This window comes from Sphingomonas pseudosanguinis, assembly GCF_014196255.1.
In the GTDB taxonomy this organism is placed as follows: Bacteria; Pseudomonadota; Alphaproteobacteria; order Sphingomonadales; family Sphingomonadaceae; genus Sphingomonas; species Sphingomonas pseudosanguinis.
Window position 1 is genome coordinate 171,809 of the sequence record NZ_JACIDH010000002.1, and the last position, 55,231, is coordinate 227,039.

The 55,231-nt window shown below is 66.8% G+C and carries 54 protein-coding genes and 1 tRNA gene (3 of these 55 running past the window's edge); 34 read left to right on the plus strand and 21 right to left on the minus strand.

Going from position 1 to position 55,231, the window contains the following annotated elements:
• From GGR48_RS04885 to GGR48_RS04900, 4 genes are all read left to right on the plus strand, one after another.
• A protein-coding gene (locus tag GGR48_RS04885; RefSeq protein WP_240455982.1) for a DUF885 domain-containing protein crosses the window boundary here: on the plus strand, nt 1–914 show its 3' portion. 889 nt of this gene lie to the left of the window's left edge; the window shows 914 of its 1,803 coding nt (coding positions 890–1,803); the start codon falls outside the window, past its left edge; its stop codon occupies nt 912–914.
• Between the two features lie 65 nt (nt 915–979).
• Nucleotides 980–1,894: a dihydrodipicolinate synthase family protein gene (locus GGR48_RS04890; protein WP_183950769.1), complete on the plus strand. Its 915-nt coding sequence runs from the start codon at nt 980–982 to the stop codon at nt 1,892–1,894.
• The gene (locus tag GGR48_RS04895) at nt 1,894–2,604 is read left to right on the plus strand and encodes a GntR family transcriptional regulator (protein ID WP_183950770.1); all 711 of its coding nucleotides are present in this window, start codon (nt 1,894–1,896) and stop codon (nt 2,602–2,604) included. Before GGR48_RS04890 ends, GGR48_RS04895 begins: the two co-directional genes overlap by 1 nt.
• Nucleotides 2,605–2,639: 35 nt before the next feature.
• Nucleotides 2,640–4,043: an amino acid permease gene (locus GGR48_RS04900; protein WP_183950771.1), complete on the plus strand. Its 1,404-nt coding sequence runs from the start codon at nt 2,640–2,642 to the stop codon at nt 4,041–4,043.
• On the opposite strand, the gene GGR48_RS04905 is transcribed toward GGR48_RS04900, so the two are convergent.
• A complete protein-coding gene (locus GGR48_RS04905; protein ID WP_183950772.1) occupies nt 4,007–6,343 on the minus strand; it encodes a bifunctional diguanylate cyclase/phosphodiesterase in 2,337 nt (778 codons plus the stop codon). The two genes, GGR48_RS04900 and GGR48_RS04905, sit on opposite strands and share 37 nt — an antisense overlap.
• A gap of 158 nt (nt 6,344–6,501) precedes the next feature.
• On the opposite strand from GGR48_RS04905, the gene GGR48_RS04910 reads away from it, so the two are divergent.
• From GGR48_RS04910 to GGR48_RS04920, 3 genes are all read left to right on the plus strand, one after another.
• Complete coding sequence (locus tag GGR48_RS04910; protein WP_183950773.1) at nt 6,502–7,110, plus strand: TetR/AcrR family transcriptional regulator; 609 nt, start codon at nt 6,502–6,504, stop codon at nt 7,108–7,110.
• 182 nt (nt 7,111–7,292) lie between these two features.
• Complete coding sequence (locus GGR48_RS04915) at nt 7,293–7,712, plus strand: hypothetical protein (RefSeq protein ID WP_183950774.1); 420 nt, start codon at nt 7,293–7,295, stop codon at nt 7,710–7,712.
• A 77-nt stretch (nt 7,713–7,789) separates the two neighbouring features.
• Entirely contained in the window at nt 7,790–8,371 is a 582-nt protein-coding gene (locus GGR48_RS04920; protein WP_183950775.1) for an alpha/beta hydrolase, read from the plus strand.
• 112 nt (nt 8,372–8,483) lie between these two features.
• On the opposite strand, the gene GGR48_RS04925 is transcribed toward GGR48_RS04920, so the two are convergent.
• Nucleotides 8,484–8,720 carry a hypothetical protein gene (locus GGR48_RS04925; protein WP_183950776.1) on the minus strand — a complete coding sequence of 79 codons (237 nt, stop codon included), beginning with the start codon at nt 8,718–8,720 and terminating at the stop codon, nt 8,484–8,486.
• Between the two features lie 65 nt (nt 8,721–8,785).
• On the opposite strand from GGR48_RS04925, the gene GGR48_RS04930 reads away from it, so the two are divergent.
• The 4 genes from GGR48_RS04930 to GGR48_RS18295 all read left to right on the plus strand — a co-directional run bounded on the left by GGR48_RS04930 (nt 8,786) and on the right by GGR48_RS18295 (nt 12,424).
• A complete protein-coding gene (locus GGR48_RS04930; protein WP_240455981.1) occupies nt 8,786–10,021 on the plus strand; it encodes a chymotrypsin family serine protease in 1,236 nt (411 codons plus the stop codon).
• A 63-nt stretch (nt 10,022–10,084) separates the two neighbouring features.
• A complete protein-coding gene (locus GGR48_RS04935) occupies nt 10,085–11,089 on the plus strand; it encodes a zinc-dependent alcohol dehydrogenase family protein (RefSeq protein WP_183950777.1) in 1,005 nt (334 codons plus the stop codon).
• 10 nt (nt 11,090–11,099) lie between these two features.
• Nucleotides 11,100–11,579: an NAD(P)/FAD-dependent oxidoreductase gene (locus GGR48_RS18290; protein WP_206362455.1), complete on the plus strand. Its 480-nt coding sequence runs from the start codon at nt 11,100–11,102 to the stop codon at nt 11,577–11,579.
• 50 nt (nt 11,580–11,629) lie between these two features.
• Nucleotides 11,630–12,424 (plus strand): NAD(P)/FAD-dependent oxidoreductase, encoded by a 795-nt coding sequence (locus GGR48_RS18295; protein ID WP_206362454.1) that lies wholly within the window; start codon nt 11,630–11,632, stop codon nt 12,422–12,424.
• A gap of 6 nt (nt 12,425–12,430) precedes the next feature.
• Here the strand turns inward: GGR48_RS18295 and GGR48_RS04945 are convergent, their stop codons facing one another.
• Together GGR48_RS04945 and GGR48_RS04950 are read right to left on the minus strand one after the other, a co-directional pair.
• On the minus strand, nt 12,431–13,075 hold the full coding sequence (locus GGR48_RS04945; RefSeq protein WP_183950778.1) for a GntR family transcriptional regulator: 645 nt from the start codon (nt 13,073–13,075) through the stop codon (nt 12,431–12,433).
• Between the two features lie 111 nt (nt 13,076–13,186).
• Nucleotides 13,187–15,241: an NAD(+) synthase gene (locus GGR48_RS04950; RefSeq protein ID WP_183950975.1), complete on the minus strand. Its 2,055-nt coding sequence runs from the start codon at nt 15,239–15,241 to the stop codon at nt 13,187–13,189.
• A 226-nt stretch (nt 15,242–15,467) separates the two neighbouring features.
• Here GGR48_RS04950 and GGR48_RS04955 point away from each other — a divergent pair, with 226 nt between their 5' ends.
• The 5 genes from GGR48_RS04955 to der all read left to right on the plus strand — a co-directional run bounded on the left by GGR48_RS04955 (nt 15,468) and on the right by der (nt 20,306).
• Entirely contained in the window at nt 15,468–15,812 is a 345-nt protein-coding gene (locus GGR48_RS04955; protein WP_183950779.1) for an ArsC family reductase, read from the plus strand.
• Between the two features lie 49 nt (nt 15,813–15,861).
• The gene (panB, locus tag GGR48_RS04960; protein WP_183950780.1) at nt 15,862–16,728 is read left to right on the plus strand and encodes a 3-methyl-2-oxobutanoate hydroxymethyltransferase; all 867 of its coding nucleotides are present in this window, start codon (nt 15,862–15,864) and stop codon (nt 16,726–16,728) included.
• A 116-nt stretch (nt 16,729–16,844) separates the two neighbouring features.
• The gene (locus GGR48_RS04965; protein ID WP_240455980.1) at nt 16,845–17,513 is read left to right on the plus strand and encodes a tetratricopeptide repeat protein; all 669 of its coding nucleotides are present in this window, start codon (nt 16,845–16,847) and stop codon (nt 17,511–17,513) included.
• Nucleotides 17,510–18,835, plus strand: coding sequence for an outer membrane protein assembly factor BamB family protein (locus GGR48_RS04970; protein WP_183950782.1), 1,326 nt, complete (start codon nt 17,510–17,512; stop codon nt 18,833–18,835). The genes GGR48_RS04965 and GGR48_RS04970 overlap by 4 nt, the downstream gene beginning before the upstream one ends.
• A 97-nt stretch (nt 18,836–18,932) precedes the next feature.
• A complete protein-coding gene (gene der / locus GGR48_RS04975) occupies nt 18,933–20,306 on the plus strand; it encodes a ribosome biogenesis GTPase Der (RefSeq protein ID WP_183950783.1) in 1,374 nt (457 codons plus the stop codon).
• Between the two features lie 216 nt (nt 20,307–20,522).
• Here der and bfr read toward each other — a convergent pair whose 3' ends face one another.
• A complete protein-coding gene (gene bfr, locus GGR48_RS04980) occupies nt 20,523–21,044 on the minus strand; it encodes a bacterioferritin (RefSeq protein ID WP_183950784.1) in 522 nt (173 codons plus the stop codon).
• A 127-nt stretch (nt 21,045–21,171) separates the two neighbouring features.
• On the opposite strand from bfr, the gene GGR48_RS18300 reads away from it, so the two are divergent.
• Nucleotides 21,172–21,819, plus strand: coding sequence for a methyl-accepting chemotaxis protein (locus GGR48_RS18300; RefSeq protein WP_183950785.1), 648 nt, complete (start codon nt 21,172–21,174; stop codon nt 21,817–21,819).
• A gap of 12 nt (nt 21,820–21,831) precedes the next feature.
• On the opposite strand, the gene GGR48_RS04990 is transcribed toward GGR48_RS18300, so the two are convergent.
• From GGR48_RS04990 to GGR48_RS05000, 3 genes are all read right to left on the minus strand, one after another.
• Nucleotides 21,832–21,907: transfer RNA gene (locus GGR48_RS04990), tRNA-Ile, on the minus strand.
• Nucleotides 21,908–22,051: 144 nt separating this feature from the next.
• Nucleotides 22,052–22,318: a hypothetical protein gene (locus GGR48_RS04995; RefSeq protein WP_183950786.1), complete on the minus strand. Its 267-nt coding sequence runs from the start codon at nt 22,316–22,318 to the stop codon at nt 22,052–22,054.
• A gap of 200 nt (nt 22,319–22,518) precedes the next feature.
• Nucleotides 22,519–23,916: a M20/M25/M40 family metallo-hydrolase gene (locus GGR48_RS05000; protein WP_183950787.1), complete on the minus strand. Its 1,398-nt coding sequence runs from the start codon at nt 23,914–23,916 to the stop codon at nt 22,519–22,521.
• A 108-nt stretch (nt 23,917–24,024) separates the two neighbouring features.
• Here GGR48_RS05000 and ettA point away from each other — a divergent pair, with 108 nt between their 5' ends.
• Complete coding sequence (gene ettA / locus GGR48_RS05005; protein ID WP_183950788.1) at nt 24,025–25,704, plus strand: energy-dependent translational throttle protein EttA; 1,680 nt, start codon at nt 24,025–24,027, stop codon at nt 25,702–25,704.
• A 169-nt stretch (nt 25,705–25,873) separates the two neighbouring features.
• On the plus strand, nt 25,874–27,058 hold the full coding sequence (locus GGR48_RS05010; RefSeq protein ID WP_221211386.1) for a sensor histidine kinase: 1,185 nt from the start codon (nt 25,874–25,876) through the stop codon (nt 27,056–27,058).
• 3 nt (nt 27,059–27,061) lie between these two features.
• Here GGR48_RS05010 and GGR48_RS05015 read toward each other — a convergent pair whose 3' ends face one another.
• From GGR48_RS05015 to GGR48_RS05025, 3 genes are all read right to left on the minus strand, one after another.
• Nucleotides 27,062–27,853, minus strand: coding sequence for an NYN domain-containing protein (locus tag GGR48_RS05015; RefSeq protein ID WP_183950789.1), 792 nt, complete (start codon nt 27,851–27,853; stop codon nt 27,062–27,064).
• A 113-nt stretch (nt 27,854–27,966) separates the two neighbouring features.
• The gene (greB, locus tag GGR48_RS05020; protein ID WP_183950790.1) at nt 27,967–28,449 is read right to left on the minus strand and encodes a transcription elongation factor GreB; all 483 of its coding nucleotides are present in this window, start codon (nt 28,447–28,449) and stop codon (nt 27,967–27,969) included.
• A gap of 30 nt (nt 28,450–28,479) precedes the next feature.
• Nucleotides 28,480–30,474 (minus strand): lytic transglycosylase domain-containing protein, encoded by a 1,995-nt coding sequence (locus tag GGR48_RS05025; protein ID WP_183950791.1) that lies wholly within the window; start codon nt 30,472–30,474, stop codon nt 28,480–28,482.
• A gap of 80 nt (nt 30,475–30,554) precedes the next feature.
• Between GGR48_RS05025 and dapA the strand changes: the two genes are divergently transcribed.
• A complete protein-coding gene (gene dapA, locus GGR48_RS05030) occupies nt 30,555–31,454 on the plus strand; it encodes a 4-hydroxy-tetrahydrodipicolinate synthase (protein ID WP_183950792.1) in 900 nt (299 codons plus the stop codon).
• Nucleotides 31,455–31,535: 81 nt separating this feature from the next.
• A complete protein-coding gene (locus GGR48_RS05035) occupies nt 31,536–31,856 on the plus strand; it encodes a hypothetical protein (RefSeq protein WP_183950793.1) in 321 nt (106 codons plus the stop codon).
• Here GGR48_RS05035 and GGR48_RS05040 read toward each other — a convergent pair.
• Nucleotides 31,843–32,742, minus strand: coding sequence for an endo alpha-1,4 polygalactosaminidase (locus tag GGR48_RS05040; RefSeq protein WP_244954849.1), 900 nt, complete (start codon nt 32,740–32,742; stop codon nt 31,843–31,845). The two genes, GGR48_RS05035 and GGR48_RS05040, sit on opposite strands and share 14 nt — an antisense overlap.
• A gap of 128 nt (nt 32,743–32,870) precedes the next feature.
• On the opposite strand from GGR48_RS05040, the gene smpB reads away from it, so the two are divergent.
• From smpB to GGR48_RS05090, 10 genes are all read left to right on the plus strand, one after another.
• A complete protein-coding gene (gene smpB, locus GGR48_RS05045; RefSeq protein WP_007403364.1) occupies nt 32,871–33,350 on the plus strand; it encodes an SsrA-binding protein SmpB in 480 nt (159 codons plus the stop codon).
• A complete protein-coding gene (locus GGR48_RS05050) occupies nt 33,350–33,925 on the plus strand; it encodes a DUF2062 domain-containing protein (protein ID WP_240455979.1) in 576 nt (191 codons plus the stop codon). Before smpB ends, GGR48_RS05050 begins: the two co-directional genes overlap by 1 nt.
• A 72-nt stretch (nt 33,926–33,997) precedes the next feature.
• Complete coding sequence (locus tag GGR48_RS05055; RefSeq protein WP_183950795.1) at nt 33,998–36,055, plus strand: M13 family metallopeptidase; 2,058 nt, start codon at nt 33,998–34,000, stop codon at nt 36,053–36,055.
• A gap of 68 nt (nt 36,056–36,123) precedes the next feature.
• On the plus strand, nt 36,124–38,151 hold the full coding sequence (locus GGR48_RS05060) for a M13 family metallopeptidase (protein WP_183950796.1): 2,028 nt from the start codon (nt 36,124–36,126) through the stop codon (nt 38,149–38,151).
• A 73-nt stretch (nt 38,152–38,224) separates the two neighbouring features.
• Nucleotides 38,225–40,630 carry a hybrid sensor histidine kinase/response regulator gene (locus GGR48_RS05065; RefSeq protein ID WP_183950797.1) on the plus strand — a complete coding sequence of 802 codons (2,406 nt, stop codon included), beginning with the start codon at nt 38,225–38,227 and terminating at the stop codon, nt 40,628–40,630.
• 25 nt (nt 40,631–40,655) lie between these two features.
• On the plus strand, nt 40,656–41,006 hold the full coding sequence (locus GGR48_RS05070; protein WP_037567620.1) for a response regulator: 351 nt from the start codon (nt 40,656–40,658) through the stop codon (nt 41,004–41,006).
• 91 nt (nt 41,007–41,097) lie between these two features.
• Nucleotides 41,098–42,819, plus strand: a complete 1,722-nt coding sequence (ilvD, locus tag GGR48_RS05075) for a dihydroxy-acid dehydratase (RefSeq protein ID WP_183950798.1) — start codon at nt 41,098–41,100, stop codon at nt 42,817–42,819.
• Nucleotides 42,806–43,183, plus strand: a complete 378-nt coding sequence (locus GGR48_RS05080) for a hypothetical protein (protein WP_183950799.1) — start codon at nt 42,806–42,808, stop codon at nt 43,181–43,183. Before ilvD ends, GGR48_RS05080 begins: the two co-directional genes overlap by 14 nt.
• On the plus strand, nt 43,180–44,562 hold the full coding sequence (locus GGR48_RS05085) for an NAD(P)H-hydrate dehydratase (RefSeq protein ID WP_183950800.1): 1,383 nt from the start codon (nt 43,180–43,182) through the stop codon (nt 44,560–44,562). Before GGR48_RS05080 ends, GGR48_RS05085 begins: the two co-directional genes overlap by 4 nt.
• A 4-nt stretch (nt 44,563–44,566) precedes the next feature.
• Complete coding sequence (locus GGR48_RS05090) at nt 44,567–45,763, plus strand: class I SAM-dependent RNA methyltransferase (RefSeq protein WP_183950801.1); 1,197 nt, start codon at nt 44,567–44,569, stop codon at nt 45,761–45,763.
• Here GGR48_RS05090 and truA read toward each other — a convergent pair.
• On the minus strand, nt 45,745–46,494 hold the full coding sequence (gene truA / locus GGR48_RS05095) for a tRNA pseudouridine(38-40) synthase TruA (protein WP_183950802.1): 750 nt from the start codon (nt 46,492–46,494) through the stop codon (nt 45,745–45,747). The genes GGR48_RS05090 and truA overlap by 19 nt on opposite strands.
• Nucleotides 46,491–47,396, minus strand: a complete 906-nt coding sequence (gene fmt, locus GGR48_RS05100; protein ID WP_183950803.1) for a methionyl-tRNA formyltransferase — start codon at nt 47,394–47,396, stop codon at nt 46,491–46,493. The genes truA and fmt overlap by 4 nt, the downstream gene beginning before the upstream one ends.
• Nucleotides 47,397–47,450: 54 nt before the next feature.
• Between fmt and recR the strand changes: the two genes are divergently transcribed.
• The 3 genes from recR (at nt 47,451) to GGR48_RS05115 (ending at nt 50,164) form a co-directional block, all read left to right on the plus strand.
• Nucleotides 47,451–48,047, plus strand: a complete 597-nt coding sequence (recR, locus tag GGR48_RS05105) for a recombination mediator RecR (protein ID WP_183950804.1) — start codon at nt 47,451–47,453, stop codon at nt 48,045–48,047.
• A 44-nt stretch (nt 48,048–48,091) separates the two neighbouring features.
• Nucleotides 48,092–48,613, plus strand: coding sequence for a peptide deformylase (def, locus tag GGR48_RS05110; protein ID WP_183950805.1), 522 nt, complete (start codon nt 48,092–48,094; stop codon nt 48,611–48,613).
• Nucleotides 48,614–48,697: 84 nt separating this feature from the next.
• On the plus strand, nt 48,698–50,164 hold the full coding sequence (locus GGR48_RS05115) for a DNA recombination protein RmuC (protein WP_183950806.1): 1,467 nt from the start codon (nt 48,698–48,700) through the stop codon (nt 50,162–50,164).
• A gap of 646 nt (nt 50,165–50,810) precedes the next feature.
• Here the strand turns inward: GGR48_RS05115 and GGR48_RS05120 are convergent.
• The gene (locus tag GGR48_RS05120; protein ID WP_183950807.1) at nt 50,811–51,623 is read right to left on the minus strand and encodes a TrmH family RNA methyltransferase; all 813 of its coding nucleotides are present in this window, start codon (nt 51,621–51,623) and stop codon (nt 50,811–50,813) included.
• A gap of 1 nt (nt 51,624) precedes the next feature.
• Nucleotides 51,625–51,897 carry an HPr family phosphocarrier protein gene (locus GGR48_RS05125; protein ID WP_183950808.1) on the minus strand — a complete coding sequence of 91 codons (273 nt, stop codon included), beginning with the start codon at nt 51,895–51,897 and terminating at the stop codon, nt 51,625–51,627.
• Nucleotides 51,894–52,301, minus strand: coding sequence for a PTS sugar transporter subunit IIA (locus tag GGR48_RS05130; RefSeq protein ID WP_007403466.1), 408 nt, complete (start codon nt 52,299–52,301; stop codon nt 51,894–51,896). The genes GGR48_RS05125 and GGR48_RS05130 overlap by 4 nt, the downstream gene beginning before the upstream one ends.
• An 18-nt stretch (nt 52,302–52,319) precedes the next feature.
• On the minus strand, nt 52,320–53,231 hold the full coding sequence (rapZ, locus tag GGR48_RS05135) for an RNase adapter RapZ (protein WP_183950809.1): 912 nt from the start codon (nt 53,229–53,231) through the stop codon (nt 52,320–52,322).
• Nucleotides 53,231–53,659, minus strand: a complete 429-nt coding sequence (locus GGR48_RS05140) for an HPr kinase/phosphorylase (protein WP_183950810.1) — start codon at nt 53,657–53,659, stop codon at nt 53,231–53,233. The genes rapZ and GGR48_RS05140 overlap by 1 nt, the downstream gene beginning before the upstream one ends.
• A gap of 8 nt (nt 53,660–53,667) precedes the next feature.
• Nucleotides 53,668–55,231: the 3' portion of a sensor histidine kinase gene (locus GGR48_RS05145; RefSeq protein WP_183950811.1), read on the minus strand. It continues 2 nt past the right edge of the window; the window shows 1,564 of its 1,566 coding nt (coding positions 3–1,566); the start codon is cut by the window's right edge — 1 of its three bases falls inside, at nt 55,231; the stop codon is at nt 53,668–53,670.
• Nucleotides 55,202–55,231: the 3' end of a response regulator transcription factor gene (locus GGR48_RS05150; protein ID WP_183950812.1), read on the minus strand. It continues 678 nt past the right edge of the window; the window shows 30 of its 708 coding nt (coding positions 679–708); the start codon falls outside the window, past its right edge; its stop codon occupies nt 55,202–55,204. Before GGR48_RS05150 ends, GGR48_RS05145 begins: the two co-directional genes overlap by 32 nt.

The window sequence follows — 55,231 nt, forward strand, 5'->3', positions numbered from 1 at the left end:
AACAGGTCCATGCGATCGGCCTGTCCGAGATGAAGCGCATCCGCGCGCGCATGGATGGCGTGATGAAGGAGGTGAAGTTCAAGGGCGACTTCGCCGCCTTCCTGACCTTCCTGCGGACCGATCCGCAATTCTATGCCAAGACGCCGCAGGAGCTGCTCGACCGGGCGGCCTGGTTCGCCAAGAGCTTCGACGGCATCGCCTCGGACTGGTTCGGCCGCCTGCCGCGCAGTCGCTTCGCGATCAAGCCGGTGCCGGAGGATCTTGCGCCCTTCTATACGGCGGGGCGTGGCGGCACGGGCATCTATCTGGTCAACACCTATGACCTGCCCTCGCGCTCGCTCTATGCGCTCCCGGCGCTGACCCTGCACGAAAGCGCGCCGGGTCACGCCTTCCAGATGCCTTTGGCGGCCGAGAACAAGGACCTGCCGGCCTTCCGCCGCGACAGTTACCTGTCGGCGTATGGCGAGGGTTGGGCGCTCTATTGCGAGGCGCTGGGCGAGGATATGGGCTTCTACAAGACGCCCTATGACCGGTTCGGCATGTTGTCCTATCAGGCTTGGCGCGCCGCGCGGCTGGTGGTCGATACCGGTATTCACGCGCTGGGTTGGACGCGCGCGCAGGCGCAGGCCTATCTCCACGACAATACCGCGCTGTCGGATCACGAGATCGAGACCGAGGTCGACCGCTACATCGCATGGCCGGGCCAGGCGCTGTCCTATTCTATGGGCCAGCTCGCCTTCCAGCGGGCACGGGCCAAGGCGGAGAAGGCGCTGGGTCCGAAATTCAACATCCGCGCCTGGCACGATGCGATGCTTCAGCTCGGCTATGTCCCGCTGCCGGTGATCGAGGCGCGGACCGATCGCTTCATCGCGCAAGGCGGCAAGGGGCCGTATCCCGATGAAGAAGGATCGTGATTGACCGCCGGCCGGATCATCGCTAAAAAGTATACAGTATCTAAAACTAATCAGGATGACAGATTGTGAGCATCGGCTGGCGTGGCGTATTTCCCGCGGTGACGACCCAGGTGCGGGAGGATCTGTCGATCGATCTTGCCGACACGCAGCGGGTGGTGGACGATCTGGTCAATGACGGCGTGACCGGCGTCATCGCACTGGGCACCGTGGGTGAGAACAACTCGCTCGACTATGACGAGAAGGTCACCGTGCTGACCGCGATCGTCGAAGCGGTGGCGGGCCGGGTGCCGGTGATCACCGGTTGCTCGGAATATGACACCCGCCGCGCGGTGCGCTACGCGCAGGCCGCCGAAAAGGCCGGTGCCGATGGCCTGATGCTGCTGCCGCCGATGGTCTATGTGCCCAAGGCGCATGAGTTGGTGAACCATTTCAAGGGCGTGGCGGACCAGACCGGCCTGCCGATCATGCTCTACAACAATCCGCCGGCCTATCGCACGGTCATCGACCAGACGGTGTTGGAAGCGCTGATCGACGTGAAGAACATCGTCGCGGTCAAGGAATCGGCCCCCGACACGCGTCGCTTCACCGATTTCCGCAACGCGTTCGGCGACCGTTACGTCCTGTTCGCTGGGCTGGACGACGTCGCGCTCGAGGGGCTGTATCTGGGCGCGCAGGGCTGGGTCTCGGGCCTGACCAACGCCTTCCCGAAGGAGTCGGTCGAGCTGGTCGCGGCGTTCGAGCGTGGCGATCATGCCAAGGCGATGGAAATCTATCGCTGGTTCATGCCGCTGCTCCACCTCGATGCCGAGCATGACTTGGTCCAGTCGATCAAGCTGGCCGAGCAGGTCATGGGTCGCGGTTCGGAGCGCGTGCTGCCGCCGCGCTATGTCCTGGAAGGCGAGCGCCGCGCCGAGGTGATCGCGATGGTCGAAAAGGCCGCCGCGACCCGCCCGACGTTGGGCCAGGCCAAGGCCGCCTGATGGCGACGACGCTCTCGCCCGCAGCGATCCTGTCCGACGACGGGCGGACGCGGGGCGAGGGCGTCATCCTGGTGCAGACGCTGGCGGATCGCATCTTCGCCATCGTCCGCGAACGGATCGTCGCCGGCACGCTGCCCGGCGACCGTCCGATCCGCCAGGATGCACTGGCCGCCGAACTGGGGGTCAGCAAGATACCGCTGCGCGAGGCGCTGGCGCGGTTGGAGCAGGAGGGGCTGCTCCAGAGTGCCGCCAATCGCGGTTACATGGTCGGCGCGATGACGGCGGCGCAGGCCGAAGAAATCTACGAATTACGCCTGCGACTGGAGCCGGTGGCGGCGGCGCGGGCCGCGCTGCTCGCCGATGACGGGGATCGTGCCACGCTGATCGCCCGGTTCGAGGCGCTGGATCAGGCGGCGAACAGCGATCTGCCGCGCGTCGCGCTGTGCAACCGGCAATTCCACATGGCGATGATCCGGCCGATCGGCCGGCCGCTGACCATCCAGATCATCCGGCAACTGGCGGTGCTCGCCGAGCGCTATGTCGTGGCGCATCTGCAGCCCGCCGGGCGCGATGCCCGCGCGCATCTGGAGCATCGCGAGCAGCTCGATGCCTTTCTGGCGCGCGACGCCGATCGGCTTCAGGCATTGCTTGACGGCCATATCCGGTCCACGCTGTCGGACCTGAAAGGCGGGTTCGCGCCCGTCTGTTAAAGACCATAACCGTTAGGGCGGGGGATTTTCCTTAAATGTTCGGACCTTTCAAACCGCTGGGTAGTGCCACCCAGCATGGCCAGGGACAGGCGCTCGCCAAGACGCTCAGCTGGCCCCACCTGATCGCGCTGGGGGTCGGTGCGATCGTCGGCACGGGCATCTATACGCTGACCGGTGTCGGTGCCGAGCGCGCGGGGCCTGCGGTCATCCTGGCCTTCGCGATCGCCGGCGCGGTTTGCGCCTGTGCTGCGCTCGCCTATGCCGAGCTGGCGACGCTGATCCCGGCGGCGGGCAGCGCCTATACCTTCAGCTATACCGCGCTGGGCGAGACGATCGCCTGGGTCGTCGGATGGAGCCTGATCCTCGAATATTCGCTGGCCTGCTCGACCGTCGCGGTCGGCTGGTCGGGATATCTGGTCGGCTGGATACAGGCGGCCGGCGTGCATCTGCCCGCGGCCCTGCTGTCCGGACCGCATGGCGGCGGTATCATCAACCTGCCGGCGGTCATCGTCGCGCTGTCGGTGATGGGCATGCTGATCGCGGGCACGCGCGAGAGTGCGACGCTCAACATCATCCTCGTCATCGTCAAGCTGGTCGCACTGGGGGTCTTCGTCGCCTTCGCGATGCCGGCGTTCAATTCGGATAACCTCCATCCCTTCATGCCCTATGGCTTCGGCGCGCATGAGGTGGACGGGGCCAAGCGCGGGGTGATGGCGGCCGCCGCGATCGTCTTCTTCGCCTTTTACGGCTTCGACGCGGTGGCGACCTCGGCCGAGGAGGCCAAGAACCCCGGGCGCGATCTGACCATCGGCATCGTCGGGTCGATGCTGGTCTGCACGCTGATCTATATGGCGGTCGCCGTCGCCGCGATCGGGGCGCTGCCGTTCCTGCAACTCGCCAACTCGCCCGAGCCGCTCGCGCTTGTCCTGCGCTCGCTGGGCCAGCCAACCGCCGCGCATCTGATCGCGCTGGCCGCCGTCATCGCGCTGCCCTCGGTCATCCTCGTGATGATGTACGGCCAGAGCCGCATCTTCTTCACCATGGCGCGCGACGGCCTGTTGCCGCAGTCGCTGGCCGTCGTCAGCAAGCGCAGCGGCGCGCCGACCCGCATCACGCTGGTCACCGGCATCTCGATTGCGATCGTCGCGGGCATCTTCCGGCTGGACGAGATTGCCGAGCTGGCCAATGCCGGCACGCTGCTGGCCTTCATCGCGGTCGGCGCCTGTCTGATGGTGCTCCGCCGCAAGGCACCGGACGCCAAGCGGCTGTTCCGTTGCCCGCTGCCCTATCTGGTCGGCACGCTGGCGATCCTGGGCTGTCTCTATCTGCTGTTCAGCCTGCCCAGTTCGACGATCGTGCGTTTCGTGATCTGGAACCTGGCCGGCCTGGCCTTCTACTTCGCCTATGGCCGTCGGCGTAGCGCGCTGGGCACCGCGTAAACCGGCGCTTCGGCGGGGCGGCCGAACAGATAGCCCTGGGCCTGGGGGCATCCTTCCTCCAGCACCATGCGATGCTGTTCGGCCGTCTCGACCCCCTCGGCCACGACGGGCAGGTTGAGGCTGCGGCCCAGCCCGACGATGGCGCGGACGATCGACCGGGCGGCTTCGTCATCGGCGACGCCGGAAATGAAGCTGCGGTCGATCTTGATCTTGTCGAACGGGAAGCAGCGCAGATTGCTGAGCGAGCTGTAGCCCGTGCCGAAATCGTCCATGACGATGCCGACCCCCATCGCCTTCAGCGCATGCAGGGTCCGGAGGGTCGCCGCACGATCGTGGAGCAGGACATTCTCGGTGATCTCCAGCTCCAGCCGCGTCGCCGCCAGGCCACTGTCGGTCAGCGCCCGCGACACGATCTCGGGCAGGTTGGGAAGCTGGAATTGGATCGGCGAAACATTGACCGCCAGCGTCATGGGTGCCGGCCATAGCGCGGCGGCAAAACACGCCTCGCGCAGCACCCATTCGCCCAGCTGGAGGATGATGCCCGTCTCTTCGGCGATGGGCACGAAGGTGTCGGGGGTGACGTCGCCGCGTTCGGGGTGCTGCCACCGGAGCAACGCCTCGTAACCGATGATCGCGGCGCCGCCGGTCGCCACGAGCGGTTGATAGACCAGCCGCATCTGACCGCGCAGCAGGGCATGACGCAGATCATGCTCGAGCGCGCGGCGGGTCCGGACCGAGTGATCCATCTCATGGTCGAAAAGGGAGGCGGTTCCGCGCCCGCTCATCTTGGCGCGATAGAGCGCGACATCCGCATTCTGGCGGAGCGCATCGGCGTCGGTGGCATCCTGGGGATGAAGCGCGACGCCGATGCTGACCCCGACCGCCATGGGATCGCGGCTCAGGTCCATCTCGGCGGCAAAGGCGTTCAGGATCGACTGGGTTAGTTTTTGGACCTTGTCGGTCGTATCGGCGTCGCGCTGGAGGATCAGGAACTCGTCGCCGCCGACCCGGGCGACCACGTCGCCGCTGCCGATGGCGCCGGTCAGGATGGTGGCGACGCGGCATAGGACCATGTCGCCGGCGGCATGCCCGAACAGGTCGTTGACCGCCTTGAACCGATCGAGGTCGAGGGCGAGGAGCGCGATGGGGCCCTGCTGGTCCGCCTGCGCGATCGCGGTTTCCAGCGCTTGGGCGAAGTAGGTGCGGTTGGGCAGGCCGGTCAGCGGATCATGCACCGCCATGAACTCGATCTGCCGCTGCGCGCGTCGCTGCTCAGTCAGGTCGCGGACCGCCATGACGACCGCGCGTCGGCCGCGATATTCGATTTCATGGCACATGATCTCCAGACAGCAATCGCCGCCGCCGCGCGGTCGCGCCTCGACCGGGCGATCCTCGACCAGGGTCAAGGCCGTACCGTCCAGCGCCTCCAGCCAGTCCTCGGGGCGACTGTCGAGCAGTTCGGCGCTCGTGACGCCCAACTGCGTGGCGAGGCGGGGATTGACCTCGGCGATGCGGCCATTTTTGAGGATGGCGATGCCCTCGCGCGTGGCACGGGTCAGGCCGCGAAGATCGGTCAGCAAGCGGTCGATGATGGCGGCGGCAATCATCGTCGCGACGATCAGGGTCATGGCGGCCAGCACCGCCCGTGCGATGGTGAGACGATTGATCGGATGCCCGCTCGTCGGCATCGGTACGCCACCGGGGATCAGCGTCGTCGCGGTCATCACGCCGAAATGCAGCGTGACGATGCCCAGCGTGCCGAGCGCGACCGGGACGATGATCCGCCACCACCCGCGAAGTTGCCGGTGACTGCACACCGACATGGTCAGGAACAGGGTCGCCGCAACGAGGGTTTGGGCGAGTATGGTGCCGTCATAGCGGATCAGCCCCGGCATGATCAGCGCGCGCATGCCGAGGAAATGCATCGCCGTCACGCTGGCCGAAAAGATCATGCCGGTCACGATGACGGGCGGCCGGGTGCGTCGATAGCGGTCGAATGTCAGCGCCAGCCAGATGCCCGCCACCGGCACGGCCGCCGACACGGCCGTCAGCCACAGGTCGAAATGGATGGGGAAGGGGCCTCTATAGGCCAGCATGGCCAGGAAATGCGTTGCCCAGACGCTCAACCCCGCCGTCAGCGCCGCGATGGCGGTCCAGCTTCGCCGCCGGCTCTCGACACATTCCCCGGCCCGGACAAGCAGCAGATACAGCGCGGTCAGACCCGATACGCAGATCACCACCGCCAGACCGACCATCCAGGGATCATGATCGTTCGTGATGCAACCGACGATATCGAACATGGATCGGCCTTGTCTCCCGCGATCTGTCGTCGGTAACACGACGCATTTGACCAAAAGTTAACCGGTGCGGACCCGGCGATCCGGAATGGTACAATCGTTTATGTCATGGCGCATGGCGGGGGTTTGCAAATGCCCGGCGGATTTCTATACTGACCGTTATGGAAAATCATCCGCCCGCGTGCAAAGGGCGCCCCCGCGAATTCTGCACCGACCAGGCTCTCGCCGCCGCGCTCCGTGTGTTCTGGAGCAAGGGCTATGAGGGCGCCTCGATGGCGGACCTGACCGAGGCGATGGGCATCACCAAGCCCAGCCTCTATGCCGCCTTCGGCAACAAGGAAGCGCTTTTCCACAAGGCGCTTGACCTGTATGAGGCCGAGAAGCTGGCCTATATCCGCGAGGCGCTGCACCAGCCCACGGCACGCGGCGTCGTGGAGCATCTGTTGCGCGGCGCGCTCGATGCCCAGACGCACAAGGGCGAGCCGCAAGGCTGCCTGGGCGTGATCCATTCGGTGGCCTGCGGCGAAGAAGCCGAATCGATCAAGGCCGCCGTCATCGAACGCCGCGCCTCGTCGCAGGCGGCTTTGCTCGCCCGGTTCCAGCGCGCCAAGGATGAGGGCGAATTGCGCGACGATGTCGAACCGGAGGGGCTGGCGCAATATCTCTACGCGCTGTTCCAGGGCATGGCGGTGCAGGCGGGGTCGGGCGCGACGCGCGAGGAGCTGGAGCGGCTGGTCGAAACCGGCCTTGCGCTGTGGCCGTCAAGATAGATACCGACCGGTATGAAAGTGCTTGACGACCTGTCGATCGGTTAATATACCGATTGGTATTGAAGGCATCCGAGCCTTCGTCTGATGGATTAGCGAGGCATGAAGGCCGACGGCATCGCCGTCGACAGCGTCGGGCACGGCCCGGCGCGAGCGATGTCGCGCGGCAGCAAAGGGGTAATGTCATGGCCTATGTCGCTTTTCAGGAAATCGGTGCGGCTATCAGCGCGGTGGGCGCGGCGACGGCGCAGCAGGGTGCCAGCGCGGTTCGTCCCGATGCACGCCTGTCGGCGCTCGAATGGCAGGTCGTCGCGCTGGCGCGCCGCGACAGGATCGCCAGCCTGCGCGAGCCGGGTCGGCTGACCCGTGCCATCGCCACCATCTTCGGCGAAACGCGCAATCCGCGCCTGGCCGACCCGTCGCTGGAGGCGCTGCGCCGGATGGCGGTACTCAGCTGGCATCATGGCTATAGCGTGCCTTCGAACGAGGTGCGGGCGTTCCTGGCGGCGGGCTATACGCCCGACCAATATGAGCTGATGGTCGACAGCATCGGCACCGCGCTCGCGGGTTCGCGCCGGGCGGCGCGGGTCGCCACGGCGGGCTGAGCCTTCGCCACGGCGGGACCCTCTTGCCCTTTCGGTCGATCGGCGTAGCTTGGGGGTGAGCCAAGACGGAGCTGACCATGCCGGCCGAACTGCGTCTGAACGACCCGTTTTCGATCATCACCCTGCCCATGGCGGGGCATGACGGGCCATTTCCCTGGGAAACCCGTTTCGCCTGGCCACGATCGGGCGATTTGCAACTCGCCTTTGACGACCAAAGCCGGGACGCACGCAACGTCTGGGCGAGCAGGCTGGACCAGGCGGTCGCGCAGGCGGACCGTGCCGTCCTGCTCGTCGCCGAGAATGCCGCCTGTCTCGCAGCGATCTGGTGGGCGCGGCTGTCGCCCGCTCAATATGTCGACAAGGTCGCGGGCGCGTTGCTGTTCGATCCGCCATCGGTCGATCTGCTCGACCGGTCGGGCAAGACCCTCTTCGCCTCGCCCGATGCGGCGTTGCCCTTTCCATCGCTGATCGTCGATCGCGCGGATCGTGGCGGCGCGCTGGCGCGCAGTTGCGGCGGCCATCTGCTGAACGCCCCCGCCACCCCGCCAATCGCGACCGGTATGTGGCGGCAGGCGCATCGCCTGATCGAGCGGCTGTCGGCCGGCGTCGTCGAGCAGGACCTGCGGCTGCTCCGGACGCTGGGGCTGTCGGATCAGTGAGCCCATACAAAATGGCCCGGCGGAGAACCGCCGGGCCAGGTAACCGCCATTGGGAGCTTCCTTTGGCGAGGCAGGAGTGGCGAGGGGCCACAGGGACCCCCCCCGGGTAAAGTCAGCGCGGCGTGGCCGCGTTCAGATCGAGATCGTTGCCGCCGATGTCCGCATTTCCTTCATCGGCCGCGAGCGTGTCGTTGATCGCCGCGTCATTCTCGGTCAGGGATGCGTCACCATTGCCGAGCGACGGATCGGAAACATTGGCGGTTTCGGCGGTCGTACCCTTGGGTGAGCAGCCGGCAAGCACGGCGGTCGCGGTCAGCAGGATCATCGGAAAGGCATAACGTCGCAACATGAACTCGGTCCCCTTGTCGTGCCGTCCGGTGTCCGTCGGGCTTGGCATGATCAATACATAGCGAAATGATGGGATATAAGCCATGCTCTTCTTGGGCGTGCAATAGCTGGGCTTTTCGACTCGTCGCGCCGGGGCTGATCGCGGTCGCCACGCCCGCCGCCGGGCAAGTCGAGCCGCCGCTGGACGGGCGCGCCGCGCTGTCGCTCGATGCGGCCACCTATGCCGCGTCGTCGGGTCTGTCGCCCGCCCAGGCGCAACGCGAACTGGAGATCCAGGAAGCCTCGGTTCCCGTCACCGACGCGCTGAAGGTGGAGTTCGCCAGTCGCCTCGCGGGACTGTCCGTCGGGCATGCGCCCTTCCATATCGATATTCTGCTGACCGGGGACGCACCGGTCGCCGACCGTACGGTCGTGATCGCCGGCGCGAATGTGCTGATCCGCTTTCGAACCGGTGCGTATGCCAGCCATGACCAGCTGATCATGGCGGCGGCGCTCTATCAGACCGAAATCCGCGCCTCGCTGACCAAGCCGCCGGGGATCGGAGTCGATCCGCGGATCGGAGCGCTGGTCGTGATGGTCGGTCAGGCCGATGCGCTCGCCGAGCCGGACGATGCGCTGCGCGACCGGATCGCGCGGCTGACCGGCGTGCCGGTTCGCATCGCCACGCTGGAGGCGCCCGATACCGATATGGCGGATGTCCAGGGCGGCGGCCGGCTGGTCGGCGTCGATCCGGGCGATGGCCGCCGCTATGCCTGTACCAGCGGGTTCGTCGTGCGGCGGGGCAGCGAAAGCGCGATCGTCACCGCCGCCCATTGCCCCGACAATCTGTCCTGGGCGGATGGGACGAACGCGGCCCCGCCGCTGACCTTTCTGGGGCAATGGGGCTGGGGCTATCAGGACGTTCAGCTTCAGGGCAGCACCGTGCCGCTCGCGCCCACCTTCTGGAGCGATACCGCCAAGACGGTGCAGCGCCGCGTCGAGGGACAGCGCGCACGCGGATCGACGCGGGCGGGCGACATCGTCTGCCATCGGGGCGAGCGTACCGGCTATAGCTGTGCCGAGGTCTGGCTGCCCGATTTCGCGCCGGCGGGCGATCTGTGCGGCGGGGGCTGCACCCCGACCTGGGTGGCGGTGCGCGGGCCGACCTGTCGCAGCGGCGATAGCGGCGGGCCGGTCTTTCTGGGCGGCACCGCCTTCGGCATCGTCAAGGGCGGCAGCTACCGCGCGGACGGCAGCTGCGCCTTCTATTATTACATGTCACTCGATTTCCTGCCGAGCGGGTGGTCGCTGGCGCTCGGCTGAGGGATCGCATGGCATCGCCGCCGCGTTGGCCAGGGCATCAGCGGACATCAGGAAGACGATGCTATGAAAGCCATGATCCTCGACGCGCCCGGCGGCCTCGATCGATTGCGACTGGTCGACCGGCCCGATCCGGGTGTGCCCGGGCCGGGGATGATCCGCGTGCGGCTGCATGCCACATCGCTGAATTATCATGATTATGGCATCGTCTCGGGCAATATGCCGACCCAGGATGGCCGCGTGCCCATGTCCGATGGCGCCGGCATCGTCGAGGCGATCGGTGAGGGTGTCACCGATTTCGACATAGGCGATGCGGTGGTGTCCTGCTTCTTTCCCGAATGGCACGAAGGGCCGGCGCGCGTCGGTGACTTCGTGACCGTGCCGGGGGACGGCGTCGATGGCTATGCACGGGAAGCGGTCATTGCGCCGGCCACGGCCTTCACCCGCACGCCCAAGGGCTATGACCATGCCGAGGTCGCGACGATTACCACCGCCGGGCTGACCGCGTGGCGCAGCCTGGTCGTCGATGGCGGGTTGAAGGCGGGCGACCGTGTACTGGTGCTGGGCACCGGCGGGGTGTCGATCTGGGCGTTGCAGATCGCCAAGCTGATGGGCGCCAGCGTCGCGGTGACGTCCTCCTCGGATGCGAAGCTGGAACAGGCGCGGGCGCTGGGGGCGGACTATACCGTCAACTATCGCGAGCAGGAGCAATGGGGGCGGCCGGTGCATGACTGGGCCGATGGCGGCGTCGATCACGTAATCGAAGTTGGCGGCCCCGCAACGCTCGCCCAGTCGATCGAGGCGGTTCGGATCGGCGGGCATATCGGATTGATCGGGGTGCTGACCGGCGTGTCGGGTCAGGTGCCGACGGCCGCCCTGATGGCGAAACAGGCGCGGCTCCAGGGCCTGATCGTCGGCAGCCGGCGGATGCAGCGGGATTTTGTCCGCGCGCTCGACGCCAGCGACATCCGCCCCGTGATCGACCGCCGCTTCGCACTGGAGGAACTGGCCGATGCGTTCCGCCATCAGGAGAGCGGCGGCCATTTCGGCAAGATCGTCGCGACATGGTAAGGATGGTGACATGACGAACGGCGCGTTCGAATATGGCCCCGACCGGGACCCCGTTGACCCGAACTGGCCGCATGTCGTGATCGTCGGCGCCGGGTTCGGCGGGCTGGCGGCGGCGCAGCAGCTGGGCAACGCCCCGGTCCGCGTGACGGTGATTGACCGCAATAATTATCACCTGTTCGTGCCGCTCCTCTATCAGGTGGCGACGGCAGCATTGTCGCCCGCCGACGTGGCGGAGCCGATCCGGCATGTCCTGGGCCGTTATCCCAATATCCGCGTCGTGCTGGGCGAGGCGACGGGCGTCGACACCGGGGCCCGGCAGGTGGCGCTGTCGACCGGGGAGGCCCTGTCCTATGACCGGCTGGTGATGGCGACCGGTTCGACCAGCAGCTATTTCGGCCATGACGAATGGCGCAGCGTCGCACCCGCCTGCAAGTCGATCGAGGAGGCGCGGGCGATCCGCTCGCGTATCCTGAGCGCCTTCGAGTCCTGAGCGCCTTCGAGGAGGCGGAGCGCGACGGGGCGGCGGACCGCGACGCACTGATGACCTTCGTCGTGGTCGGTGGCGGGCCGACCGGCGTGGAGCTGGCCGGGTCGATAGCCGAACTGGCCCGCCACGCGCTGACCTCCGACTTTCGCCGTATCCGTCCCGAAACCGCGAAGATCATCATGATCGAGGGCGGCCCGCGCATCCTGTCCGCCTTTCCCGACGCGCTGGCCGGCTATGCGCAGCGTGCGCTCGGTCGGCTGGGGGTGCGGGTCATGACCGACATGCCGGTCGAGTCGATCACGGCGGATGGACTGACCGCCGGCGGGCGCTTCATTCCGGCGCGCACCGTCCTGTGGGGTGCGGGTGTCGCACCAACCGGTGCAGCCAGGCTGCTGGGGATCGAACCCGGCCCCGGCGGGCGGGTGCCGGTCGGCGCGGACCTGCGCGTCACAGGGCTGGAGAATGTCTATTCGCTGGGCGATGTCGCGGCCTGCATGGACGAGGATGGCCGCCCCCTGCCGGGACTGGCGCAGGTCGCGCAGCAGCAGGGCAATTATCTGGGCAAGGCGCTGCGCAGCGAACTGACCCGGGGGCGCAGCTCCGCGCCGTTTCGCTTCCACAATCGGGGCAATGCCGCGATCATCGGGCGTCACGCCGCCATCTTCGATTTCGGGCGGTTCCGGATGAAGGGCTATCCCGCCTGGATGCTCTGGGCGATCGTCCATGTCGTGCTGCTGGTCAACTTCGCTCAGCGCATCCGGGTCAGCCTGCAATGGCTGTGGCGATACCTGACCTATCGGCGCGGTGCCCGGATCATCACCACCCCGGTCGTCCGCCGACCGGTCTAGGCCGGATCAGTGCGCCAGCTGCGCGCGGAGGTCGATCAGTGTCGCCCCGATATGTTCGGACAGCAGTGCCGCGACCCGCGCCTCGTCGCGTGACAGCCATGCGTCGAGCAGCGCATGATGTTCTTCATGCGCGCGATCCTCACGGCCGGCGGGCTTCAGATGCTGGATGACGTAACGCTCCGCCAGCACCTGCAGCCGTTCGATCAACTGGAAGGTCAGCGCGGCCCCCAGCGGCCGGACGAGCGCCAGGTGGAAGGCGCGGTTCTGGAGCGCGACATCGTGCAGCGCCTCATGCGCCGCTACGTCGAGCGCGTGCAGCGCCTCGCGCGCCGCCGCCTGGTCCACCGGCGTGGCGACGCGGCTAGCGCGCGCGGCGGCATTGGGTTCGATCGACAGGCGAAGCTCGTAAATCTCCTCCGCTTCGCCCGCCCCCAGCGATCGGACGAAAAAGCCGCGATTGGCCTGGCTGGTCAGGAGCCCTTCCTGCTCCAGCCGTGCCAGCGCCTCGCGCAGCGGAATCTTGCTGACGCCCAGCTCATTGGCCAGCGCGTCCTGCCGGATCGGCTGCTCCTCGGGCAGGTCGCCGCTGATGATGCGTTCGCGAATGATCGTGAAAATCTGTTCGGACAGGGTGCGAACGACAAGGCTCATATTTTCTCTCGTGCCGACAGGCCGGGAGGAGCCTGTAATTCCTGATAATCAATATTGATCGGTACGGTACAATAGCGCGCCAAATGAAGAAATGCCAAGAGTGTCCCCAAATCAGGCGGGGGGCAGCCCGTCGCGCAATTCGGCCAGCCAGACCGTGGCCGTCCCGTCGGACGGCGCACGCCAGTCGCCACGCGGTGACAGGGCACCCCCGGCCGACACCTTGGGGCCGTTGGGCAGCGCGGACCGCTTGAACTGGCTGGTCTGGAAGAAGCGCGTCAGGAACCGCTCCAGCCAGTGGCGGATGGTCGGCAGGTCATAGGCGATGCGCGCATCGGCGGGCAGATCCTCGGGCCAATCCCCCGCTTCCGCATCGCGCCAGGCATGCCAGGCGAGGAAGGCGATCTTCGATGGCTTCAGCCCGAAGCGGATCACGTGATGCGCGAAAAAGTCGTTGAGGGCGTAGGGCCCGATCATCGACTCGGTCGATTGCAGCGCGCCATCGGCGCCGGGCGGCACCAGTTCGGGCGAGATTTCCTGCGCCAGGATGGCGGTCAGCACCTGATTGGTCGCCGCGTCATACTGGTCGGTCCGGATGCACCAGCGGATCAGGAACTGGATCAGCGTCTTGGGCACGCCGGCATTGACCGCATAATGGCTCATCTGATCGCCGACGCCGTATGTGCACCAGCCGAGCGCCAGTTCCGACAGGTCGCCCGTGCCCAGCACGATCCCGCCGCGCTGATTGGCCAGGCGGAACAGATAATCGGTGCGCAGGCCCGCCTGCACATTTTCGAACGTCACGTCGTGCACCGGCTCGCCGGAGGCGAAGGGGTGGCGCATGTCCGCCAGCATTTGGCGCGCGGCGGGGCGGATGTCGATTTCCTCCGCGCTGACCCCCAGTGCGCGCATCAGCGCCCAGGCATGCGCCTTGGTCCCTTCACCGGTCGCAAAGCCCGGCATGGTGAAGGCCAGGATGCGATCGCGGCTCCAGCCGAGCCGGTCGGTCGCCTTGGCGGCGACGATCAGCGCATGGGTCGAGTCCAGTCCGCCCGACACGCCGATGACCAGCGAGGTGGCGCGCGACGCCTCCAGCCGCTTCGCCAGGGCCTCGACCTGGATATTATACGCCTCGTAACAGTCGGCATCGCGCCGCGCCGGATCGCTGGGGACGAACGGGAAGCGCTCGATGGTGCGGCACAGGCCGCGATCCGCCGGTTCGACGCCGTGGACGAAGCCGATGCGGCGGAAGCGGTTTTCCGGATGCCCGGCAAAGGCCGCCGAGTCGTTGAAGGTACCGTTACGCAACCGCTCCTGCCCGATCCGCTCGACATCGATATCGGCGACGGTCAGCGCGGGCGTCCGGGCGAAGCGCTCGGACTCCGCCAGTTGCTGGCCCAGTTCGTGGATCAGGCCCTGGCCGTCCCAGGCCAGATCGGTCGTGCTCTCGCCGATCCCGGCGGCGGAATAGACATAGGCGCAGGCGGCGCGCGCCGATTGCGCGGCGGCAAGCAATTCGCGGTCGCGTGCCTTGCCGATGACGATGTTGGACGCCGACAGGTTGCAGCAGATCGTCGCCCCCGCCAGCGCGCCCATGGTCGAGGGCGGGGTGGGTGCCCAGTAATCCTCGCAAATCTCGGCATGGAAGACGAAGCCGGGGCGATCCTCGGCGGCGAAGATCAGGTCGGTGCCGAACGGGACCGACTGGCCATCGAGATCGATCGTCAACCCGGTCAGCCTGGCCCCGCTCGCGAACCAGCGCTTTTCATAATATTCGCGGTAATTGGGCAGATAGGTCTTGGGCACCACGCCCAGGATACGCCCGCGCGCCAGCATCACCGCGCAATTGTACAGCCGCCCATTGCGCGGCAACGCGGCACCGACCAGCATCACCGGGGTCAGCGCGGCGCTGGCATCCACCATCTCGCCCAGCGCCTCCAGCGTGGCACGGTGCATCGCGCTCTGCATATGGAGGTCGTCGATCGCATAGGAGGTCAGCGACAATTCGGGAAAGACGATCAGGTCGACACCCTGTTCGTCCGCGTCCCGCGCCAGGTCGAGCATCGCCACCGCATTGGCATGCGGATCGCCGACAGACGCGGCCGGCGTCGCCGCCGCCACGCGGATCAGGCCATGGGAATGAAAGGCGAAAAAGGGATGGTCCTGCATGACATGGGGATAGCGGGGCGGGGCGGGGGACGCCACCCCAACTGGGCTTTCACGGGTTAGGATGGGGCGTTGCGGCGTGGCCTTCGACTTCGCTCAGGCTGAACGGATCGTGCGAATGACATAGGTAACGACGGCTTGGGTCGAGCGAAATCGAGACCCAAGTCCTGCGGTGGCCCCAGGTCTATTTCCACGATAGACACGGACCATTCCAACGATCGGATACCCCATGAGCATCACCCTGTACGGCATCCCGAACTGCGACACGATGAAGAAGGCGCGGGTCTGGCTGGACCAGCACGGCGTGGCGTACCGCTTCCACAACTACAAGACGGACGGCATTGACGAGGCGACGCTGCGCCGCTGGGTCGATCAGGTCGGGTGGGAGCCGTTGCTCAACCGTGCCGGGACGACCTTCCGCAAGCTCGACGATGCCGACCGGCAGGACGTCGACGCGGACAAGGCAATCCGGTTGATGGCGGCGCATCCCTCGCTCATCAAGCGGCCGGTGCTCGACCGTGACGGCACGCTGACGGTGGGGTTCAAGCTCGAGCGTTACGCCGAAATCTTCTGACGGACCAAGGGGGTGGAGCCGGACAAGCGGGGGGAGTAAGGGCGGCTCCATGTCCACCACCTACACGCTCGATACCGCGACGAGTCGCGCCAATCCCACGCCCGCGCCGATGAAGCGCCTGACCGTGCCCGCCATTCGCCGCGCCAAGGGCGGGACGCCGCTGGTCATGCTGACCGCCTATACGGTGCGGTCGGCGCAGCTGCTCGATCCGCACTGCGACATGCTGTTGGTCGGCGACAGCCTGGGCCAGGTGATTTACGGCCTGCCCTCGACCGTGCCGGTCACGCTTTCGATGATGGCGGCGCATGGTGCGGCGGTCGTACGTGGCAGCTATCACTCGGTCGTGGTCATCGACCTGCCCTTCGGCAGCTATGAGGCGAGCCCCGAAAAGGCGTTCGAGAACGCCGCGTGGCTGCTCAAGGAAACCGGCGCGGCGGCGGTCAAGCTTGAGGGCGGTGTCGCGATGGCGCCGACCGTGCGCTTCCTGGTCGAGCGTGGCATACCGGTTATGGGCCATGTCGGCCTGACCCCGCAGGCGGTCAACGTCCTGGGCGGCTATGGTGCGCGCGGCCGGACGCCCGAAGAGGCCGAGAAGATTATTGCCGATGCGGTGGCGGTGGCCGAGGCGGGGGCGTTCTCCGTGGTGATCGAGGGCGTGGTCGAGCCGATCGCGATCGAGATCACCAAGCGCATCGCCTGTCCGACGATCGGCATCGGCGCCTCGGCCCAGTGCGACGGCCAGGTGCTGGTCGGTGAGGACATGCTCGGCCTGTTCGAGCGGACCGCGCGCTTCGTACGCCGTTACGAGACGATGGGCGACCGCATCGGCGAGGCCGCACGCGCCTATGCCGAGGATGTCCGCGCCCGTCATTTCCCGGGGCCGGAGCAGATCTACGCACCGCGCGAAGGGGGATGACGCAACCCTGCTTCCCACCGGGGCTGCTCCTCGCTAAAGGTCGCGGCTTCATTATTGCCTGATCCCAAATAGCGGAGCCCGACTTGGCCCTAACGCCCCAATCCAGCCAGGCCTTCATGAGTGAGGTCGACGACGAATTGCGTCGCGAAAGGCTGACCAGCTTTTGGACCCGTTGGGGTCTGGTCGTCGGCGCGGTGATCCTGATCGGACTGGCGGCCTTTGGCGGCTATCTTTATTGGCAGCATCGCCAGCATGAACAGGCGGGCGCCGATGGCGAGCAGCTTCAGGCGGCCTATGACGCGCTCGGCCAGAGCGACGTGAAGACCGCCCAGGCCAAGCTGGCGCCGCTCGCCAATTCGGATGTCGACGCCTATCGCGCGCTCGCCAGCTTCACCCAGGCGGACATCCTGCTCCAGCGCAACGACCTGAAGGGCGCGGCGGCGCGCTTCGCGGCGATCGCGAACGACGCCTCGCTGGCGCAGCCCTTCCGCGATCTGGCGCTCATCCGCCAGACCATGGCCGAATATGACACGCTGAAGCCCGAGGCGGTCATCGCCCGCCTGCGCGGCATGGCGGTGCCCGGCAATGCGTGGTTCGGCAGCGCCGGCGAGATGGTCGCGGTCGCCTATCTGCGCCAGAACAAGCGTGCCGAGGCGGGGCGTCTGTTCGGTCAGATTGCCAGCGAGAAGGATGTGCCCGATACGTTGCGGCAACGTGCGGTTCAGATGGCCGGCGTATTGGGGGTCGATGCGGTCGGCCAGAGCGAGGACACCAAGACCCAATGACGAAGCATTTCCGCACCTCGGCGGCGCTTGCCGCGCTGATGGCGCTGGGCGCCTGTGGCGTGTTCAAGGGCGCGCCGAAGAAGACCACTCCGACGATCGGCGACCGCGTGCCGATCCTGGTCTCGGAAAACGGGGTCGAGGCGGACAAGACGATCGCCGATGTGCAGGTGTTGCTGCCCGCGCCCGAGACGAACCCCGAATGGAGCCAGCCGGGCGGTAACGCCGCCAAGTCGATGGGCCAGCTGGCGCTCGCGGAACAGCCCCAGCGTCTGTGGGAGTCGAGCATCGATGGCGGCTCGGTCCGCGATCCCTTGGGTGCCGCGCCGGTCGTCGCCGAAGGCAAGCTGTTCGTCGTCGACGCGCAGGGCAATCTGGTCGCGCTGAACGCCGATACCGGTGCCAGGCTCTGGTCGACCGCCGTGACCGAGGGCGACGAGAACCGTCTCGCCCGGTTCGGCGGCGGCGCCAGCTATGACAGCGGCACCGTCTTCGCCACCGACGGCCTGGGCGACGTGATCGCCGCCAGTGCCGCCGACGGCAAGGTGCTGTGGCGGGCCAAGCCCAGCGGCCCGCTGCGCGGATCGCCGACCATCGCCAACGGCAACGTCTATGTCCTGACCCAGGATAACCAGCTCTACGCGCTGAACCAGACCGATGGTAAGATCATCTGGGCCGGGCAGGGGACGCTGGAGACCCAGGGCGTGTTCGGCGTCGCCGCTCCCGCCGCCAGCCAGGGCACGATCGTCGCCGGTTTCTCGAGCGGCGAGCTGAACGCCTATCGTTACGAGAATGGCCGCATGCTGTGGCAGGATGCGCTGTCGCGGACCAGCATCTCGACCTCGGTGTCGACGCTGTCGGACATCGACGCCGCACCGGTCATCGACCAGGGCCGCGTCTATGCGCTTGGCCAGGGCGGTCGCATGATCGCGCTGGAACTGTCGACCGGCCAGCGGCTGTGGGAGCAGAATTTCGCGGGCATCTCGACGCCGTGGATCGCGGGCGAGTGGATTTTCCTCGTCACCGATGATGCGCGGCTGGTCGCACTGGCCCGGTCGAGCGGCAAGGCACGCTGGATCGCGCAGCTGCCGCGCTTCCGCAACGAGAAGAAGAAGACCGGCGCCATCATCTGGTTCGGTCCGCTACTGGCGGGCAATCGCCTGATCCTGACCAATTCGGACGGCCAGATCGTCTATGCCAATCCGGGTGACGGTGCGGTGCAGGCGACGATCGAGACCAAGACACCCTTCGCGCTGCCGCCGATCGTGGCCAACGGGACGCTCTACGTCCTCGATCAGAAAGGGCGGATCGCCGCCTATAAGTAAGCCATGTCTCGCCCCGTGGAAGATTTGTTCCACGGGGCGTTATATTTCATGCTGCTATCCCCGTGACGAATGGCTTGCCTTTCGCTAACGGAGCGCGATGGCAAAACTCCCTATCGTCGCGATCGTCGGCCGTCCCAATGTCGGCAAGTCGACGCTGTTCAACCGTCTGGTCGGCAAGAAGCTGGCGCTGGTCGACGACCGGCCCGGCGTGACGCGCGACCGGCGCGAAGGCGACGCACACCTTCTCGGCCTCGATTTCCGCGTGATCGACACGGCCGGCTATGAGGATGAAGACCCCGATACGCTGCCCGGCCGCATGCGTCGCCAGACCGAGGCGGCGGTGGGTGAGGCCGATGTCGCGCTGTTCCTGGTCGATGCGCGTGCCGGCGTGATGCCGCTCGACGAGGAGATCGCCCGCTGGCTGCGCAGTTCGGACACGCCGATCGTGCTCGCCGCCAACAAGGCGGAAGGGCGCGCGGCCGAGCAGGGTATTCTCGAAGCGCTGGCGCTGGGCTTCGGTGATCCGGTGCAGCTGTCGGCCGAACATGGCGAGGGTGTGGGCGACCTGTTCGAGGCGCTGCTTCCCTTCATCGACCGTGAGGAGGACGAGGAAGAAGAGGAGGTCGACCTCGAAAATCCTTATGCCCCGCTGAAGCTGGCGATCGTCGGACGGCCCAATGCCGGCAAGTCGACGCTCATCAACCGCTTCCTGGGCCAGGATCGCCTGATCACCGGGCCGGAGGCGGGCATCACTCGCGACTCGATCGCGATCGATTGGGAATGGCGCGACCGTGATGGCGAAATCCGGCAGGTCCGGCTGATCGACACCGCCGGCATGCGCAAGAAGGCCAAGGTGCAGGACAAGCTGGAGAAGCTGTCGGTCGCCGATGCCTTACGCGCGGTGGATTTCGCCGAGGTGGTGGTCCTGCTGCTCGATGCGACGCTGGGGCTGGAATCGCAGGATTTGCGCATCGCCGATCGCGTGCTGGAAGAAGGCCGCGCGCTGCTGATTGCGCTCAACAAATGGGACGTGGCGGAAAATCCGTCGTCGCTGTTCAACGGCGTGAAAAAGGCGCTGGAGGACGGGCTCAGCCAGGTGAAGGGCGTGCCGCTGCTCGCGGTGTCGGCCGCGACGGGCAAGGGGCTCGACACGCTGATCGAAGCGGCGTTCGAAACCCGCGCCGCCTGGTCGAAGCGCGTGCCGACCGGCGAACTCAATCGCTGGTTCGAACGCGCCGTCGACGCCAATCCGCCGCCCGCCCCCGGCGGCAAGCGGATCAAGCTGCGCTATGTCACCCAGATCAAGTCGCGTCCGCCGAGCTTCGTCATCTTCGGCACGCGGGTCGACCAGCTGCCGGCTAGTTATGAACGCTATCTGGTCAATTCGATGCGGCGGGAATTGGGCTTCGGCGCGGTGCCGGTGCGCCTGACGCTGCGGGCGCCGAAGAACCCGTTCGGGAAAAAGGACTGATCAAGGGCGGGGCGCTATAGGGTGCCCCACGTTCCCACCGCCGTTCAGCCTGAGCGAAGTCGAAGGCCACGGGAAGGCATCTGCCAAACGCCCGGCGATGGTGCGCCCAGCCTTACCGTCAACCCGTGGCCTTCGACTTCGCTCAGGCTGAACGGCGGTTGGGGATTATTCCCGACCTGAGGAAAAGGGCGGATCGCTTGATCCGCCCTTTCCTATTCAGCCCTGAAGATGCGGCGCCGCGCCCGACTTGGGCGTGTCGTTCTCCGCCATCGCGTTCAGCTGGACATAATTCTGAATGCCCATGCGCGCGATCATCTCGAACTGGCGCTCCAGCGTGTCGACATGCTCTTCCTCGCTGGCGAGGATACGGGTGAACAGGTCGCGGCTGACGAAGTCCTTGACCTCTTCGCAATAGGCGATGGCTTCCTTCAGCTGGGCGACGGCTTCGATCTCGATCGCCAGGTCGCCCTTCAGCACCTCTTCGACCGTCTCGCCGATGCGCAGGCGGCCGAGGAGCTGGAAATTGGGCAGGCCGTCGAGGAACAGGATGCGCTCGGCCAGCCAGTCGGCGTGGCGCATCTCGTCGATCGATTCCTTATATTCGAACTGTGCGAGCTTGTAGACGCCCCAATGGTCGAGCAGGCGATAGTGCAGGAAATACTGGTTGATCGCGGTCAGCTCATTCTTCAGCGCTTCGTTCAGATATTCGATGACCTTGGGGTCGCCCTTTACCGCCATATGCTCGTCCTTCGTGATCGTTTCGGTCCCATTCTAACGCCGGTTGGCGGGAAGCGACAGGGGTGGTGTCACCCCTGCGCGCGAAACGGGGCTTTCATCGCGGACGAAACATGATAGCCGCTGATACATGTTAAGCGGGGGCGAAGGACGGGTGGTGTCGATCGGGCCGGGGGAGCAACTGGCGAAGGTATTGGAGTATCTGCGCCACGGCATCGTGATCTACGACCGTGACGAACGCATCTGCCTGATCAACCATTATGTCAGCCGGTTATTCGGCATCCCCGAACTGGCCGTGACCATCGGGTCCACGCTTGCGGACTATATCGACCGTGTCGGGGAGGTCGTCGGCTGGTCCGAGGATCGCAAGGCGACCATCATGGAGAACCACCGCAACTGGGCGGCCGAGGGCCTGCAACGGCGGTTCGATCACCATTTCGATGACGGGACGGTCTTCGAGATCACCTTTCATCCCCATGATGATGGTGGGGCGACCTTGACCTTTATCGACGTCACGCACGAGCGGCAGTTGCAACGGGTCAGCGCGGCCCGCGAGGATCTGGCCCGGCAGGCGCAGGCGATGCTGGAGCGGGTCAGGCAAATCGCGGCCAATACCCGTCTCGTCGCGCTCAACGCGCGGATCGAGGCGGCGCGGCTGGGCAGCCAGGGGCACGGCTTCGCGGTCGTGGCCGACGAGGTCCGCAACCTGTCGCTGGAAACATCGGACGTGCTGCTGGAGATCGGTCGGATCAACGAGGCGTCGCTGCGCCTGACATGATCCGGGGTGATTTGGTGGGCCCGGCAGGACTCGAACCCGCAACCTAGCCGTTATGAGCGGCCAGCTCTAACCATTGAGCTACAGGCCCCACCTTGATGCCCCGTAGCGTGATGAACGGGGCGTTCGCAACCGGCATCGCCAATTATCGGCAAAGAAAAAGGGCGCCTTCATCAAGAAGGCACCCTTTTTCCGACAAACAGTCGTGCTTCGGACCCGAAGGTCCGAAACAACATTACTGCATGTTGTCAGCCTTGGCGTCGGCAGCGTCACGGACGTTGTCGGCAGCGGCGTTCATGTTGTCGGCAGCGTTCTCGAGGGTCGCGGCAGCGGCCGAGTTCGAGGTGTTGTCGGCAACCGCTTCGAGGTTGTCGGCCTGCATTTCCATGTTGTCGGCCAGCATGTCCGCGTTGTTCTCAACAGCGGCTGCTTCCGGCGACTTCGTGCATGCGGCGACGGACATCAGGCCGGCGGCAGCGAGAACGAAAGCGATCTTCTTCATTCGAATGCTCCCAAGCAAAGCAAAAATCGCGGCCGGCCCGAATGCCGTCGCGAAGCGGCTCAAATAACGCGCGGTTCATCGCGGTCAATCCGCAAAATTCACTTCGCGGCAAGGTTCGCGACGAACCGATGGCGCCTATCAGGCTTTTTCAAGGCGTTGGCGTTACCAAAGTGTTACCCGATTTTTGAGCGCCAAATGGCTTAGCGTGGCGTCACCGGGCCGATCTCCTCCGGGGCGTTGGCCACGACCGCCAGCATCGCGGTCCAGGCGGCGACATTCTGGCGCAGCGCGGCGGGGTCGATCCGATCGATCACGTCGTCCGGGGTGTGGTGGGTGTCGAAATAGTCCCAGCCGGACTGGTTGAGGTCGATCGCGGCGGTGCCTAGCTTCAGCGTCGGGCCGATGTCCGTGCCGTCACCGCCCAGCCCGCTGCCGCGCGCCACGCCGATCGGGGCGAGTGCGGTCTGCAGCCGATCGGCGACCGGTCTGGCGCCGGCGGGCAGGTTGACCTCGAACCGCCAGATGCGATCCGCGCCGAAATCGCTTTCGGAGGCAGTGGCGTGACGCTCATTGCCATGCGCCTTGGCATAGGCCGCGCCGCCCAGCCCGCCGACTTCCTCCGCGCCGAACCAGACGACGCGAATGGTGCGACGCGGCTGGCCCGCATCCATGATTCGCTTGGCGGCGGCGGCCGTGATTGCGATACCGCTGGCATCGTCGATCGCGCCCGTGCCCTGGTCCCAGCTGTCGAGATGGCCACCCACCAGGACGATCCCGGCGGACGGGTCGCTGCCCGGCACTTCGGCGATGACATTGCCCGATTCGCGGGTTCCGACCATGCGCGGCGTGAGGACCAGCTTCATGCGGATCGGCTTGCCGCGCGCGGCGATCCGCTCCAGCTGCTCGGCATCGGGAACGGACAGCGCCGCCGCCGGGATCGGCGTCACGCCGACGGGGAAGTTGGTCGTGCCGGTGTGCGGAAAGCGATGATGGTCGGTGCCGATCGAGCGGATGACGATCGCGACCGCACCGCGCTGCGACGCCAGCGCCGGCCCGGTGAAGCGCGCGGTGCCATAGGCGCCATAGCCCGATCCGTCCTGGGTGCGCGGCATCGCGTTGCCGATATAGACGATCCGCCCCTTGATCGCGCTGTCGGGGGCCGACTGGAACGCCGCCATGCTGGGGAAGACGGCGACCTCGGCGGTCAGCCCGGCGGCCGGCGTCGCGGCGGAATGGCCGAGCGCCGCCAGCGTCAGCTTCTGCGGAAACGGGCTGATCACCTCGGCGCTCTCCGCCCCGCGCTCCCATACCGGCATGCGATAGGGTTCGATTCGCACATTCTTGAAGCCGAGCGCGGTCAGTCGCGCGACCGCCCATTGGCGCGCCCGTGCCTCGGCCTCGGTGCCCGCCAGTCGCTGGCCCACCTCGGTCGTCAGCCCCTCGACGATGTCCCAGGCGACCGTGTCGGTCAGCGCGGCGTCGCGCAGCCGATCGACCTCCGGCGCGACCTGCGCGGGCGCGGGTGGCGGGGTTCGCTGCGCCAGGGTTGGGGTCGACAGGGCGGAGGCGGTCAGGGCCGCAAGGACGAAACGCTTCATGAATGGGACTGTCGCCCACTCGCCCCCGTTTGCCAACCGCCCGCGCAACCATTACATGGGCGGCCAAATATCCCACAGTCGCAAAAAAGCACGGAGCCCCGCGCCGCCATGGCCGTCCAATATACCTATGTGATGAAGGGTCTGACCAAGACCTTCCCCGGCGCCAACAAGCCTGTCCTCAACAACATCCACCTCCAGTTCCTGCCGAGCGCGAAGATCGCGATCATCGGCCCGAACGGCGCGGGCAAGTCCACGCTGATGAAGGTGATGGCGGGCATGGACACCGACTTCACCGGTGAGGCCTGGGCCGCCGAGGGCGTCCGCGTCGGCTATCTGGCGCAGGAGCCGCAGCTCGATCCGTCCAAGGACGTGATGGGCAACGTCAAGGACGGCGTGCGCCCGATCGCCGATCTGGTCGATCGTTTCAACGCCATCTCGGCCGAAATGGGCGACCCGAAGGACGACACCGATTTCGACGCCCTGATGGAAGAGATGGGCGAGCTTCAGGCCAAGATCGACGCTGTCGACGGCTGGTCGCTCGACAGCCAGCTGGAACAGGCGATGGAAGCGCTGCGCTGCCCGCCGGGCGATGCCGACGTCACCCGCCTGTCGGGCGGTGAGAAGCGTCGCGTGGCGCTGTGCAAGCTGTTGCTCGAAAAGCCCGACATCCTGCTGCTCGACGAACCGACCAACCACTTGGACGCCGAGAGCGTGTCGTGGCTTGAGAACTACCTCAAGGAATATACCGGCAACGTCATCCTCGTCACCCACGACCGTTACTTCCTCGACAACGTCGTGAACTGGGTGCTCGAGCTGGATCGCGGTCGCTACTACACCTACGAATCCAACTATTCCGGCTATCTGGAAAAGAAGGCCAAGCGCCTCGATCAGGAAGAGCGCGACGAGGCGGGCAAGCAGAAGGCGATCGCCGACGAGCTGGCCTGGATGCGTCAGACGCCCAAGGCTCGTCAGACCAAGTCGAAGGCACGTATCCGTGCGTTCGAGGAACTGATGGAGAAGCAGGAGAACCGCGTCGCGGGCAAGGCGCAGATCCTGATCCAGATCCCCGAGCGCCTGGGCGGCAAGGTGATTGAGGCCAAGGGGCTGACCAAGTCGTACGGCGACAAGCTGCTGTTCGAAAATCTCGACTTCATGCTGCCGCCGGGTGGCATCGTCGGCGTGATCGGGCCGAACGGCGCGGGCAAGTCGACGCTGTTCAAGCTGATCACCGGCCAGGAACAGCCCGATGCCGGCACGATCGAGATCGGCTCGACCGTCAAGCTGGGCTATGTCGACCAGAGCCGCGACGAACTCGATCCCAACAAGAATGTCTGGCAGGAAATCTCCGACGAACTGGAAGTCTTCCGCTTCGGCAAGCAGGAACTGGGCACCCGCGCCTATGTCGGCGCGTTCAACTTCCGCGGCCCCGACCAGCAGAAGAAGGTCGGCCAGCTGTCGGGCGGTGAGCGCAACCGCGTTCACATGGCCAAGATGCTGAAGGAGGGCGGCAACGTCCTGCTGCTCGACGAACCGACCAACGACCTCGACGTCGAAACGCTGCGCGCGCTCGAAGAGGCGCTGGAGACGTTCGCCGGCTGCGCCGTGGTCATCAGCCACGATCGCTTCTTCCTCGACCGCCTCTGCACGCACATCCTGGCGTTCGAAGGCGATAGTCATGTCGAATGGTTCGAGGGCAATTACGAATCGTACGAAGAGGACAAGCGTCGCCGCATGGGCGATGCTGCCGATCGTCCGACCCGTCTGGCCTATAAGAAGCTGACGCGCTGATCCGCATTTTCGCGGGCGGAACGACGCCCTTCCCGAGCGATCGGGGAGGGCGTTGTCGTGTCCGGTGCCCGTGAAATCAGGGCGGGTCGTTTCGCAGCGCAACCGGTACGGCTTTAAATCGGTTGGCCCATTGCCTATTCTCAAGGCGATCAAAGGGGTTGGATAACGAATGGCGGTAGTGGAACAGGCGCAGGGCGAGGATATGGAAGTCGCCGGCGCGGGCCAGTTGCATTACCGGCTTCGTCAGCAATCGGTGCTCGCCGCGTTCGGGATCGAGGCGTTGCGCGCGCGTGACCTGGACCCGATGCTCCAGCGCGCGACCGAACTCTGCGCCGAGGGGATGCGTTCGCGCTTCTGCAAGTTCCTGGAATATCGCGCCGACCGCGAGACCCTGCTCGTCCGGACCGGTGTAGGCTGGGGTCCCGGCGTGGTCGGATCGACCGAGATGCGCACCGATCTCGGCTCGCCCGCCGGTTTCGCGCTTCAGACCGGGCAGGGGGTGATCTCCAACCATCTCGATCAGGAAGAGCGGTTTCGCACCCCTCAGTTCATGGCCGACCACCATATCCGCCGCGCGATCAACGTCCTGGTCGAAGCATCGGGGCAGCGTTACGGCGTGTTGGAGGTCGACAGCCCCGACGAGGGTCGGTTCGAGGAGGCCGATCTCGCCTTCATGCAGGGTTTCGCCAATCTGATCGGCGTGGCGATCGAACGTCAGGAAGCCGAGCGGCGCCTGGCCGAGGCGGTCGAGCATCAGCAATTGCTGACCCGCGAGGCGAGCCACCGCGTCAAGAACAGCCTCGCGCTGGTATCGGCGATGCTCAACCTCCAGAAGCAGGAGGATGACGATCCCCGCGTCCTGCGCATGCTGAACGACGCGCAGGCGCGGATCACGGCGATCGCGCAGACACACGACCAGCTCTGGCGCGGCGACCGGGTGGGGATCGTCTCACTCGACCATCTGGCCTGCGGCATTGCCGAACAACTGGCCGAGCAGGCGAAGAACCATCAGGTTCACTGCGACATCGAGGCGATCGAGATCAGCGCGGATACGGCCATTCCGATCGGCCTGATGCTGACCGAGCTGCTGACCAACGCCATCAAATACGCTTATGGCGAATCGGGCGGGGCCATCGATGTGGCGCTGCACGCCCGCGAGGGGCACATCGTCCTATCGGTCCGCGACCATGGCCAGGGCTTGCCCGCCGATTTCGACATGAAGGCCGCCTCGCGCCACAGCCTGGGCATGCGGATGATCGCCAGCCTGGCCCGGCAGTTGCGCGGCGAGATCAGGTTCGAGACGATGGACCCGGGGACCTGCGCCACGCTGACCATGCCCGATCCGCGATCGTGAGGATCAGCGGACCCGCTTGACGAAGGTCCGCCCGTCCTCGCGCCGTTCGGTCTGGAAATTGGGGATCGCCTCGATCAGGTCGGATAGGCGCTTGAACCCGTAATTGCGCGTGTCGAAGCTGGAGCGGTTGCCGGCCAGCTGGCCGATCGCGGACAGGCTGGCGAAGCCGCGCTCGTCGCGCTTCACCGAATTATAGGCGTCGACCAGCAGCTTGAGCAGTTCCTCATCGATCGGCTGCGGCGTGCCCGCCGTCCGCTTGCCGAGTTCGATCGCAGGGGGCAGCGAATCGGCGAGCGGCACATCGGCGGTGCTCGGCTTGGCAGCGACAGGCTTGGTCGCGCTGGCGGGCGTACCGCCGCCGATCAGCGCGCCGACGTCGATGAAGCGGCTGCATGCCTGTTTGAACGCCTCGGGCGTCCGGCTGTTGCCGAAGCCATAGACCGGAAAGCCGTCCTGCCGGATGCGCGTGGCCAGCGGCATGAAGTCGCTGTCCGACGACATGATCCCGAACCCGTCGATCCGCCCCCGGAACAGCAGGTCCATCGCATCGATGGTCATCTTCATGTCGGTGGCGTTCTTGCCCTTGGTCAGGTCGAACTGCTGCTGCGGCTCGATGCCATGCTTGACCATCACGTCGCGCCAGCCCTTCAGACCCGGCTTGGACCAGTTGCCATAGGCGCGGCGGACATTGACCGTGCCCAGCTCGGCCAGGACGGTCAGGACCGGGTCGATGGCCGCCGACTGGGCATTGTCGGCATCGATGAGCAGCGCGATGTTGCGGGTCAGGGCGTTCATGGCATCGATCTAGCAAAGCCGTGCTTCGCCGGCCAAGCGCGAAACGCTTGTTTCGCTCCGGTAATGATCGTCAGCTTTGCGCGAAATACGCCGTACGGACTGCGATCCGTTCGTCACTCCGTCGGGTAGGTGATGGCAATCACTTCATATTCCCGCTCGCCGGCGGGCAGCGTCACGCGCCGCAGGTCGCCGACCGATGCACCGCGCAGCGCACGCACCAGTGGCGCGTTCCAGCCGACACGGCCCTTGCCCGCATCCGCCTCGTCGTCGCCGACCAGCGTCAGGATGCGTTCGTTATCATCCTCGTCGGCGATGGTGACGGTCGCACCGAACCAGACTTTGGACCGGTCTTCCTGACGGGCGGGATCGATGACCTTGGCGGCCTTCATCCGCTTGGACAGCCAGCCCAGTCGACGGTCGATTTCGCGCAGCCGCTTGCGACCATAGATATAGTCGCCATTTTCCGACCGGTCGCCATTGCCGGCGGCCCAGGCGATGGTATCCACCAGCTTGGGCCGCTCGACCGCGAACAGCGCCTCATATTCCTGGCGAAGCGCGGCATAGCCGGCGGGCGTGATATAGTTGGGGCGATCCATCGCCTTGCTCTATCGCGCGCCGCCCGGCAATCAACCCGGCTGCGACTTGCCCAGATACCAGCTGAGCGGCGTCGGCCCCCGGCTGGTGGCGCGGGCGGGGTTCATCAGATCATAGACGACCGCGTTTTCGAGCACCCGCTGCACATAGTTGCGGGTTTCCATATAGGGGATGGCCTCGATCCACTCGACGATGTCGACCGAGCCGGTGCGCGGGTCGCCGTTCAGGCGCAGCCACTTGTTCACATTGCCGCCGCCAGCATTATAGGCCGCGATCGCAAGCGGATAGCTGCCGAAATTGCTACGGATACGCTCGAAATAGCTGGCCCCGAGCCGGATCGACAGGTTGGGATCGGTGGTCAGGGCTGCCGGCGAATAGGAGATGCCGATCTTGTTAGACTGTTCGGCGGCGGTCGCGGGCATCAGCTGCATCAACCCGCGCGCACCGGCATGGCTGACGGCGGCACGATCGAACTGGCTTTCCTGACGGGCGATCGCGTGGATGATCGTCCAGCTCGAGTCATAGCCCGAGGGCACGCTGATCGTCGGGAAGCCCGCCGCCGAATAATCGGTCAGCCCATTCTGCAGCGCGCTACGGCCGACCATGACGGCCAGGTCGGGGCGCGCGATGCTGCGCGACAGGTCGACCGCGAGCAGATGGTCGTTCTCATCGGTCGCATCCGCGGCGATCTGGCGGACGAACGCCGTCTGATCCTGCCACTGGCCGATCTGGCCCAGAAAGCGCGCGGCGCGCACCGTCTCACGCGCGTCGAAGACCGCGCGGGTCGCGGCGGGCACCCCGCCCGAGGCGAGCGCCGGCGGTGCGGTCAACGGCCGGCCGGTGCGTTCGAGCGCGAGCTGGCCGTAGAACTGGTCGCGATATTCGGCGGCGCGGTTGAAATAGCCGGCGGCCTCTGCCGGACGATTGGCAGCCTGCGCCGCGCGGCCCGCCCAGTAAAAGCCCTTGGCGCGCGTTTGCGGCGACTGGCTGCCCCGGCCGTAGCGGTCGAACAGCGTCATCGCATCGGCCGGGCGGCCCAGCTTCATCGCCGTCTGTCCGCCCAGCCAGACCAGGCTGGTATAGTCGTCGCGCTCGCCATAGGGCTGCTTCGAGACATCGGTGCCGGCAGGATAGGCGTCGTCGACCTGCCGCGCGATGTCATAGGCGGTCTGAAGCTGATTGTCGGAGGCCGCCGCGCGCGCGTTGAGCAGCAGCGTTTCGTAGAATTCTTCGACATTGCCCGGCCGCACCGTCAGCTGTCGGGGGCGCGCCAGCCACGACCGCGCGGTCATGCTGTCGCCCGTATTGCGCAGCCACATGGCGCGGTCGGCGACATAGCCGGCGTCATTGGCGTAGAGTTCGGCGGTCGAAGCCGAAATGCTCGCGGCATCGGCCGATTTGGTGCGGAAGGCCAGCCGCGCGGCGAAGACCGGGCGGCGCGCCGAACTGGTATAGCCCAGCACCCGCTGCGCCGCGGTCGTCTGTCCGCTCCACAGCAGGGTGTCCATGCGGGCGTCATGATCGTCGGGCGTCAAGGCCGAGCCGAAGGTCGACAGCACCAGCGCTTCGTCGGTGGGCGACAGCGCGCCGCGCCGCCACGCCGCACGCGCGGCCTGCGCCGCTTCGCCGGGCGCGCCGGTCGCCATCAGCGCGCGGGCATAGGCGACGCCGCCGGCCGCCGTCTGAGGCGGGAAGCGGCGGAAATAGGCGACGATGCTGCCGGGTGCGGCGGTGAAGTTCGCCGCCTGCCGCTCGGCCGCGCGGCGATTGCCGCTCTCGCCCGGCCAGCCGGGATGCGCCATCAGGAAGCCGGCATAGCTGTCGAAGGGCAGGGAGTCGGTCTGTTGCAACGCCCGCCACTGCGCCAGCGCGGCGGCGATCGCGCCGTCGCTGGGCGCGGCGACCCCGTTCGGGCTCATATTCGCCATCTGCGTACGATACAGTTCGAGCTGGTCCTGCCCGCCGGGCGCGACCAGGGCTCCCGCCAGTGTCGCCAGAAGGGCGCCCGCTTTCGTCAATGCCATCATGGTGGACAGAATAGGGCCTCTACCCGTACATGTCCTGAACAAATTCCAAATTTCGGCGCGGCAGGAGCGCATTTCCTCTCATGTTTTCAGGATCTATCCCCGCATTGGTGACGCCGTTCGAGGATCGCGGCGATCATGTCGGCGGTGCGTTCGACGAAGGCCGATTCCGCGATTTCGTCGAATGGCAGATCGAGCAGGGTTCGTCGGCACTGGTCGCCTGCGGCACCACGGGCGAGGCCGCGACCATGCCCAAGGACGAGCATTTCCATGTCGTCCGCGTCTGCGTCGATCAGGCACGGGGGCGCGTGCCGGTAATCGCGGGCGCGGGATCGAACGACACGATCGTCGCGGTCGAAAATCTGAAGGCCGCGCAGGCCGCCGGCGCCGATGCCGCGCTGATGGTCCCGCCCTATTACAACCGGCCGAGTCAGGAAGGGATCGTCCGCCACTTCGCCGAACTGGCGAACGGTGCGCCGCTGCCGATCGTCCTCTACAATGTGCCGGGCCGGACGGTGACGGACATCCAACCCGCGACGCTGATCCGCGTGGTCCAGGCCGCGCCCGAGATCTTCGTCGGGGTGAAGGATGCCAGCGGCGCGCTCGCTCGCGTTTCCCATCACCGTGCCGCGCTCGGCCCGGACTTCTGCCAGCTGTCGGGTAACGACGACCTCGCGCTCGCCTTCAACGCGATGGGCGGGGTGGGTTGCATCTCGGTCACCGCCAATGTCGCGCCGCGCCTGTCGGCCGACTTCCAGGCGGCCTGTGCGGCGGGCGATATGGCGCGCGCGCTGGAGCTGCACGACCGGCTGTTTCCGCTGCACGAAGCGATGTTCACCGATGCCTCGCCGGGGCCGGTCAAGTATGCGCTCAGCCGGGTCATTCCGGGCTTCGCGACCGGCATCCGCCTGCCGATGACCTGGCCGTCGGAAGCGTCGCGGGCGCTGGTCGATGCGGCGCTGGCGCATGCCGGGCTGATCTGACGCCGACTGGCCCTTTTGTCGCCGTAATCCTCGCCGACCTTGCGATCAGTCAAGCGGGGCGGCGATGGGAGTGGTCGGCCTATGTGGATGTCCTTGGTGGTGTTGGCGCAGGCGGTGGCAGGGCCCGTCCTGCCCGTGCCCCGAAAGCCGACGACGAACCGGCACTGCCCACCGAGCGATAGCGGCGACGAGGTAGTCGTTTGCGGACGATCGTCGGAGGCGGATCGGCTGCGCCCCATTCCCGATTACGGTGATAAGGGTGGTCTGCCCAGGGCGGCGGTCGCCATTCCGGGTGTCGGCACCGCCTCGGCCGATGTCGAACAGGTCGGGGTGGGCGGTTTCCCCAGCAATCGCATCATGATGTGGCTGAAAATCCCGCTCCCCGGCGCTAGTCGCAAGTGAAGCGGTAGCTGTCGTCGAGCTTGAGGGGCAGGACCAGCGTTCTCACCCCTTGCGCGCGCGATGCGACGCACATCGTATCGCGCGCACCATTGGCGTTGGTTCGATACCGGTCGGCATATTCGGCGACCAGCACCGGCTTGCCGGCATCCAGGAATGCGGAATAGCTCCCGCATTCGCCATATTCATGGCATTGCTCGTTGACCGCGAAGTCGAAGGCGGGCTGAAGCGCCGCCACCTGGTCGAGATCGTTCTTCAACCCGATCGCCAGTCCCCGACGATGCGCCTCGGTCGCGAGAAACCGGTTATAGTCGAGCTGCATCGCGGCGGTCAGGCCCAGGCCGTTGGCATTGGCATAGCCCTCGACATTATCCGCCTCGACCGCGTCGCAGCCCTTGGCTCGTGCGAGATCGAGCCTCCCCGTCATTACCGCGCGCACGGTCGCCGAATCGGTGCGCAGCCAGCGCTCGCCGGCCCAGCCGTCCAGGGCCTTGCCACGATCGGCCTCCGCGAACTTCGCATCGTCGCTGCGCCAGTTCTCGGATGATCCGGCGGAGAAATAGCAGATCACGCGGCGACCCGCGCCATGCAGCGCGGCGATGGTCGTGACCGGCGTGTCGAACAGGTCGATGTCATAGGCTTGTACCGCATAGCCGGTATTGACGGTGCCGCTGAGCTGCCACTGCCAGCTCAAGGTCCGATCGGGCCGCCACCAGCCAGCGGGCGAACCGGTCGGGCTGGGGGAGGGTGCGGGCGTAGGGGTAGCGGTCGGCGTGACGATCGGCGTCGACGGCTCATCCTGGCCGCTGCCCCCGCCACAGCCGCCGGTCGCAAGGGTCAGCGCGCCGATCAGGGCGAGGCGGAAGGCCGGGAGGGTGGGGCGGATCATCATGCCGTCGCCTAGCGCCCCGCGGGCCCAATGCGCCAGTCCGATGGTGGCGGCGTGCCGAACGGAAACGGGACATCGCCATCGACCGGCTTTTCATGGCGGACGCAAGCGCCTACATCGAGCCGTCCATGCGCCCGAAACCCCAGACATTCGACAAGAAGAAGATCGTCGCCGAGAACCGGCGCGCCCGCTTCGACTATGCCATCGAGACCACCTATGAGGCTGGTATCGCCCTGACCGGGACCGAGGTGAAATCGCTCCGCTTCGGCGAGGGATCGATCGCCGAATCCTATGCCGAGGTGCGTGGCGAGGAGGTGTGGCTGGTCAATTCCAACGTCCCCGAATTCAGCCATGGCAATCGCTTCAATCACGAAGCCAAGCGGCCTCGTAAATTGCTCCTTCATGAGCGCGAAATAAACAAGCTTCACGGAGCGGTGGCGCGCGAGGGCATGACCCTGGTGCCACTGATGATCTATTTCAATTCGCGCGGCCGCGCGAAAGTGGAGCTGGCATTGGCGAAGGGCAAGAAGGCGCACGACAAGCGCGATTCGATCAAGGAGCGCGACTGGAAGCGCGAGCAGGGCCGTATCCTGCGCGATCGCGGCTGATGGCCTCCGCCGCGCCGACCATGTGGAACCGATCGCTGGCGTGGATGCGGCGCAACATGCCGACCCGCGATTCGATGGAGAAGAACCGGCTGCTCCGGCCGGTCGCGCACCGGGTGCTCGCGCCCGAATTGTGGCGCTTCACCCGCCGGTCGGTGCCGCGCGGGGTCGCGCTCGGCGTGGTTGCGGGCTTTTTGTTTCCCGTCGCGCAGATCGCGATCGCCGCCGTCTTCGCGCTGCCGTTCCGCGCCAACGTCCCGGTCGCGGCGCTGACGACCTTCATCACCAATCCGCTGACCACACCGATCCTGTGGCTGATCGCCTATCGGATCGGTACGCTGCTGCTGCGCAGCGACACGCCGATCAATACGCAGCCGGTGGCGGAGGCCGCGACCGGCTGGCTGCAATGGGCGACGAGCGCCTTTCACTGGCTGTGGGAGCAGGGGCCGGCCTTCGGCCTGGGGCTGTGCGTGCTGACCACCGGCTGTGCGGTCGTCGGCTATGCGGCGTCGGCCTTGGGGTGGCGGCTGTGGATCGCACGGAAATGGCGTAACCGCCGCAAATCGGCGCATATTTGAACCGGCGTATCGTTTGACTGGGCTTGGCGGCCCGCTACAACAGCCGCATCACTGTCCTATTTGGGAACTCAGATGCGCTCTGTTCTGATTGCCGCACTTCTCGCCTCCACGGTTTCCCCCGCCATCGCCCAGACCCAGGCGCCGATCGACAAGGCCGCCGTCGGCCCGGTCAAGCCCAATGCCAAGAACGGTCCCGAGATCGGCGATTTCGGTTTCGACATGGCGGGGCGTGACACCTCGGTGAAGCCGGGCACCGACTTCTTCGATTATGCGAACGGCACCTGGTACAAGGCGACGACGATCCCCGCCGATCGCTCGACCTATGGCATGTTCCATGTGCTTCAGGACCGCTCGCTGGAGCAGACCCGCACCATCCTGGACGAGGCGACCAAGCAGCCGGGCAACAAGGCGGGTGACTTCTACGCCAGCTTCATGGACGAGGCCGCCGTCAATGCGAAGGGGGCCGCGCCGGTCAAGCCATGGCTGAGCGCGATCCGCGCGACCAAGGACCGCGACGCGCTGGCCATCGAGATGGCCAAGCTCCAGCGTCAGGGCGTCGGCGCGCCCTTCGGCGCCTATGTCGGGCAGGACGACAAGGCGCCCGACACCTATATCGTCAGCTTCAGCCAGAGCGGGCTGGGCCTGCCGGACCGTGATTATTATCTGAAGGACGATGCCAAGCTGGCATCGGTGCGCACCGCCTACCAGGCCTATCTCGCCCGGATGCTGACGCTGGCCGGCGAGCCCAATGCCGAGGCGCGCGCGGCCGCCGTCTTCAACTTCGAAAAGGCACTGGCGAACGTCCACTGGACGCGCGTCGAGAGCCGCGATGCGGACAAGACCTATAACAAGTGGATGGCGGCGGACTTCACCGCCAAGGCGCCGGGCTTCCCCTGGGCGCAGTATATGCAGACGCTGGGCGTCGCCAACCGTCCGGCCTATCTGGTCGCACAGCCGAGCGCGGTGACCGGCGAGGCCAAGCTCTATGCCGAGACGCCGCTGAACGTCCTGCAGGACTATGCGATGCTTAAGGTCCTGCGCAGCTACGCCTCCTATCTGTCGAGCGATTTCGACAAGACCAACTTCGCCTTCTACGGCACGACCCTGTCGGGCACGCCGCAGCAGCAGCCGCGCTGGAAGCGTGGTGTCGGTCTGGTCTCCGAAGGGTTGGGCGAGGAAGTCGGCAAGCAATATGTCGCCAAATATTTCCCCCCGGAATCGAAGGCCGCCGCCGACGCGCTGGTCAAGAACCTGATCGCGGCGATGGGCGACCGCCTGCGCAACCTGGAATGGATGGCGCCCGAGACCAAGCAGAAGGCGCTGGCCAAGCTCGCGGCCTTCACGCCCAAGATCGGCTATCCCGACAAGTGGAAGGATTATTCAGGCCTGACCATCCAGCGCGGTGATCTGGTCGGCAATGTCGCGCGCGCCAACGCCTTCGAGTTCCAGCGCGACCTCAACAAGCTGGGCCAGCCGATCGATCGCGGCGAGTGGTTCATGACGCCGATGACGATCAACGCCTATGCCAACCCGCCGATGAACGAGATCGTGTTCCCGGCGGCGATCCTCCAGCCGCCCTTCTTCGATCCGAAGGCCGATCCGGCGGTCAACTATGGCGGCATCGGCGCGGTGATCGGGCATGAGATCAGCCATCACTTCGACGATCAGGGCCGCAAATATGACGCGACCGGCAAGCTGACCGACTGGTGGACGGCGCGGGACGTGGCGCGGTTCAAGACCTTCACCGATGCGCTGGTGAAGCAGTACGACGCCTATGAGCCGCTGCCGGGCCAGCATGTCCAGGGCGAATTGACGCTGGGCGAGAACATCGCCGATCTGGCGGGCCTGACCGTCGCGCTCGACGCCTATCACAAGTCGCTGGGCGGCAATCCCGCGCCGGTGATCGACGGCACGACCGGCGACCAGCGCTTCTATTATGGCTGGGCGCAGGTGTGGCGGACCAAGTGGCGCGAACCGGCGCTGCGCCAGGCGCTGCTCTCCGACCCGCACTCGCCGGGCCATGAGCGGGTGTTGACCGTCCGCAACCTCGACCCCTGGTATGCGGCGTTCAAGGTGCAGCCGACCGACAAGATGGCGCTGCCGCCCGCGCAGCGCGTCCGCATCTGGTAAGACGATAACAGACCTCTGGCCTCTCCCGATCGCGCGATCGGGAGAGGCTTTGTTTTTTGGAGAGAATGATGAAGAACCTGGTCATCGCCGCGCTGCTGGGCGCGACCGCGATCACGGGGGGCGTGGCGTTGCAGGCGCAGAACCGCGCCGCCCCCGCCAACGGCCCGACCTATGGGCGCTTCGGCTTCGACGAGAAGGGCATGGACAAGTCGGTTCGCCCCGGCGACGACTTCTATGCCTTCGCCAATGGCGAATGGGCGAAGACGACCGCGATCCCCGCCGACAAGGCGAGCTATGGCGCGTTCGACGTGCTGGCCGACCTGTCGCGCGAGCGGACCCATACCATCCTCGAACAGGCCAAGGGGCAGCGGAACCAGATCGGCACCGCCTATGCCACCTATCTCGACACCGGCACGATCGAAGCCAAGGGGCTGAGCCCGATCAAGCCGTGGCTCGACCGGATCAAGGGGCTGGGCGACATGTCCGGCTATGCCGCGCTTCTGGCCGAGGCGGATCGCAACGGCGTCGACATTCCCTTCGGCTCGGGCGTCGGCCAGGATGCGCGCCAGCCCGACATCTACACGGTGGGCTTGCGCCAGGCGGGCCTCGGCATGCCCGACCGCGACTATTATCTGAGCAGCGATCCCAAGCTGGTGGCCGCGCGCACCGCCTATCAGGCACATCTTGCCAAGATGATGGCCATGGCCGGCGAACCCGATGCCGAGGCGCGCGCCCAGGCCATCCTCGCATTCGAGACCGAGATCGCCAAGGTCCATTGGACCCGGATCGACAGCCGCGACCGGACCAAGACCTATAACAAGATGAGCGTCGCCGATCTGGCGAAGATGGCGCCGGGTTTCGACTTCGCGACCTACCTCAAGGGCGTCGGCACCCCGGTCGACACGCTGGTCGTCGCGCAGCCGACCGCCGTCACCGGCATCGCCGCGCTGATCCAGGCGACGCCGATCGCGGTGTTGAAGGATCAATTGCTGGTCCGCTCGCTCGACCAGTTCGCCGGTGTCCTGCCCGCCCAGTTCGATCGCGAGCAGTTCGCGTTCTACGGCACCACCCTGTCGGGCACGCCGCAGCAGCAGGAACGCTGGAAGCGCGCGGTCGACTTCACCAGCAGCGCGCTCGCCGACGAGGTCAGCAAGGTCTATGTCGCGCGCTACTTCCCGCCCGAGACGAAGGCGGCGGCCGACAAGCTGGTCCGGAACGTGCTGACCGCGATGGGAAAGCGTATCGACCAGCTCGACTGGATGGCGCCGGAGACCAAGGCCAAGGCACATGCCAAGCTCGCCGCCTTTACGCCCAAGATCGGCTATCCCGACCGGTGGAAAGATTATTCGGGGCTGAAGATCGTATCCGGCGACGCCTTCGGCAACGCGCTGCGGGCAGCCCAGTGGCGGCACGAGGATAACATCGCGCATCTCGGCAAGCCGATCCAGCGCTGGGAATGGGGCATGACCCCGATGACGGTGAACGCCTATGCCAATTTTGGCATGGTCGAGATCGTCTTCCCGGCGGCGATCCTGCAGCCGCCCTTCTTCGACCCCAAAGCCGATCCGGCGGTGAATTATGGCGGCATCGGCGCGGTGATCGGCCATGAGCTGAGCCATCATTTCGACGATCAGGGATCGAAGTTCGATGCCAAGGGCCAGCTGACCGACTGGTGGACGCCCGCCGACGTCGCGGCGTTCAAGGCGCGCACGGGCGCGCTAGTGAAGCAATATGACGCCTATGAGCCGCTGCCCGGCCTGCATGTGAAGGGCGCGCTGACGCTGGGCGAGAATGTCGCCGATCTGGCGGGTCTGTCGGTCGCCTATGACGCCTATCACGCGTCGCTGGGCGGCCGGCCGGCCAAGGTGATCGACGGCTTCACCGGCGACCAGCGCTTCTATCTGGGCTGGGCGCAGGTCTGGCGGCGCAATTACCGTGAAGCGAACCTGCGCAACCGCCTGCTGACCGATCCGCATTCGCCGTCGCAGCAGCGGGCCTGGGTCGTGCGCAATCTGGACCCCTGGTATGCCGCCTATCAGCCCAAGCCGGGCGAGACGCTGTATCTGGCGCCCGACCAGCGCGTCCGCATCTGGTAAACCATGCCGGAGACGTGACCGGGCACAGGATCACGCTTGACCCGTGCCCGGTCGCCGGATGAAGAGTTTCGTCATGGCGACCGCGTCTCCCCCAGCCTTGTCCCCGCTGAAAAGCGCCGCGATCGTCTCGACCGTCAGCGGACTGGGGGCTGCGGCGTTGCTATTCTTCGCGGTCCGGGATTGGGTCGTGGCGCTGGGCTTTCTCGCCGCCGCGCTGCTGGCCTTCGGCGTCATCGCCGCATGGCGTCTGCTGCGTCCGGCGACCGAGCAGACCCGCCGGACCATCGACTGGGATTTCACCCGCGTCGTGGCGGATGCCAGTGCGGACGCGATCGCGGTCACCGATCGCGCCGGGCGACTGGTCTGCGCCAACGACGCCTATGCCTCGCTCTTCCCGATGATGCCGACCCCGCCTGGCGTGCCGCTGGATGCCCCCAGCGTCGAGGCGCTGGCGCAGGCGGGCAGGGCGGCGTGGCGCGACGGCCTGGGCCGGGCGGACCGGATCGCGGTGATGGGGACCGAGCTGTCGGTGCTCGTCACCCGCGCGGGCGACGAGGCCGACCTGCTGGTCTGGCGCTTCGCCATCGCCGAGGAACAGGACCTGGCCGAGACGGTGGAGGGGCTGATCGGCGGCATCCATGGCGACCGGCTTGGCGCGGCCGGGATCATGGCCGCGCTGATCGCCCCGGATGGCCGCGTGCGCGCCGCCAACCGCGCCTTGTGCGCCCGCGCGATGGGCGGCGAGATGATGTCGATCGTCGGCCGCGACTTCGCCACGTTCCTGTCTCCCGGTGCCAGTGGTCATGTCCAGTTCGCGAGCGAGACGGGCAGCGACAAGGCGCTACGCATCCTTCAGGTGCCCTTTGTCGAGGGGGAGGGCGCGCCGATGCTCGTCATCCTTCTCGACGAGGAGCCGCATATGGTGCCGCCCGTTGGCGCCAATGCCGGCAGCCATGTGCGTGGTCTGGTCGCGCTGATGCCCTTCGGCATCGCGCTCGTCGATCGCGATGGGCGGTTCATCCAGATGAACTCGGCCTTCATGCGCGCCGCCGGAGTCAGCGGCGCGACCCCGCCGCTCTATCCGGGCGATCTGGTGGTGCGCGAGGACAAGGCGGCGGTCGCCGACGCGATCCGGCGCTTTGCCGGTGGCGCGACCCATTCGGCGGATATGGCGGTCCGCCTGAAGGATCATCCCGAAGAGCCGGTCGCGTTGACCATCGCGGGTGCGCGCGGGCTGGGTGAGGCGGCGGTGCTGCTCAGCCTGAAGGACAATTCGGAGGAAAGCCGCCTGAAGCGCGAGGTCGCGCAAGCGACCAAGATGCAGGCGGTCGGCCAGCTCGCTGGCGGTGTGGCGCATGACTTCAACAACATCCTGACCGCGATCATCGGACATTGTGACCTGATGCTGATGCGCCATTCGCCGGGTGACAGCGATTATGACGACATTCAGCAGATCCGGACGAACTCCAACCGCGCGGCCAGCCTGACCCGTCAGCTGCTCGCCTTCTCGCGGCAACAGACGCTGCGGCCCCAAATCCTGCAATTGCCCGACGTCGTGTCGGAGGTGTCGAACCTGCTCAAGCGCCTGCTCGGCGAACGGGTGCGGCTGGACGTCAGCCATGGCCGCAATCTGGGGCCGATCCGCGCCGATCCGGGGCAGCTGGAGCAGGTCGTCGTCAATCTGGCGGTCAATGCCCGCGACGCCATCCTCGAGAATGAACCGGTCGGCGGCGGCATCCTGACGATCCAGACGCGCGCCGTGTCGATGGCGGACGTGCGCGCGATGGGCAACGACATCCTGCCGGCGGCGGACTATACCGCGCTGATCATCAGCGACAACGGCACCGGCATCCCGGCCGAAATCCTGCCCAAGATCTTCGAGCCGTTCTTCACCACCAAGGAGCTTGGCAAAGGCACCGGCCTGGGGCTGTCGACCGTCTACGGCATCATCAAACAGTCAGGCGGCTATATCTTCGCCGATTCGCCGGCCGGGGGCGGCGCCAAATTCTCGATCTACCTGCCGGTCCATGCCGCCCCGGCGGTGCCGGCTGCGCAATTGCCCGCCGGCAAGCCGGCCTCGCGTGCAACGGCGACGCCCTGGGGGTCGGGCACGATCCTGCTGGTCGAGGACGAGGACATGGTCCGCGCGGTCGCCGAGCGGGCCTTGTCGCGCCAGGGCTATAGTGTTCTGGCGGCCGAGAATGGCGAGGCGGCGCTGGAGATGCTCGACAAGCATGGCAAGCCCGACCTGCTGATCTCCGACGTGGTCATGCCGACGATGGATGGTCCGACCATGGTCGGCCTGGTGCGCAAGCGCTATCCCGACCTCGCGGTGCTGTTCATGTCGGGCTATGCCGAGGAACAGCTTCGCAAGTCGATCACGCTGCCCAATGTCGGCTTCCTGCCCAAGCCCTTCTCGGTACAGCAATTGGCGGAGGCGACGCAGGCGGCGCTGGCGCAACAACCCGCTGGCGGATGACGCAAAGCATGTTATGGCGGTATCGATGACAGAGCCCGTGCAGATCCTCATCGTGGAGGACGAACCCCTTATCGCCATGATGCTCGAGGATTTCCTGGACGTCCTCGACAAACAGGTGGCGGGCACCGTCGACAGCGTCGACGACGCCCTCGCGCGGGTTGCAGAGGGCGGTATCGATGCCGCGATCCTCGACGTCAACCTGCGGGGCGGCCAGAAGAGCACCCCCGTCGCCGAAGCGTTGGCGGAGCGCGGTGTGCCCTTCGTCTTCGCCACCGGCGGCTCCGATGATGCGGTCGACGAGCGGTTCCGCGATCGCCCGCGCCTGCAAAAGCCGTTCACGATGGACGGCGTGGCCAAGGCGCTGGGGTCGCTCTAAGGCCTAAGCGGGGCTTTCAAAGTCCCGCGAAAAGCGGCGGATGCGAAATTTGCTTGCGTCAAAGGGCGGTCTGGCGACATAGGCCTGCGCCATGACACGCCAATTCGACAAGTCCCGCCTGCCGTCCCGCCACGTCTCCGTCGGTCCGGAGCGTGCGCCGCACCGCAGCTATTATTACGCCATGGGTATCCAGGAAGAGGATATCGCCAAGCCGTTCGTCGCGCTGGCGAGCGCGGGCAACAACTCCGCCCCCTGCAATACCACGCTCGATGCACAGGCCGATGCCGCGCAGGGCGGGGTGATCCGGGGCGGTGGCATGCCGCGCCGGTTCAACACCATCACCGTCACCGACGGTATCGCCATGGGCCATCAGGGCATGAAGGCCTCGCTGGTCAGCCGCGAGGTCATTGCTGATTCGGTCGAGCTGTCGGTGCGCGGCCATTGCTATGACGCGCTGGTCGGCTTTGCGGGGTGCGACAAGTCGCTGCCCGGCATGATGATGGCGATGCTGCGCCTGAACGTGCCATCGATCTTCGTCTATGGCGGCTCGATCCTGCCCGGCCGGCATCACGATCGCGACGTGACCGTCGTCGACGTGTTCGAGGCGGTCGGCCAGCATGCGGCGGGCAACTGCCCGCTCCACGAACTGATCGCGCTCGAAAAGGTCGCCTGTCCGGGGCACGGCGCCTGCGGCGGCCAGTTCACCGCCAACACCATGGCCTGCGTCGGCGAGGCGATCGGCCTGTCGCTGCCCAACAGCAACATGATGCCCGCCCCCTTCCTCGACCGCCATGGCATTGCCGAGGCGGCGGGCGAGCAGGTGATGGAGCTGGTCGCGCGCAACATCCGCCCCCGCGACATTTGCACCCGCGAAGCGTTCGAGAACGCCGCGCGCGTGGTCGCCGCCACCGGTGGCTCGACCAATGCCGGGCTTCACCTGCCCGCCATGGCGAACGAGGCGGGGATCGACTTCGACCTGTTCGACGTCGCCGAAATCTTCAAGACCACGCCCTATATCGCCGACCTGAAGCCCGGCGGCCGCTATGTCGCCAAGGACATGTATGAGGCAGGCGGCGTTTATATGCTGATGAAGACGCTTCTGGCGGGCGGCTATCTGCACGGCGACTGCATCACCGTCACTGGCAAGACGCTGGCCGAGAATATCGATGAGGTGACGTGGAACCCCGACCAGAAGGTCATCTATGACGTGAAGACCCCGATCACGCCGACCGGCGGTGTCGTCGGCCTGCGCGGCAGCCTGGCTCCCGAGGGCGCGATCGTGAAGGTCGCCGGCATGAAGCGCCTCCAGTTCGAGGGCACGGCCAAGGTGTTCGACTGCGAGGAAGAGGCGTTCGCCGCCGTCGAGGCGCGTGAGATCACCGACGGCACCGTGGTCGTCATCCGCTATGAAGGTCCCAAGGGCGGTCCCGGCATGCGCGAGATGCTGTCGACCACCGCCGCGCTCTATGGCCAGGGGCTGGGCGAGAAGGTCGCACTCATCACCGATGGACGTTTCTCGGGCGGTACGCGCGGCTTTTGCATCGGCCATGTCGGGCCGGAAGCGGCCGATGGCGGCCCGATCGCGCTGGTCGAGAATGGCGACACCATCCGCATCGATGCCGAGGCGGGGACGATCGATCTCGTCGTCGCCGAGGATGTGCTGGCCGAGCGGCGCGCCCGCTGGACCCCGCGGGTGAACGATTACCAGTCCGGCGTGTTGTGGCGCTATGCCCAGAATGTCGGCCCGGCGCATCAAGGCGCGGTCACCCATCCCGGCGCCAAGTCCGAGCGCCATGTCTATGCGGATATCTGATGCCGCCTGTCTGGCCGGCGCGATCGTGCTGGCCGGATGTTCGTCGGGACAGGACGGGGAGGGCGGCGCCACGGCGTCGTCCCCCGAAAAGCCCGGTCTCGCGATCGAATGCGCGTTGGGCGGCGCGCAGACCTTCCAGCGCGATTGCACCGTCGAGCAGAGTGCAGCGGTAGAGGCGGTGATCCTGACGGTGCGTCATCCCGATGGCGGTTTTCGGCGATTGCAGGTCACCCAGGACGGACGCGGCGTGGCGGCGGCCGATGGCGCCTTGCCGGCGCTGGTGTCGGTGGAAGGCGACCGACAGATCGGCGTGACGGTCGGGGCGGACCGCTATCGCCTGCCGGCGACCGTCTCCGCGCGATGATCCCGATCGACGGTCAGCCGGTCCTGACGGCCGAGCAGATGCGCGCGGCCGAACAGCGGCTGTTCGATGACGGCCTGGCCCCAACCAAACTCATGCAGCGCGCAGGGGAGGCGGTCTCCCGGTCGGTGGCGCGTTTGGCGGCTGGCCGCGCGGTTCTGGTGCTGTGCGGCCCCGGCAACAATGGCGGCGACGGCTATGTCGTGGCGGCCACCCTCCAGCGCTTGGGCCTGCCCGTCCGCGTCGCGGCGACCGGCGCGCCTCGTACCGACAGCGCCGTCTGGGCGCGCGGCCTTTGGAATGGCCCCGTCGAAAGCCTGGACGTGACGGAGCCTGCGCCGGTCCTGGTCGATGCCCTGTTCGGCATCGGTCTGACACGGGCGTTGGACGCATCGGTTCAGGCCGGTCTGTCACGACTGGCGACCGCGGCGACCCTGCGTATCGCGGTCGACCTGCCGAGCGGCGTGGGCAGCGATGACGGCCATCTCTTCGGCGATACCCCCCGTTTCAATGTGACGCTGGCGTTGGGGACGCTGAAGCCGGCCCATCTTCTGCAACCATCGGCCGGCATCATGGGCGCGGTACGGCTGCTGGACATCGGGGTGCCGGCGGATGGGGGGAGCCGTGTCGTGATGAGGCCGACCCTCCCCGAACCCGATGCCACCTCGCACAAATATAGCCGGGGCATGGTGGCGATCGTCGCCGGATCGATGTCGGGCGCCTCTGAACTCGCAGCGACCGCCGCCGCGCGCGCGGGTGCGGGCTATGTCCTGCACCTGAGCGATGCGCCGCAGCAGGCGGGTGCCCATCCCCATGCCATCGTCCGCCGCGCCTTTGAGCCCGACACGCTGATGGACGAAAGGATCGGCGCCATCGTGATCGGTCCCGGCCTGGGGCGTGACGAAGGGGCGCGGGCCAAGCTGGGCGCGGCGCTGGGGAGCGGTCGTCCGCTCGTCATAGACGGCGATGCCTTGCGACTGGTCGATGCCGAGGCGCTCCGCACGCATATCGGCCCGAAGATTGCGACGCCCCATGGCGGCGAGTTCACCCATTTGTTTGGGGACAAGGGCGGCGCCAAGACGGATGCGACGCGCCGAGCGGCGAAGCGGACCGGCGCGGTCGTCGTCCATAAAGGTGCCGATACCGTCATCGCCGCTCCCGATGGTCGCACCATCCTGTGCCCCGAGGCCAATTCCTGGCTTTCGACCGCCGGCACGGGCGATGTGCTGGCAGGCGCGATCGGCGCGATGCTGGCCGCAGGGCTGGAGCCACTGGCCGCCGCCGAGGCGGGGGTATGGCTGCACGGACAGGCGGCGCGCCGCTGCGGACGCGCTTTCATCGCCGATGACTTGGCAGACGCGCTTTCCGCCGTCAGAGGCTGATCGCATGAGCGATATTATCATCCGCGTCGCCGCCCGTGGCGACGGCGTGACCGAGAATGGGCGTCATGCCGCCTTTGCCGCCCCCGGCGACACCCTGTCCGCCGATGGCAGCGTAGTGCCAGGCCCGCATCACCAGACGCCGCCCTGCGGCCATTTCCCGCGCTGTGGCGGTTGCCAGCTCCAGCATCTGGATGACGAAAGCTATGCCGGCTTCGTCACCGACCGGATCGCCTCCGCGCTCGACGCGCAGGGGCTGACCGCTCCGTTGCGGCCCGCGCATCTCTCGCCCCCGCGCAGCCGCCGCCGCGCGACGCTCCACGCCGAGGCGAAGGGCGGACGTGTGCTGATCGGCTTTTCGGAGGAGAAGAGCCACGCGATCGTCGACATCGCCGAATGCCACATCCTCGCCCCCGAACTCTTCGCACTGGTCGCGCCGCTGCGCGCCCTGCTCCAGCGATGGGGGTTCAAACGGCGCGGTGACGTCCATCTGGCACTTGCGGATCAAGGCGCCGACATCCTGGTCACGAGCTTCTCGCCCGACGGGCTGGAGGCGGCCGAGGCGATCATCGCCTTCTGCCAGCGCCACGGCGTCGCGCGCTTCTCGGTCGATGACGGGCTGGGCGCCGAAACCCGGTGGGAGCCCGAACCGGTGACCATCACACTGGGCGGCGTCGCCGTTCCCCTGCCGCCGGGCGCGTTCCTGCAGGCGACGCAGGACGGCGAGGCGGCATTGGTCGCGGCGGTGCGCGAGGCGGTCGGCAATCCCCGCGCGACGGCCGATCTGTTCGCCGGGCTGGGCACCTTCGCGCTCGCGCTGCCGGGCAAGGTCTATGCCGCCGAGGGCGCGCGCGATGCGATCCTGTCGCTGAAAGGCGCGGCCAATGCGCAGCATCGCCCGGTCTTCGCCGAGCATCGCGACCTTTATCGCCGGCCGCTGACGAAGGCCGAGCTCGACCGGTTCGATGCGATCGTGCTCGATCCGCCGCGTGCCGGCGCGCGCGATCAGGCCGAGGCGCTGGCCAGCGCAGCGGTCGGCGCGGTCGCCTATGTGTCGTGCAACCCGTCCAGCTTCGCGCGCGATGCGCGGATGATGGTCGACCAGGGCTGGTCGCTCGAATGGGTGCAGCCGGTGGGGCAGTTCCGCTGGTCGACCCATGTCGAACTGGCGGCGTGCTTCGTGCGTCAGGCGTCGTCCGGATAATCCGCGCGCACGAAGAACAGCCCGTCTGACGGGGCATTGAGACCGAGCCTGGACCGGTCCTGCGCCGCCAGTGCGTCGCCGACATCGTCCGGGGTCCAGCGGCCCATGCCGACCAGTGCCAGGCATCCGACCATCGAGCGGACCTGATGGTGCAGGAAGGACCGGGCGGCGGCCCGGATATGGAGTCGCTCGCCGATCCGCTCGACCGACAACAGGTCGAGCGTCCGCACCGGGCTGTCCGCTTGGCAATGCGCCGAGCGGAAGGTGGTGAAGTCGTGCCGCCCGACCAGTCGCATCGCCGCATCGGCCATGGCGATATGATCCAGCGGCTGTGGCACCTGCCATGCCAGCCCCGCTTCATGGGTCAGCGGCGCGCGGCGATTGACGATGCGATACTCGTACGACCGCCGGATGCAGGTGAAGCGCGCATGCCAGTCGTCGGCCACCGCGACGCAATCGAGCACGGCGACCGGTGCCGGACGGATACGCGCGTTGATCGCCTCCATCAGGCGGAACGGGGTGATGGCCTTTTCGATGTCGACATGCGCGCGCATCGCCAGACCATGGACACCCGCATCGGTCCGCCCGGCCGCGTGGACGGCGGTACGCTCACCGGTGACGGCGTGGATCGCGTCCTCCAGCGCCTGCTGCACGCTGGGGCCATGCGACTGGCGTTGCCAGCCCATGAAGGGGCGACCGTCGAATTCGACCGTCAGCGCGAAACGGGTCAAAGTCGGGTGCCCGCCGGGATTGAAAACCCGCGCAGCAAATCCTCGGCGCGGGATACGCCACGCCCCGCGCGTTGAACCGTCACAGGCCGGAACGCGCCCTCGCCACAGGCGATGGTCAAACGATCGTCGAGCACCTCGCCCGCTATGCCGGATTGATCGATGACCTCGGCCGACAGGACTTTGATCCGCTCGCCCTCATGTTCGAACCAGGCTCCCGGCGCGGGGTGGAAGGCGCGGACCTGTCGCTCCAGTTCGATGGCGGGCCGGGTGAAATCGAGCCGCGTCTCGGCCTTGTCGATCTTGGCGGCATAGGTGACGCCTACTTCGGGCTGCGGCCGGGCGGGATAGCGGTCCACATCCTCCAGCACCCTGACCATCAGTCGCGCGCCCATCGCCGCCAGTTCGTCGGTCAATGCGCCCGTCGTCTTGCGGCCGATCGGCGTCGAATCCTCCAGTCGTACGGGGCCGGTATCGAGGCCCGCCTCCATCTGCATGATGCCGACCCCGGTCACCATGTCGCCCGCCAGGATCGCCCGCTGAATGGGCGCGGCCCCGCGCCAGCGGGGCAACAGCGAGCCATGGACGTTCAGGCAGCCGAGCCGGGGTGCATCCAGAATCGCCTGCGGCAGGATCAGGCCATAGGCTGCGACGACCGCGACATCGGCGTCGTGCGCCGCGAACGCCGCCTGCTCCTCCGCCCTGCGCAGCGACATGGGCGTGAACACCGGGATGCCGCGATTTTCCGCCGCCTGCTGTACCGGCGAGGCGACCAGTTGCCGCCCCCGCCGCCCGCCGGGACGCGGCGGTTGGCTATAGCTTGCGACGATGTCATGCCCGGCCTCGGCCAGCGCCTCCAGAACCGGGACGGCAAAGCCCGGCGTGCCCATGAAGATGATCCGCATGGCGCAAGCCTCTCTGCGCTGGCGGGACGGCGCGCAACCCCCTATCTGTTCCTGATGGCATCCCCCGAGATCGAGGCGCTGACCCAGGCGCTCGCGCGTATTCCCGGCCTAGGGCCCCGATCGGCCCGGCGCGCGGTTCTTCACCTACTCAAGAAGCGGGAGGCGGCGCTCGCCCCGCTTCTCTCCGCGCTGGTTGCGGTCGAGGAGCGGCTGGAGACCTGTTCGACCTGCGGCAATATCGACACCGCCAATCCGTGCGCCATCTGCGCCGATCCCCGGCGCGATCCCGCCGCGCTGTGCGTGGTCGAGGAGGTCGCCGACCTATGGGCGCTGGAGCGGTCACGGCTGTTTCCAGGCCGCTTCCATGTGCTGGGCGGTCGGCTTTCCGCGTTGGAGGGCATCCGGCCGGAAGATCTGGCGATCGACGCGCTGGTGCGGCGGATCGAGCAGGGCGGCATCGATGAGATCGTGCTGGCCATGAACGCCACGCTGGAGGGGCAGACCACCGCCCATTACATCGCGGAGCGGATCGAGCGTTTTCCGGTCCGCGTGACGCAGCTGGCGCATGGCCTGCCGGTCGGGGGCGAACTCGACTATCTGGACGAGGGGACATTGGCCCAGGCGCTCCGGGCACGGCGACCGGTGGTCTGACGCCCGGCTTGACGCTTTTGCCCTTGCGCCGTAGCGACACGGCCATGGCCATTCTTCCGATCGTCGAAGTTCCCGACCCCCGTCTGCGTCTCGTCTCCAAGCCGGTCGAGGCGGTGGACGATTCTGTCCGTCAGCTCGTCACCGACATGATCGACACGATGTACGACGCCCATGGCATCGGCCTGGCCGCGATCCAGGTCGGCGTCGACAAGCGCGTGCTGGTCATCGACCTTCAGGAGGAAGAGGACGAGGACGGCAAGCCGGTCAAGAATCCCAAGGCCTATATCAACCCGGAAATCCTGTCGGTCAGCGACGAACTGTCGACCTATAACGAAGGCTGCCTGTCGATCCCCGAGCAATATGCCGAGGTGAAGCGGCCCGCGCGATGCCAGGTCAAGTGGCTGGACGAAAAGGGCGAGGCGCATGAGGCCGAGCTGGACGGTCTGCTCGCCACCTGCATGCAGCATGAGATCGACCATCTGAACGGCGTGCTGTTCATCGACCATGTCAGCCGGCTGAAGCGCGACATGCTGATGCGCAAGCTGACCAAGATCCGCAAGGGCTGAGGCCCAACCCACGAATAGGCCTGTTCGGGCGGGCCTGTTCGATCTATGTTCCGACCTGTTTTCGAGTTTTGACAGGTTGAGATAATGCCCGAATTGATCGCCGTCGCGCTGTTGGCGCTGCTGCTGGGGGGACTGGCCGGTTGGCTGGTCGCACGCCGCAAGGCCGATGGCCTGGCGGCCGAACTGGCTACCGCCAAGGCGCAGGCGGCTGAAATCCAGCCGCTGCGGACGGCGCGCGACACCGCCGAGCGCGAACGGAGCGACGCGCTGCAGGCGCTGGCCGAGCTTCGCGGGCGGGCAGCCGATCTCGACATGATCCGCGCCGCGCGCGATGCGGTCGAGGCGGAGCGCAACGCGGCCTTGCGCGAACTCGCCGAACTGCGCGCACGGTCGCAGGAGCGCGAGACGGCCTATGCCCAGACGCTGGAGGCGCTGGGGCAGGCGCGCGAACAGATCAACACCCAGTTCGGCGAGGCGGCCGCGCGCGCGCTCGAAGTCGCGCAACGCCAGTTTCTGGAACGGGCCGAGGCGCGTTTCCGCCAGTCGGAGGAAGCGTCGGGGCAGACGCTCAAGGCGCTGCTCGATCCGGTTCACCAGCGCCTGCAACGCTATGAAGAGGGCGTGCGCAAGGTCGAGGACGAGCGCCGCGACGCCTTTGGCGAGCTGAAGGGCCAGATCGAGGCGATGCGGATCGGGCAGGAGCGAGTCTCGGGCGAGGCGGCCAAGCTGGTCAACGCTTTGCGCAATGCCCCGAAGGCACGGGGGCGCTGGGGCGAGCAGCAGCTGCGTAACGTGCTGGAAAGCTGTGGCCTGTCCGAACATGCCGATTTCCAGACCGAGGTCAGCGTGGCGGACGGCGAGGGCGGGCGGCTTCGTCCCGACGCGATCGTGCGGGTGCCCGGCGGCAAGGCACTGGTCATCGACGCGAAGGTGTCGCTCAACGACTATCAGGATGCGTTCGGCGCGGTGGACGAGGTCGAGCGGCTCGCCGGCCTGTCGCGCCATGCCGCCGCGATGCGCTCGCACGTCAACGGGCTGGGCAACAAGAGCTATTGGAACCAGTTCGACGACGCGCCCGACTATGTCATCATGTTCGTGCCGGGCGAGCATTTCCTGTCGGCGGCGCTCGAGCATGACCCGACGCTGTGGGACTTCGCGTTCGACAAGCGCGTGCTGCTCGCGACGCCGACGAACCTGATCGCGATCGCGCGGACGGTCGCAGCGGTGTGGCGGCAGGAGAAGCTGGCGCAGGAGGCTCGGCAGATCGGTGCGCTCGGCAAGGAGCTTTACGCGCGACTGGCGGTCATGGGCGGGCATGTCTCGAAGCTGGGCAAGAATCTCGATACCGCGATGACGGCGTATAACGCCTTTGTCGGCAGCCTGGAGAGCCAGGTGCTGACCAGCGCGCGGCGGTTCGAAGCGCTCAACATCGACACCGGCGGCAAGGCAATCGACTCGCCCCCGATCGGCGAGCAAGCGGTCCGGCCCTTGACCAAGCTGATGCCGGTGGCCGAGTTGACCGAGGCCGGAGACGGCGCTGAGGTTTCCTGAGGCTTTTGCGTGCCGGCCGAGCGAATGAAGCGTTTGGTCGGGGAGGAATGCCTGCTGATGTGATCGCTAGGCTTGAGCCTCCACCTCTGTTTGTACTGAACGACGTCGAAGTGCAAGAGAGTGCCTTTCAGCAGCGTTCATCCCTTGGCCTTCGACTTCGCTCAGGCTGAACGGGGGTGGGGGGCTTTGGGTTCAGCTTGCCGCCTGGCTTTTGCCCTGTTGGGCCGGCGAGTCATAGGCCAGGATCGCCGTAGCGACGGCTGCTTTAAGACTGACGACCTTGAGGCGGCATTTCAGAACCGGACCACCCCCTCCGTTCACACTGAGCGAAGTCAAAGTGCATGGGAGCGCCCGTCGGCCATGCTAATCCCTTGGCCTTCGACTGCGCTCAGGCTGGACGGGGGTGGGGGCGCTTTGGGGTTCAGCTCGCCGCCTTGCCGCCGCCCTATTGGATCGGCACGTCATAGGCCATGATCGCCAGGAGACAGTCAACCTGAGACTGGCGGCCTTGAGGCGGCATTTCGGAGCCCGGCCACCCCCTCCGTTCGCACTGAGCGAAGTCGAAGTGCATGGGAGCGCCCGTCGGCCATGCTTATCCCTTGGCCTTCGAATGCGATCACGCTGAACGGAGATAGGGGCTTCGGAGTCAGGCCGTCTTGCCGCGGCCCTGTTGGGCCAGCACCTCATAGGCCATGACCGCCGTGGCGACGGCGGCATTCAGGCTGTCGGCCTTGCCCAGCATCGGGATCTTCACCAGCACATCGCACGCCGCCGCATAATCCGCCGGCATGCCCTGTGCCTCATTGCCCGTCAGCAGGAAGGTCGGCGCGGCATAATGGGCCGAGCGATAGTCCGTCTCGGTATCCAGGCTCAGCCCGACCAGCTGGCCCGGTCCCTGCCGCAGCCAGTCGAGGAAAGGCTGCCACTCGGTCTTCACGATCGGTACGGTGAACAGCGCCCCCATGCTGGCGCGCACCGCCTCGACGGAAAACGGATCAACGCACTCGCCGACCAGGATCAGCCCGCCCGCGCCGACCGCATCGCCGGTGCGCAGGATCGTGCCCAGATTGCCCGGATCACGGAGTCGCTCGGCCACCAGCCAGATGCCCGACGACGACCGGTCGAGCATGTCCAGCGTCGTGCCCAGCTCCTCGAACACGCCGACCACGGCCTGCGGATTGTCCTTGCCCGACAGCTTGGACAGGATGTCGGGCGTCGTCTCGATCGCCTCGCCGCCGGCCAGTTCGACCGCGCGGACCAGCTGGCGCACGAGTGGATGGTCGGCCGATGGCTTGGCGAAGAACAACAGGGTCGGCAGCCGCCCCGTTTCCTTGGCTTCGGTCAGGATACGCAGGCCCTCGGCCAGGAACTGGCGAGCCTGCTTGCGGTGGCGCTTGTCGCGCAGGTCGCGGACCCACTTGATCAGCGGGTTGGAATAAGCGGTAATCTCGCGGGGCATATCAGTCTTCGCCGAACTTCGCTTCCACCAGCGCGGCCAGCACCGCGACCGTTTCGTCGGCGCCGTCACCGGCCGCGCTGATCGTGATGGTATCGCCCATCGCCGCGCCCAGCATCATCAGGCCCATGATCGAGGTGCCGGTTACCGTGCTGCCGTCCTTGCCGACACGCACTTCGCAAGGCTGGGTCGAGGCGAGAGTCACGAACTTGGCACTGGCGCGGGCATGAAGGCCGCGGCGATTGGTGATGAGAACGGTGCGCGATTGTTCGCTCATGCGGCGGCCTCGCCCAGCACTTCGGAGGCGACCGAGATATATTTGCGCCCGGCCTCACGCGCGGCGGCGACGGCGTCGACGACCTGCATCGACTTGCGCGCCGATCCCAGCCGGATCAGCATGGGCAGGTTCATCCCCGCGATCACCTCGACCCGGCCGCGCTCCATTAGCGAGATGGCGAGGTTGGAGGGCGTGCCGCCGAACAGGTCGGTCAGGACGATCACCCCGCGTCCGGCATCGACCGCGCCGATCGCGGCGGCGATGTCGGCGCGGCGTTCCTCCATGTCGTCCTCCGGACCGATCGCGATGGTCGCGATCCGCTCCTGGGGGCCGACCACATGCACCATCGCGGTCACGAACTCATCGGCGAGCCGCCCGTGCGTCACCAGAACCAGACCGATCATGTCAGACACGCATATCCATCATTGCTTGGCCGGCCCGGCTTCCAGAGAGTCTTTCGGCGCGGCACTCAAATCACGATGCACCACCGTGGGGGAAAAACCGCTTTGGCGCAACCTTCGCGCGATCCGTTCGGCGACATGCACCGACCGGTGTCTCCCGCCGGTACAGCCGATCGCGATGGTGATATAGGATTTGCCGGACGCGATGTAGCGCGGCACCACTGTGTCGAGCAGCGACTCCAACTGGCCCAGCACCGTGTCATAGGCCGGGTCGCGCCGGATATAGTCGATCACGCCCTGGTCCAGTCCGGTGCCGGGGCGAAGCTCCGCCGACCAGTGCGGATTGCGCAGGAAGCGCATGTCGAACACCAGATCGGCGTTGCGCGGCAGGCCGCGCGAAAAGCCGAAGGACATGACGGTCAGCACCGGCTCACTCAGCCCCTCGACCGCGTAGTTCGCGCGAATCCATTGGCCCAGATCGTTGCTGGTCATGTTGGTGGTGTCGAGCAGGCGGTCGGCCATATCGCGTAACGGCGCCAGGATCGCGCGCTCATGCGCGATGCCGTCATCCGCCGCCCGGTCGAGCGCCAGCGGATGGCGGTGCCGGGTTTCGGCATAGCGGCGCTTCAGCTCCGCACCACCGCAATTGAGGAACAGCGTCTCGATGGCGAGGCGGGGGCTGTCCTTCAGGCGGCGAATGCGTTCGATGATCTGTTCGGGATCGAAGTCGCGAGTGCGTACACCCAGGCTGATCGCCAGCGGTCGGTTCTTGCCCTCCATCCCGGCAGGGGGCGGCGCCTCGAGCAGGCTGTCGAGCAGGAACAGCGGCAGATTGTCGACCAGTTCCCAGCCCAGATCCTCCAGCGCCTTGAGCGTGGTCGACGTGCCGGCACCCGACATGCCGGTGACCAGCAGGATACGTTTGCGATCCATCAGGGGCGTTCCTTGCGGTGCGATAGCAGAAGCTCGACCTTGATCGCGGCCGAGGCGGGGAAGGGGTTGAGGCGAACGATAGGGAGCGCGATTCCGGCGATGATCACCTCGGCCGGCTCCGGCAGGCGATCCTCCTCGCCCAGATCGACGACCAGCGCAACCGGTGCTTCGGGGCAATGCGGCATCGCCAAGATCCCGACGCCGCGCACCTCGATGCTCCCTGCGATCCGGTCGGGCACCGCCACCCACAGCATGTCGTCGCGTGCGGTGGCATGGAGATAGTCGTCGCCGACCAGCACCGCGCCGCGATCGATCAGCCGCAGCGCCAGATCGGACTTGCCCGCGCCCGATGGTCCGCGCAACAGCACACCGACGCCGTCGATGGCGACGCAGGTCGCATGGATCAGCTCGGAACCGGGCGGGGGCATCGCCGGACCTATGCTCCCGGCGCCAACGGCAATCGCACGACGAAGCGCGCACCGCTCATCCGGTCTTCGCGCGATTCGACATGGATGCGGCCCTGATGCGCCTCGACGATGGTCCGCGCGATGGCCAGCCCCAGTCCCGAATGGCGGCCGAAGCTCTCGCCGCTCGGCCGGATCGAGTGGAAACGTCGGAAGATCGTCTCGCGCGCCTCTTCGGGAACGCCCGGCCCTTCGTCCTCGACGCGGACGATCACGTCATCCACGTCGCGCGCCAGGCTGATCGCGACGATGCCGTCGTCGGGTGAGAAGGACAGGGCGTTGGCGATGAGGTTCTCGAACACCCGTTCCAGCCGCGCACCTTCGCCCGAGATGATCACGGGACCGGGATCGGGCGCGTCGAAGCGGAGGCGGATGCCGCGCTCCACGCCGCGCGTCTCGCGCTGGGCGATCATCCCCTGGATCAGCGCATGAAGGTCGACCGGATCGAATTTGGCGCGGCTAAGCTGCGCGTCGAGGCGGGAGGCGTCCGAAATATCGGTGATCAGCCGATCGAGCCGGCGCACATCGTCGCGGATGATCGCCAGCAACTGCGCCTGCAGCGCGGGGTCGCGGACCGCCTCCATCGTGTCGACGGCGGAGCGGAGCGAGGCGAGCGGGTTCTTGAGCTCATGGGTGACGTCGGCGGCAAAGGCCTCCGTCGCATCGATTCGCGCCCGCAGCGCCAGGCTCATGTCTGATAGGGCGCGGGCCAGCATCCCCAATTCGTCGCGACGATCGGGCAGACGCGGCACGACGACCTCACGCGCACGCCCCAGGCGAACGCGCACGGCGGCCCGTGCCAGACGTCGCAGCGGCCGAACGATGGTCCGCGCCAGGAACAGTGACAGCAGGATCGAGATCAATGCGACCAGCGCCAGCAGGACGCTCAGCCGGAACCGCTCGATCCGGACCGTCTCGGTGATGAAGCGGGCATTCTCGGTCGTCATGATCGCGCCGCCGGCGGGCAGCGGTGCGGCCGCGGTGATCACCGGTGTGCGATCAGGCGCGCGCCAGACCGAGGCGGCGATCGTCCCGCGCCGCGCCGCCATGACGTCGGGCCACTCTGCACCGCCGCGCCGCTCGCGATAGAGCGGGGGGCGGTCAGCGCCCACCACGGTATCGATCCCGGCGTCCAGAAAGCGGGCGATCACCTGGCCGAGGCCCTGCTTGTCGGGATCGCGCAGCACGAAATTGCGCACGCCCAGCGCGCGACTGTCGCCGACCAGCCTTCCTTGCGCATCGAAAATGCGCAGCCGCTCACCCGTGTCACGCGCCAGCCGCGCGATCAGCGCGTCACGTTTGGCCGGCTGGACCGAGGTCAAGGCCTCGCCGATCAGCCGCACCTCGCGCACCGCCTGTGCGACCCGGTTGTCGAGCAGCCGGGTGCGATACGAATCGAGATAGAAAAAACCGCCCGCGAGCAGGAGCAGCGCGAAAATGTTGAGCGCCAGAATCCGCTGGGTCAGCGAAATCTGGCCCGACCAGCGTAGCGCCAGGTCGGGAGCGTCACTCCTCGGAGAATCGGTAACCGGCGCC

Excerpts from the sequence above, each read along its gene's own strand:
- GGR48_RS18290 (WP_206362455.1), top strand. The coding sequence starts at position 11,100 with ATGACGAACGGCGCGTTCGAATATGGCCCCGACCGGGACCCCGTTGAC.
- fmt (WP_183950803.1), bottom strand. The coding sequence starts at position 47,396 with ATGCGGATCATCTTCATGGGCACGCCGGGCTTTGCCGTCCCGGTTCTG.
- GGR48_RS04935 (WP_183950777.1), top strand. The coding sequence starts at position 10,085 with ATGAAAGCCATGATCCTCGACGCGCCCGGCGGCCTCGATCGATTGCGA.
- GGR48_RS04900 (WP_183950771.1), top strand. The coding sequence starts at position 2,640 with ATGTTCGGACCTTTCAAACCGCTGGGTAGTGCCACCCAGCATGGCCAG.
- GGR48_RS04995 (WP_183950786.1), bottom strand. The coding sequence starts at position 22,318 with ATGAAGAAGATCGCTTTCGTTCTCGCTGCCGCCGGCCTGATGTCCGTC.
- GGR48_RS05090 (WP_183950801.1), top strand. The coding sequence starts at position 44,567 with ATGAGCGATATTATCATCCGCGTCGCCGCCCGTGGCGACGGCGTGACC.
- GGR48_RS18295 (WP_206362454.1), top strand. The coding sequence starts at position 11,630 with ATGACCTTCGTCGTGGTCGGTGGCGGGCCGACCGGCGTGGAGCTGGCC.
- GGR48_RS04895 (WP_183950770.1), top strand. The coding sequence starts at position 1,894 with ATGGCGACGACGCTCTCGCCCGCAGCGATCCTGTCCGACGACGGGCGG.
- recR (WP_183950804.1), top strand. The coding sequence starts at position 47,451 with ATGGCATCCCCCGAGATCGAGGCGCTGACCCAGGCGCTCGCGCGTATT.
- GGR48_RS04955 (WP_183950779.1), top strand. The coding sequence starts at position 15,468 with ATGAGCATCACCCTGTACGGCATCCCGAACTGCGACACGATGAAGAAG.
- greB (WP_183950790.1), bottom strand. The coding sequence starts at position 28,449 with ATGGATCGCCCCAACTATATCACGCCCGCCGGCTATGCCGCGCTTCGC.
- GGR48_RS04915 (WP_183950774.1), top strand. The coding sequence starts at position 7,293 with ATGGCCTATGTCGCTTTTCAGGAAATCGGTGCGGCTATCAGCGCGGTG.
- def (WP_183950805.1), top strand. The coding sequence starts at position 48,092 with ATGGCCATTCTTCCGATCGTCGAAGTTCCCGACCCCCGTCTGCGTCTC.
- GGR48_RS05080 (WP_183950799.1), top strand. The coding sequence starts at position 42,806 with ATGCGGATATCTGATGCCGCCTGTCTGGCCGGCGCGATCGTGCTGGCC.
- GGR48_RS05000 (WP_183950787.1), bottom strand. The coding sequence starts at position 23,916 with ATGAAGCGTTTCGTCCTTGCGGCCCTGACCGCCTCCGCCCTGTCGACC.
- GGR48_RS04970 (WP_183950782.1), top strand. The coding sequence starts at position 17,510 with ATGACGAAGCATTTCCGCACCTCGGCGGCGCTTGCCGCGCTGATGGCG.
- GGR48_RS05010 (WP_221211386.1), top strand. The coding sequence starts at position 25,874 with ATGGCGGTAGTGGAACAGGCGCAGGGCGAGGATATGGAAGTCGCCGGC.
- GGR48_RS04965 (WP_240455980.1), top strand. The coding sequence starts at position 16,845 with ATGAGTGAGGTCGACGACGAATTGCGTCGCGAAAGGCTGACCAGCTTT.
- GGR48_RS05115 (WP_183950806.1), top strand. The coding sequence starts at position 48,698 with ATGCCCGAATTGATCGCCGTCGCGCTGTTGGCGCTGCTGCTGGGGGGA.
- GGR48_RS05130 (WP_007403466.1), bottom strand. The coding sequence starts at position 52,301 with ATGATCGGTCTGGTTCTGGTGACGCACGGGCGGCTCGCCGATGAGTTC.
- GGR48_RS05070 (WP_037567620.1), top strand. The coding sequence starts at position 40,656 with ATGACAGAGCCCGTGCAGATCCTCATCGTGGAGGACGAACCCCTTATC.
- GGR48_RS05055 (WP_183950795.1), top strand. The coding sequence starts at position 33,998 with ATGCGCTCTGTTCTGATTGCCGCACTTCTCGCCTCCACGGTTTCCCCC.
- GGR48_RS05025 (WP_183950791.1), bottom strand. The coding sequence starts at position 30,474 with ATGATGGCATTGACGAAAGCGGGCGCCCTTCTGGCGACACTGGCGGGA.
- GGR48_RS05085 (WP_183950800.1), top strand. The coding sequence starts at position 43,180 with ATGATCCCGATCGACGGTCAGCCGGTCCTGACGGCCGAGCAGATGCGC.
- GGR48_RS04945 (WP_183950778.1), bottom strand. The coding sequence starts at position 13,075 with ATGAGCCTTGTCGTTCGCACCCTGTCCGAACAGATTTTCACGATCATT.
- GGR48_RS04910 (WP_183950773.1), top strand. The coding sequence starts at position 6,502 with ATGGAAAATCATCCGCCCGCGTGCAAAGGGCGCCCCCGCGAATTCTGC.
- GGR48_RS05125 (WP_183950808.1), bottom strand. The coding sequence starts at position 51,897 with ATGAGCGAACAATCGCGCACCGTTCTCATCACCAATCGCCGCGGCCTT.
- GGR48_RS04950 (WP_183950975.1), bottom strand. The coding sequence starts at position 15,241 with ATGCAGGACCATCCCTTTTTCGCCTTTCATTCCCATGGCCTGATCCGC.
- GGR48_RS05060 (WP_183950796.1), top strand. The coding sequence starts at position 36,124 with ATGAAGAACCTGGTCATCGCCGCGCTGCTGGGCGCGACCGCGATCACG.
- GGR48_RS04920 (WP_183950775.1), top strand. The coding sequence starts at position 7,790 with ATGCCGGCCGAACTGCGTCTGAACGACCCGTTTTCGATCATCACCCTG.
- GGR48_RS05050 (WP_240455979.1), top strand. The coding sequence starts at position 33,350 with ATGGCCTCCGCCGCGCCGACCATGTGGAACCGATCGCTGGCGTGGATG.
- ettA (WP_183950788.1), top strand. The coding sequence starts at position 24,025 with ATGGCCGTCCAATATACCTATGTGATGAAGGGTCTGACCAAGACCTTC.
- der (WP_183950783.1), top strand. The coding sequence starts at position 18,933 with ATGGCAAAACTCCCTATCGTCGCGATCGTCGGCCGTCCCAATGTCGGC.
- panB (WP_183950780.1), top strand. The coding sequence starts at position 15,862 with ATGTCCACCACCTACACGCTCGATACCGCGACGAGTCGCGCCAATCCC.
- smpB (WP_007403364.1), top strand. The coding sequence starts at position 32,871 with ATGCGCCCGAAACCCCAGACATTCGACAAGAAGAAGATCGTCGCCGAG.
- GGR48_RS05140 (WP_183950810.1), bottom strand. The coding sequence starts at position 53,659 with ATGCCCCCGCCCGGTTCCGAGCTGATCCATGCGACCTGCGTCGCCATC.
- GGR48_RS04905 (WP_183950772.1), bottom strand. The coding sequence starts at position 6,343 with ATGTTCGATATCGTCGGTTGCATCACGAACGATCATGATCCCTGGATG.
- GGR48_RS05015 (WP_183950789.1), bottom strand. The coding sequence starts at position 27,853 with ATGAACGCCCTGACCCGCAACATCGCGCTGCTCATCGATGCCGACAAT.
- ilvD (WP_183950798.1), top strand. The coding sequence starts at position 41,098 with ATGACACGCCAATTCGACAAGTCCCGCCTGCCGTCCCGCCACGTCTCC.
- GGR48_RS05040 (WP_244954849.1), bottom strand. The coding sequence starts at position 32,742 with ATGATCCGCCCCACCCTCCCGGCCTTCCGCCTCGCCCTGATCGGCGCG.
- GGR48_RS05035 (WP_183950793.1), top strand. The coding sequence starts at position 31,536 with ATGTGGATGTCCTTGGTGGTGTTGGCGCAGGCGGTGGCAGGGCCCGTC.
- GGR48_RS04925 (WP_183950776.1), bottom strand. The coding sequence starts at position 8,720 with ATGTTGCGACGTTATGCCTTTCCGATGATCCTGCTGACCGCGACCGCC.
- dapA (WP_183950792.1), top strand. The coding sequence starts at position 30,555 with ATGTTTTCAGGATCTATCCCCGCATTGGTGACGCCGTTCGAGGATCGC.
- GGR48_RS05120 (WP_183950807.1), bottom strand. The coding sequence starts at position 51,623 with ATGCCCCGCGAGATTACCGCTTATTCCAACCCGCTGATCAAGTGGGTC.
- rapZ (WP_183950809.1), bottom strand. The coding sequence starts at position 53,231 with ATGGATCGCAAACGTATCCTGCTGGTCACCGGCATGTCGGGTGCCGGC.
- GGR48_RS05065 (WP_183950797.1), top strand. The coding sequence starts at position 38,225 with ATGGCGACCGCGTCTCCCCCAGCCTTGTCCCCGCTGAAAAGCGCCGCG.
- bfr (WP_183950784.1), bottom strand. The coding sequence starts at position 21,044 with ATGGCGGTAAAGGGCGACCCCAAGGTCATCGAATATCTGAACGAAGCG.
- GGR48_RS18300 (WP_183950785.1), top strand. The coding sequence starts at position 21,172 with ATGTTAAGCGGGGGCGAAGGACGGGTGGTGTCGATCGGGCCGGGGGAG.
- GGR48_RS04930 (WP_240455981.1), top strand. The coding sequence starts at position 8,786 with ATGATGGGATATAAGCCATGCTCTTCTTGGGCGTGCAATAGCTGGGCT.